A 57,146-nucleotide genomic window follows, 5' to 3' on the forward strand; every position below is an offset into this window, starting at 1 on the left:
CCCGATGCAGGGCACCATCGTCAAGGTCGCCGTCGAGGAGGGCCAGGAGGTCACGGAAGGCGACCTGATCGTCGTACTCGAGGCGATGAAGATGGAACAGCCGCTCAACGCGCACAAGTCCGGCACCATCAAGGGCCTGTCCGCGGAGGTCGGCGCGTCCCTCACCTCGGGCGCCGCGATCTGCGAGATCAAGGACTGATCCCGGCTCGTACGACATCCCGAGGCGCCCGGCGGACTGAAACAGTCAGTCCGCCGGGCGCCTCGTTTTTCCCGTCCCCCGGTTCCTCGGTTCCTCGGTGGCATGCTGGGGTCGGACCGGGGCGGGAGAGAGGGCAGGTGGGAGCCATGGTGGGCGCGACCTCACCGGAGACCGCGGAGGATCGGGACACGACGGTGACGCCCGCGGCCCCGCGCGCCATGCGCGCCGACGCCCGCCGCAATCACGAGCGGCTGCTGACCGAGGCGCGTTCCGCGTTCGCGGAGCATGGTACGGAGGCGTCCCTGGAGGACGTGGCCCGGCGGGCGGGCGTCGGTATCGGCACGCTCTACCGCCACTTCCCCAACCGGCACGCCCTGCTGAGCGCGGTCTTCGAGGACGCGGTGAGCGACCTGCTCGCCCGCTCCCGGGAGCTGCTGCGCGCTCCGGAGCCCTGCGCGGCGCTCATGACGTGGCTGCGCGAGACGGTCACTCACGCCGGTGAGTACCGGGGTCTCGCCCGGGCGTTGATGTCCGTCTCGTCCGACGACACGTCTGCCCTCGGCCGTTGCAGCGGCCCGATCCGCGAGGCGGGCGGCGCACTGCTGGCCCGAGCCCAGGAGGCAGGCAGGATCCGCCCCGACGTCGCGATCACCGACCTCCTCCAACTGACCCACGCCATCGCCCTGGCAGCAGAGGAAACCCCGAAGGACCCAGCGCTGGCAGACCGCTTGCTACGGCTGACGCTGCGGGGGTTGAAGCCGTAGGAGACGCCCGGGCGTCGGCACCACGGCGATGGGCCGAAGGCCAGCCCGCGCGCCGCACACAAACCCTCGGGCCGTTCGCGCCGCGGGCCGAGGACCGCCAAGGCCCCCGGGGGCGCAGGGCGGCACAACGGCCGCGCGGGCCGGGTCAACTGGCAGCAGGACGGCCGCCCGGGATAACCAGGAACCCTCAGGCCGCGCAGCGCACACAAACCCTCGGGCCGTTCGGGCCGCGAGCCGCCAAGACCACCCGGGAGCGCGAGGCGACACTACGACCGCGCGAGCCGGGGCAACTGCCAGCACGACGGCCACCCGGGGTGACCAGGACTCCCAGGCCGCGCGGCGCACACCCCTCGCGCCGCGCAGGACGCGTGCTCTCAGACCCCAGCGACGCAGAGCCGTACCACGGCCGCCCGGGGTAACCAGGACTTCCCAAGCCGCGCAGCGCACACGAACCCTCGGGCCGTTCGGGCCGCTAGCCGCCAAGACCACCCGGGAGCGCGAGGCGACACTACGACCGCGCGAGCCGGGGCACTCCCTGGCAGCACGACCGCCGCCCGGGGTGACCGGGAACTCCCAAGCCGCGCAGTACAACGCGCAGGACGCAAGCTCTCAGTCCGCCCGCGGCGCAGAGCCGTGCTGCGGCCGATCGGGGCGCGGCAGGCCAAGGTGAGGGCGGCTCAGGGCAACTGCCGGTCGTGGTGCCGCGGGCTCAGGACCCCCGCCCTCGCCGGGCACCCCGCCATCCATGGGGCCCGCCCTCACACTCATCCCGCGCGCACAACCCCGTGAGGCCGCCGCAGGCGCTCTCGCTCAGCGCCTCCGTAAGTCCGCCACCCGTGCCCGGTCCCCCGCCCCCGCGCTCGTCCCCGGCTCGCCCAGGACCGTGGCCGCCGTGCGCAAGCCCGGGCCGGTGCCCGGGACCTGGCCGCGGCGGGGGCCCGGGAGGGGGACGTCCCGGCGCTGTTGCTGGCGCGCCGGGACCGCATCACCCCCCGAGGCTCCCGACCCGGCCACGGCGATCTGCACCCCCTGGTCGGCGAGGGCCTGGAGTTCGGTGACCGCGCGGTCGTCGTGGACCGGCGGCTCGTCGGTCACGAGACGGGTGATGAGGTCCGTGGGCACGGTCTGGAACATGGTGTCCGTGCCCAGCTTGGTGTGGTCGGCCAGCACGACGACCTCGGCCGCCGCCTGGACGAGGGCCCGGTCCACGGACGCCGACAGCATGTTGGACGTGGACAGCCCGCGCTCGGCGGTCAGCCCGCTGCCGGACAGGAAGGCCCGGGAGACCCGGAGTCCCTGGAGGGACTGCTCGGCACCGGAGCCCACCAGGGCGTAGTTGGAGCCGCGCAGGGTGCCGCCGGTCATCACGACCTCCACCCGGTTGGCGTGGGCCAACGCCTGTGCCACCAGCAGGGAGTTGGTGACGACGGTCAGCCCGGGCACCCTGGCGAGCCGGCGCGCCAGCTCCTGTGTGGTGGTGCCCGCCCCGACCACGATGGCCTCGCCCTCTTCGACGAAGCTCGCGGCGAGATCGGCGATGGCCGTCTTCTCGGCGGTCGCGAGATGTGACTTCTGCGGAAAGCCGGACTCCCGCGTGAACCCGCCCGGCAGTACCGCACCGCCGTGCCGGCGGTCGAGGAGTCCTTCTGCCTCCAGTGCGCGCACGTCCCGCCGTACGGTCACTTCGGAGGTCTGGACGACGCGGGCGAGCTCACGGAGCGACACGGCTCCGTTCGCTCGCACCATTTCGAGGATCAATTGGCGACGTTCTGCAGCGAACACGAAACTGACAGTAACGCGGACGACCGTCTGCTTTCAGCTGTTTGCGCCGAATAGCAGAAGTTGTTCGCACAGCACCCCGCGAGGTGGTATAGGGCCTAGTCCCCGCGCCTATGCCGTGCGCATGGTCGACAACTCCCCGTCACCCGCGGGGAGTCGGTTTCGGCTCAGGCCTCGCCCGTCGCCTTGCGGGTGTGCAGCTGGCGGGCCACCTCGGCGATCGAGCCCGAAAGCGACGGGTACACGGTGAACGCCTTCGCGATCTGCTCGACCGTCAGATTGTTGTCGACGGCGATCGAGATCGGGTGGATCAGTTCCGAGGCGCGCGGTGATACGACCACACCACCGACCACGATCCCGGTGCCCGGACGGCAGAAGATCTTGACGAAGCCGTCCCGGATGCCCTGCATCTTCGCGCGCGGGTTGCGCAGCAGCGGCAGCTTGACGACCCGGGCGTCGATCTTGCCGGCGTCGACGTCGGCCTGCGAGTAGCCGACGGTGGCGATCTCCGGGTCGGTGAAGACGTTGGCGGAGACAGTCTTCAGGTTGAGCGGGGCCACCGCGTCGCCGAGGAAGTGGTACATGGCGATACGTCCCTGCATGGCCGCGACGGACGCGAGGGCGAACACCCCGGTGACGTCACCGGCGGCGTACACGCCCGGAGCCGTGGTCCGGGAGACCTTGTCGGTCCAGATGTGCCCGGACTCGCGCAGCCTGACACCGGCCTCCTCCAGGCCCATGCCCGCGCTGTTCGGGACGGCGCCGACGGCCATCAGACAGTGCGAGCCGGTGATGACCCGGCCGTCTGCGAGGGTGACCTCGACCTTGTCGCCGACGCGCTTGGCGGCCTGCGCGCGGGAGCGGGACATGACGTTCATGCCGCGGCGCCGGAAGACGTCCTCCAGCACGACCGCGGCGTCCGGGTCCTCGCCGGGCAGGACGCGGTCCCGGGACGACACGAGCGTCACCTTGGAGCCGAGGGCCTGGTAGGCACCGGCGAATTCGGCGCCGGTGACACCGGAACCGACGACGATGAGTTCCTCGGGAAGCTCGGTGAGGTCGTAGACCTGGGTCCAGTTGAGGATGCGCTCGCCGTCGGGCCGGGCGTCGGGCAGCTCACGGGGGTGGCCGCCGGTGGCGATGAGGACGGCGTCCGCGACGAGCGTCTCCTCGCTGCCGTCCGCGGCCCGCACGACGACCCTGCGCGAGCCGTCGAGCGCCTGCATGCCCTCCAGACGCCCGCGCCCGCGCATGACCCGCGCGCCGGCGCGCGTCACGGAGGCGGTGATGTCGTGGGACTGGGCGAGGGCGAGCCGCTTGACACGGCGGTTGACCTTGCCGAGGTCGACCCCGACCACCCGGGCGGCCTGCTCCAGCGGCGGGGTGTCGTCGGCGACGATGATCCCCAGTTCCTCGTACGAGGAGTCGAAGGTGGTCATCACCTCGGCCGTGGCGATTAGCGTCTTCGACGGCACGCAGTCGGTGAGCACCGACGCCCCGCCCAGACCGTCGCAGTCGACGACGGTCACCTCCGCGCCGAGCTGGGCGGCCACCAGAGCCGCCTCGTATCCGCCGGGTCCACCACCGATGATCACGATCCGAGTCACGTACCCCATTGTCCCGCACGGCTCAAGCCGATACCGCTCCGGGGGCTGAGGCATGCGTCACCGGTGCCCGTGGGAGCGGCGGGGCGGGCGGGGCGGCTGCCGTACCCTCGACCCATGTCGCTCTACGCCGCGTACGCCGGCAACCTCGACGCGCGGCTGATGACCCGCCGCGCCCCGCACTCACCGCTGCGGGCCACCGGCTGGCTCAACGGGTGGCGGCTGACCTTCGGCGGGGAGCACCTGGGCTGGGAGGGCGCGCTGGCGACGCTGGTCGAGGCGCCGGGCTCGCAGGTCTTCGTCGCGCTGTACGACATCGCCCCGGCCGACGAGGAGTCGATGGACCGCTGGGAGGGCGTCGGCCTCGGCATCTACCGCCGGATGCGGGTGCGCGTGCACACGCTGGACGGCGAGGAGCGGGCCTGGGTGTATGTCCTGAACGGCTACGAGGGCGGGTTGCCGTCGGCGCGCTATCTGGGCGAGGTCGCCGACGCCGCGGAGTCGGCGGGCGCACCGCACGACTATGTGATGGAACTGCGCAAGCGGCCCTGCTGAGGCCGTTCCGGAGGCGATCGAGTCAGTGCGAGGACACCTTGGCGGACCCCCTGAGCCTCACCGGTCACCTTCTTGGTCGGAAACGACAAGACAACGATCGCAATCCCGTGAGCTCTGTCATCTACGCGCGTAGGCCCCGACCGGCTACTCTCGACCGCGTGAACGCATCTCTTCTTCCGGACGACATCCAGGGCCCCGCCCCCGTAGATCCCAGGGTCGCCGCCGACGCCGCCGCCGCGCGCCTGCGCGAACTGACCGGGGCCGAGACCCACGACGTCGCCCTCGTGATGGGCTCCGGCTGGGCGCCGGCCGCGGACTCCCTCGGCGCTCCCGACGCCGAGTTCCAGGTCACCGAGCTGCCCGGGTTCCCGCCGCCGGTGGTGGAGGGGCACGGCGGCAAGGTCCGCTCGTACAAGATCGGACACAAGCGCGCACTGGTCTTCCTCGGCCGTACGCACTATTACGAGGGCCGCGGGGTGGCCGCCGTCGCCCACGGCGTCCGTACGGCCGTCGCCGCCGGCAGCAAGACCGTGGTGCTGACCAACGGCTGCGGCGGTCTGCGTGAGGGCATGCGGCCCGGCCAGCCGGTCCTGATCAGCGACCACATCAACCTGACCGCCACCTCCCCGATCATCGGCGCGAACTTCGTCGACCTCACCGACCTGTACTCGCCGCGGCTGCGCGCCCTGTGCAAGGAGATCGACCCCACCCTGGAGGAGGGCGTCTACGCGCAGTTCCCCGGCCCGCACTACGAGACGCCGGCCGAGATCCGGATGGCCCGGGTGATCGGCGCGGACCTGGTGGGCATGTCGACGGTCCTGGAGGCGATCGCCGCGCGTGAGGCGGGCGCCGAGGTGCTGGGGATCTCGCTGGTGACGAACCTGGCGGCGGGCATGACCGGGGAGCCGCTGAACCACGAGGAGGTTCTCCAGGCGGGCCGCGACAGCGCGAAGCGCATGGGCTCGCTGCTGGGGCAGGTACTGGGCCGGCTCTGACCCGGCGGTACCAGGGGGCTCCGCCCCCTGGACCCGGCTCCTCGAACGCCGGAGGGGCCAAAAACTCACGACCACGAGAGGTTGACCCCGACGTGCACGCCGAACTCATCGCGCAGGCCAACGCTTGGCTCGCCGAGGACCCCGACGCGGAAACCCGTGACGAACTGGCCAAGCTCATCGCCGCGGGAGACCTCACCGAGCTCGCCGCGCGCTTCGGCGGCACCCTCCAGTTCGGCACGGCCGGGCTCCGGGGCGAGCTCGGCGCCGGGCCCATGCGGATGAACCGCTCGGTCGTCATCCGCGCGGCGGCCGGACTCGCCGCGTATCTGAGGACGGGCGGCCACACCGGTGGCCTCGTCGTCATCGGCTACGACGCCCGCCACAAGTCCGCCGACTTCGCCCGGGACACCGCCGCGGTCATGACCGGCGCCGGCCTCAGGGCCCTCGTGCTCCCCCGCCCGCTTCCCACACCGGTCCTCGCCTTCGCCATAAGGCACCTCGGGGCGGTCGCGGGCGTGGAGGTCACGGCCAGCCACAACCCGCCCCGGGACAACGGCTACAAGGTGTACCTCGGGGACGGGTCCCAGATCGTGCCGCCCGCCGACGCGGAGATCGCCGCCGAGATCGACGCGATCGCCTCCCTGGACGACGTACCCCGTCCGCAGACCGGCTGGGAGACCCTGGACGACGCCGTCCTCGACGCCTACCTGGCCCGTACCGACGCCGTCCTCGCGGCCGGCTCGCCCCGCACCGCCCGCACCGTCTACACCGCGATGCACGGCGTCGGCAAGGACGTGCTCCTCGCCGCCTTCGCCCGGGCCGGCTTCCCCGAGCCCGTCGTCGTCGCCGAGCAGGCCGAGCCCGACCCCGACTTCCCGACCGTCGCCTTCCCCAACCCGGAAGAGCCCGGCGCGATGGACCTCGCCTTCGCGAAGGCCCGTGAGACCGACCCGGACCTCATCATCGCCAACGACCCCGACGCCGACCGCTGCGCCGTGGCCGTCCAGGACGGCGGCGAGTGGCGCATGCTCCGCGGTGACGAGGTGGGCGCGCTGCTCGCCGCGCACCTCGTCCGGCGCGGGGCCCGCGGCACCTTCGCCGAGTCGATCGTCTCCTCCTCCCTGCTCGGCCGGATCGCCGAGAGGGCGGGGCTGGCGTACGAGGAGACGCTCACCGGCTTCAAGTGGATCGCCCGCGTCGAGGGCCTGCGCTACGGATACGAGGAGGCCCTCGGCTACTGCGTCGACCCCGACGGCGTGCGCGACAAGGACGGCATCACCGCGGCCCTCCTCATCACTGAGCTCGCCTCTGAGCTCAAGGAACAGGGCCGCACCCTGCTCGACCTCCTCGACGACCTCGCCGTCGACCACGGGCTGCACGCCACCGATCAGCTGGCGGTGCGCGTCAAGGATCTCTCCGTCATCGCCGATGCCATGCGGCGCCTGCGCGAGCAGCCGCCGACCGCCCTCGCGGGCCTCGCGATCATCCGCGCCGAGGACCTCACCCAGGGCACCGACAAGCTCCCGCCCACCGACGGCCTGCGCTACACGCTCGAGGGCGCCCGCGTCATCGTCCGCCCCAGTGGTACGGAGCCCAAGCTGAAGTGCTACCTGGAGGTCGTCGTGCCCGTGGCGACCCACGCCGACCTCCCCGCGGCCCGCACGAAGGCGAGCGAGCTGCTGACCGCCATCAAACGGGACCTCTCGGCCGCCGCCGGCATCTGACAGACACCCGGCTCGATGCGCGGGGCGCCCGGATCATGCCATACCGCATTTCGACCGGGCCAGGTGCATGAGGATGGTTTGGGGGCATACGCCCGCGCGCGCGGGCGTATGCCCCCAAACCATCGACTGCGCCAATTGCGCACCCCCTGCGGCATCGCGAGAAAATATCGGCAGCGGCTGCCCGAATGGAAATTCCCCCACATCCGGAAACCGGCTGAAGTTGCGTGCCGTGCAGGGCCGGTCCACACTCGAACAGTTCCTTGCGTACGTTCCGCCGCGAATCAACCGACGTTGCCGCTGGAGTAGTTCCGGAGGACCACGCGTATGGCCTGGCTCGCACTCGGATACTTTCTCGCCTATATTCCGTACGCCATGCTGGTGAAAGCGGTGTCCAGCGGGGCGTTGCCACTGGCCGGGGGACCGGTCGACGGACTGGTGCTGCTGCCGGCGGCCGCGCTGGGACAACTGGCCGTCATGCCGGTCTTCCTGGGGGTCAGCGGGTGGTGGCGGTACGCACGGCGGCGCAAGGCCGCCGGTGTGGGGCGGGTCCGCCCGCGGAGGCGGGAAACACTCCTCGCCGGGTTATTCACCTCCCTCATCATCGCCACCACCACGCTGAATTTCACGTTCGCCGGCGTCTCCATCCTCCTTGTGCTGCTTCTGATGCGGGGCGGGGTGCTGATCCTTTCCCCATTGGTCGACGCGCTCCGCAGGCGGCATGTTCCCGCTTCCGCGTGGGCGGCACTGGGTCTCAGTCTGATGGCTATTTCGGTGGCTCTCCTCGATGTCGGCACTTACCACTTCACCGTGGGCGCGGCATTGAGCGTACTGATCTATCTCTTCGGGTACGCGGGGCGGTTCGAGATAATGAGCCGCGTGGCCAAGTCGGGCACGGTGGAAACCGATCGCCGTTACTTTGTCGAGGAGCATGCCGCCGCACCGGTGTTCCAGGTCGTCGTCCTGGCGGCCGTGGCCCTCGCGGGACAGCCGGAGCTGCGCACCGGATTCACCACGTTCCTCGGAACCCCGGCCGCCCTGGCCGCGGTCGCCATCGGCGTGGCGTACGAAGTCCTCTTCGTCTTCGGCACGTTGATCTACCTCGACCGCCGCGTCTACACCTGGTGTGTCCCGGCCAACCGCGGTGCCAGCCTCTTCTCCGGCCTGGTCGCCTCCTACGCCCTCGCCGGGCTGGCCGGGCTTCCGGTCCCGGGGAACGCGCAGCTCTTCGGGGCCCTGTGCGTCGTCGCCGCCGTCGTGGCGCTGTCCTGCTCGGCGACGGCGTCCTGGCTGCGGGCGCGTGGCAGCCGAACGGTGCGACGTGTGCTGTTCGTCTGCGGTGGGAACACCTCCCGCTCGCCCATGGCCGAGGCCATCGCCCGGGCGCATGCCGCAGGGCTGGGACAGCCCGCGCGCGGTGTCCGGTTCGCGAGCGCCGGGGTGGCCGCGGAGCAACCCGGTGCGCCCCTGGCCACCGGCGCACGCCACGCGCTCGCCGGCCTGGGGCTCCGGCGGGTGCACGGCCCCCGGCACCCCGTCCGCCATCGGGCGCGGCCGGTCACCGCGGAGCTGTGCCGCCGCAGCGCCGTCATCTACTGCATGACGCGTGGCCACCGTGACGCCGTGATCGCCCTGGCGCCCGACGCCGAACACCACACCCTCTGCCTGGACCCGCACGGTGACGTCCCCGACCCCGAAGGACAGCCGACCGAGGCCTACCACCGGTGCGCCCGGCACATCCAGCGGCTGGTCCATTCCCGTCTGCACGAGTTCCTCGGCTGCGGCCCCGCCCCGGACACCCGCGCCGTCGGCGGTTGAGAGCTGAAGGAGTGTGACGCCCATGAGCGCCCAGGACGACCGGGCCTGCGACGGCCTCGCGCTGATCGGCGCGCGGCACTGCAAGCGCGCCTTCCTGGACCGGCCGGTGCCCCGGGACGTCCTGGCCGAGGTACTCCTCGTCGCCGGCCAGGCCCCGTCCAGCCGCAACGCCCAGCCCTGGCGGGTGACCGTCGTGACCGGCGACACCCTGACGGCGTTGACCCGTACCCTCCAGGAGGCGTTCGAGCGAGGGGAGCAGCCACGGCCGGACTGCGCCGGCCGACCGCCGTCGCAGGACAGCACCGCCGCGGAACGCGCCCGCGCGGCCCGCTCCGGAGTGCTGCGCGCCAAGGGCCACGCGCCCGACGACCCCTCGGCCGGCCGCGCCCACCTCAGCGACAATCTGCGCTTCTTCGACGCACCCGCCGCCCTGGTCTGCCACGTCCCCGGCGACGCGGTGGCCGGGACCTTCCTGGAGACCGGCTTCTTCCTGCAGAACGTCATGCTCGGCCTGGTCGCCCGGGGCCTGGGCAGTTGCCCGCAGTTCAGCGTCGCGGGCTACGCGGACGCGCTGCGCCGGAAGCTGGACATCGACGCCGACCGGCTCATCGTCTGCACCCTGGCCGTCGGATACGCCGACGAGGCGGCCCCGGTCAACCGGTTCGTTCCGCATCGGGCCCGTCTGGAGGAGTACGTGCGGTGGAGCTGACCCCTGGGAGCAGCGGCCACCGCCCCCGCGCCCCGGGGCGAGCGCGGCTCGTGGCAGTGGCCACCGGACCCGACGACCTCACCGACGCCCGGCTGCGGGATCTCGACGCGGTGGCCGACGCCGTCGAGATACGGGCGGACCTGGCCGGTGACCCCGACCCGGGCCGACTGCGCAAGCACTTCACGGGCGCTCTGACGTACAGTCTGCGCACCCAGGCCCACGGCGGCGGCCACGGCCGGGACACGGCCGAGCGACGCACCCGGCTGCTGCGCGCGGCGGACCACTACGACACGGTCGAGCTGGAGTGGCCCGACGACCTCACGCAGCCCGAGCTGCTGGCCGCCGTACCCGCGGGGCGGCGGCGCGTCGCCTGGCACGGGGTGCTCGCGGACCACCGGGACACCGACTGCCACACCGCCCTGCGGGAACTCTTCGCCGCGCTGCGGGCCGTACCGGCGGCGCTGTATCTCCTCGCTCCGCGCGGGGCGCACGGCGGATACGGGGTCAGCGCGGCGCCGCGGCTGCTGGCCGGCCTCGGACGCGAGGACGTGACCGCGTACACGTCCGGCACGGCCGGCGTCTGGACCCGCGTCCTCGCCCCATGGCTGGGCGCACCCGTGGTGTTCGGCCGGGCGTCGGGCCCGGGTCCGGACGGCATGCCGGGCATGGACCAGTTGGTGACGGACTACGGGCTTCCCGCACTGTCCGGGCTGAGTGGCCTCTTCGGCATCGTCGGCCGCGACTGCGGGCGTTCACTCGCGCCGCGCCTGTACAACGCCGCGTTGCGCGCCCTCGGACTCCCCGCGCTCTATCTGCCGTTCCCCGCGGACGATCTCGCACCGCTGTGGCGGGAGGCGGTGGGCTTCGGGGACAGCAGCGGCCTGCCGGTCCGAGGTCTCACCGTGACCGCCCCGCACAAGGAGAGCGCCCTGGAGCTGGCGGACGTGGCGAGCCCCACGGCCCTGCGCTGCGGCGCGGCCAACCTCATGTGGCCCGAGGACGGGCGGTGGCGCGCCGACACCACCGACACGGTCGGCGCCCTGCACGCCCTCACCCGGGCCGGGGTGCGCCCGGCGGGCCTGCGGGCGGCGGTCGTCGGGTGCGGCGGCGCCGGGCGGGCGGCCGCGCTGGCACTGCTCACCGCCGGGGCCGAGGTGACCCTGGTCAACCGGGGGCACGCGCGCGGCCGGGACGCCTCGCGGCGGATCCGTGTGCCCTACGTACCGCTGTCCGCATTCGACCCGGCCGGGTACGGGGTTCTGGTGCACGCCACTCCGCTGGTGGAGCCGCCTCCCGTTTCCCTGGCGACTGCGGATCCGGGGGCCGTGGTGCTGGAGATGGCGTACCGGGATCCGCCGACACCGCTGGTGGAGGCCGCGCGTGCCCGGGGGCTGCTGGGCATCGACGGCCGGGAGGTGCTGCTCGTCGAGATCCGGGAGCAGTTCCGGATGCTGACGGGGCATCGGGTGCCGTCGTTCGTGCCGCTGGGAGCCCTGTGCGGCGCCCCGGAGGCATCCCGTCGGCCATCCCGCCCGCCCGTTTCCCGCCGGGCGCACTCCGCGGTCCCACGACGGGGTGGCGGTTCCCACCGACACGAAGTCCCCGACAAGACGTCAGGAAGTCCCTTGGGAAGGAGATATGCCCCATGACCATCCACTCGGCGGCCGAGGCGGTGCCACCGGCGAAGCCGCTCGCAGCACACGGTCCCGATGTCTCGGCCCTGTTGGGCGACTGGCTCAACTCCGACGGGGGCGCGATGTCGAAGGGCCCCGTGCGGCTGACCGTGGCCCGGAGCGAGACCGGCGTCGTCGTACGGGCCACCGGCTGGGGCGAGGTGCCCGCGGTCGTCTACACCGCGCCCGGCGCCCCGTCCACGGCCTGGTCGTTCTCAGCCGTCTTCGCACACGACGGTCTGCGCACGCTCGTCTCCGCCTACCACAAGACGGGCATCCTGGTGGCCACCACGTCCACCGTCCCGCTGGGGGACGGCGAGGGCCCCGGCGTGTGGACCCGCTCGTTCTTCCACCGGGTCCACCGGGTCCACCGGGTCCACCGGGTCCACCGGGCGGAGGACGGCTCATGACGGCCGCGGGCACCGATCTGACCGGGCTCATCGGCGGATGGGTCAACTTCGACACCGCCGCCGCCGGCATCCGGCTCGTCGACGCCGCCGAGGACGGGGGACGGCTCGCGCTGAGCGTCGCCGAGGACCGCCCGGGCGGCCCCCGCACCCGCTCCGCCCTGTTCGCCACGCCGCTGATGGACGCGGGCGGCGAGGGCCCTGCCGTGGGCTTCCTCGCCGAAGGGCGGCTCGGCCCGGGCGACGCCGTCCTGTGCGGCTATCTCAACCGTGGCCTGCTGACCATCGACGTCCACACCGTCACCCCGGGCGCCCCGGACGTGCCGCCCGTGATGTACCGCGCCCACTACTACCGTCCGGCGCCCGCCCAGCCTGCCGAACCTCCGGAAGGGGCTCCCTCGCCATGACCACCGCCCGGGTGCACGGATCGTCCGACACACGTGGCCCGGTCCTCACCGACCGAGCCGCCCTCGACCGCGCGGCGAAGCTGGCGGCCGAGACGTTCGCCGCCCGCGCGGACGACTACGACCGCAGGGCCGCCTTTCCCGCCGAGGACTTCGACGACCTCTTCGCCGCCGGGCTGCTGGCCGCCGCCGTACCGCGCGCGTACGGCGGACTCGGCTTCGGCCCGCAGCAGCGCAACACCCTGCCCCTGTGGGAGATGACGACCACGCTGGCGGCGGCGGACCTGTCGCTGGCCCGCTGCTGGGAGGGGCACGCCAACGCCCTGGTGCTCATCGACGCCCTGGGGACGCCGGAGCAGCGGCGGCGCTGGTTCACCGGCGTGGTCGAGCGCGGGGAGAAGTGGGTGGCCTGGAGCGGCGAGCCCCGAGCCCCCAAACCCGGGGAGAGCAACCGCTTCGGCACCACGGTCGTACCCGTCGACGGCGGGTGGACGCTGCGCGGCACCAAGGCGTTCGCCACCGGCGCCACGGGCGCCGAATGGGCCATCCTGCTGGTCGATCCGGCCGGCCCCGGCGGAGCCCGGCACGCCCGGCCCGGCCGTGACGGCAGGGCCGCGGGCAGCGGGCTCCTCCTGCTCGCCTGCGAGCTGTCCGACCCGACCGTGACCGTCGACGACTCGTGGTGGGACCCGGTGGGCATGCGCGCCACCGCCAGCCACCTGGTCCGGTTCGAGGACACGTTCGTACCGCGGGACAACCTCATCGGCGCTCCCGGCAGCTATTTCACCGGGCACTGGCAGACCGCGTTCGTCCCCCACTACGCCGCCAGCTTCCTGGGTGCCGCGCAGGCCGCCTGCGCCTACGGTCTGGAGTACCTGAGGAAGCAGGACAAGGGCGCCGACCCGTACGTACGGCAACGGGCGGGCAGCATGGCGGTCAACGTGGACACCGCGCGCCTGTGGCTGCGCCATGTCGCCGCACTGTGGGACGGGGGCAGCGTGGCGGAGGCCGGGCTCGCCGGCAGCAAGGCCCGGCATGTCGTCGAGCACCTGGCGGAGGAGACCGTGCACCACTGCATCCGTGCCTGTGGCGCCCGCAGCCTGGTCCGCCCCAGTCCGGTGGAGCGGATCCTGCGCGATCTGACCTTCTATCAGCGCCACGACAACGACGACCACATCCTCGCCACGATCGGCCGCGCCGTGCTCGGCGAGGACCACGACCCGTCCTTCCACACACCCTGAGCCGAAAACCTCCGAACGGAACGCACCCGACCCGAATGCCTCCAACCCGAACGCACCCGACTCGAACAGCCCGAGCCGAGTGAGGAGTGGCTCCGATGTCCGTCGCCGGACGACCCGTCGCCTTCCCCTTCGACACGCACGTCGTCACCGAGATGTTCGAGAGACTGGCCTGGCTGCGCGAGAACGAACCCGCGGCCCGCGTCGTCGTGGCCAGCGGACACGAGGTGTGGCTGGTGACCCGGTACGAGGACGTACGGCTGGTGCTCCGCGACCGGCGCTTCAGCGTGCCGGCCACCACCGCGCCCGACGCGCCCCGCCTGTTCACCACCCCGTTTCCGCCCGGTGTGACCCTCCTGCGGGACACCGAGCCGCCGGACCACGCCCGGTTGCGCCGACTCGTCATGCCGGAGTTCCGGGCGCAGCGCGTCCAGCGGTCGCTGCCGCTGATCCGTCGCGTCACCGACGAGCTGCTCGACGCCCTGGCGGAGGCCGGCCCGCCCGCCGACCTGGTCACCGGTTTCGCCCGCCCGCTGCCCATGGCCGTGATCTGCGCGTGGCTGGGCATCCCGGCCGGGGACGGCGGCCGGATTCTGGCCCTGATGGACACGATGATCGGCAGCAACCCCGTGGAGCGGATCGTCGCCGCCCAGCAGGAGATGTGCGACTACCTGGCCGCGCTCACGCAGGCCCGGCGCGCGCAGCCGGCCGACGATCTGTTCAGCACCCTGGTCACGGCCCACGACGAACAGGGCTCGCTGTCGGACGCGGAGCTGACCGGCTTGGGCATCAGCCTGCTGTTCGCGGGCCACCCGGTGGTGACCGGCGTCCTGGCGGGCGCCCTGCGCACCCTGCTGCACCGGCCCGCCGACCTCGCCCGGCTGCGTGCCGACCCGGCGCTTGCTCAGAGCGCGGTGGAGGAGCTGCTCCGCCACCAGCTGGTGCTCCGGGACGGGCAGATCCGGATGGCGACCGAGGACGTGGAGCTGGCCGGGGTGACCGTCCGGGCCGGCGAGTCCGTCGTGGTCTCCCTCAACGCCGCCAACCACGACCCGGCGGTCTTCCCCGACGCCGAACGCCTTGACCTGGGCCGCGACCCCAATCCGCATCTGGCGTTCGGCCATGGCATCCACCGTTGTCTGGCGTCCCATCTGGCGCGGGCGGAGCTGCGGATCGGCATCACGTCGCTGCTCGCCCGCTTTCCCGGGCTGCGGGCGGCTCCCCGGGCGCCGGTGGGCTGGCGGGACCATCAGCGGCTGCAGGTGCTCGCTGCGCTGCCCGTCACCTGGTGAGCGCAACGGGCCGGCCCGGGACCGCAGGTCGTACGGCTCCGGCGGCGCAGGGGCCGTAGCCTGGCGCGTGTCCTTCATCTCCACGAAGTCCGGCCAGTTCCGCTACTTCGACGTCCAGCTCGGTCACCCGGACTGGTCCGGCCGCAGGGTGCTGGACTTCGGCGGGAACGTGGGCACGTTCCTGGAGGAGGCAGGGGGCCGGATCCGTCCGTCGGACTACTGGTGCGTGGATGTGTCGCGGGCGGCGATCGAGGCGGGGCGGCGACGCCGGCCGCAGGCACACTGGGTGTACTACGACCGGTACAACCCGCAGTTCAATCCGGGCGGCGTTCCCGGGCTTCGGCTGCCCGGCCTGGGGACGCGTTTCGACTACGTCCTCGCGTACTCCGTCTTCACCCACACGCCGGACGACGAGGCCGTCGAACTGGTGCGGGCACTGCGGCCGATACTGACGGACGACGGCCTGCTCGCCTTCACCTTCATCGATCCCGGCTGGACGCCGCCGGGCTCGGGGCAGGTGTCCAACGTGCGATGGCGGCTGGACAGTCGGTCCGGCGGGGCGGGTCCTGGGCGGGCGTCCGTTCCCGGTCATCCGCAGGCCGCGATCGACCGGGCTGTGCAGGCGCCCTGGTGCGCCGTCGTGGACCGTACGCTTCACTTCGACCCCGCCGCCCCGGTTCCCCCGGGCGAGCGGTACGACGTGCTGTGGAGCCCCGACCACGTCAGATCGCTGTTCCCTGCCGCCGAGGTGCGGCCTCCGGCGGTACCGGAGCGGCAGCACTGCTGTCTCCTCGGTCCCGGGGACTGACGGGGCAGGTGGCTGTGGCTCCACCGTCCAGCCGTCCACCCGCCGGTGGGGCGGCTGGACGGCTGGACGGTGAGAGGGACGGCAGGCCGGAAGGACGCCGGATCAGCCCTTGGTGTTGGTGCCGGTGTGCCAGATCGGCTTGCCCTCGTCGTAGATCACCACGTTGCCGTCCATCTGGACGACGAGCTTGGCGTTGGGGTGGTTCTCGGTGCCGGAGGAGAACAGATGGCGGCTCGGGTCCGCCGGGTTGATGAGGAACAGTTCCCCGTTGTCGAACACGGCCTGGGCGTTTGCGCCTGCGGCGACCTCCTGGCCATCGGCGTTCTTCGCCTTCCAGAGGGGCTGGTTGCTCCGGCTGTCGATGATCTGGAGTTGGCCTTGTTCCGTGAGGACCAGCCGGACCGTGCCCGAGTCGACCATGTTCCGGTCGGTGTGGTCGAAGCTGTTGAAGGTGAAGATCGTCTTGCTCTCGACGACCATGTTGGTGTTCATCTGGCCCTCTGCCAGCCGGTCCAGCACAGGGAGCGACGGCAGGAAGGCGTACACGGCCCCCTCGGTCCGTACGAACTGGGAGAACTTCAGCGGGACCGGCCCCTCGGGCCCCGGCCAGGAGACAGTGGTCTCCTCGCCCGCCACGGCGTCGGCGCCGGTGGGGTGGTCACCGGGCGGCACCTTCTTGTTGTGGGTGTTGGGGTTGGGCCTGGGGAAGGTCTCGTCGTTCATCCAGTCCCGCTGAATGAACTCGAACTGCCGGTAGAGGTCGGCCTGGTAGCTGACGAAGACCAGGCCCCGGGGCGCGTCCGGGCCGTTGAGCACGGAGGCGGACGGGTCGAACGGCAGCCCGTACGGGATGCCGCGGCGCATGATCCGGCGGTGGTTGAACTGAGTGTCCTTGACCGGCTTGTCCGGCTTCCTCGGGTCGACGAAACCGTCCCGGGGGTTGGTCTTGCGCAGATGCGACCACAACGGGGTGAGCTTCCCGTCGAGGTCGTCGGCGAACGAGATGTCGTTGTCGCCCGACGACTCCGAGTTGTTCGACATGTCGGCGTGCGGGCACTTCGCCACGGGAGTACCCGAGCGCCAGCGACCGACCACGCGGGCCGCCAGCCACTCGGTGGTGGCATCGTCGGGCACCGCCTTCTTCTGCTTCAGCACCGCCAGCTGCTGGGCGACGCCGGCCCACCAGGCGGGCACGTCCTGGGCCAGCCGGCGCACCACCTGGAAGGAACCGAAGTGCGCCCACTCCGGGTACGGCAGCGGGTGCGGCCGTTCCCGCCGGAGTCCGACGACGAACTCCCCGGGCTTGACGAGGATGGTGCCGGGGTGGCCCTTCTCGTAGACGGGGTCGGGGATGTCCTCGGGCTCGTCGAGGTGCATGATCGCCGGCTCACTGACGCCGTCCTTGAAACCGAAGTGCTCCCGGCCCCGGCGGGGGCCTTCGAGGGTGGCGCCGTCCTGTTCGTAGACGGTGACGATGGTGGCGCGGGCGAGATCCTGGCGCACGTCACCGAGGGTGGCGCGGAGTGTCTGCGGATCGTCGGCGGCGAGGGTGAGCACCGCGTGGACCCGTCCGTCACCGAAGTTTCCGAAGAGCCAGTTCTGGGGGGCGTTCTGGCCGGTGTCGCCGAGTGCCTGGGCGCGTTTCGCCGGGCCCTCCACGAAAGCCTTCAGCGGGCCGTCGGTGGTGTTGTTGTCGACGCCGGGGAGCGGATTGCGGCCGACGAGGAACTGCAGTCCGTCGAAGGTGAGACCGAGGCCGTACCACAGGGCGTTGAGGTTCTTCGGGTCGTCGCCACCGGAGTACGAGCGAGCCCGGGAGAACTCCCTGTTGAACTTCGCGACATCCCTGGTGTTGGCGATGAGCGGACGTAGCTTCTTCAACCACGCACGCGCCAGTTGCTGGTCCTCGAAACGGAGGAACAGAAGCTGCATGTGGTCCTTCTTGAATCCGGCGAGGACATCGCCCTGGATGTCGGTGTTCTCACGCAGGAACAGGTCTCTCGGATCGGTTGTGGCCGTGGCCATGGAGTCACTTCCTCCGGGAATTTCGGCTGGATGATCTCGACTGGCCGTACCACGCAGGAACACGCCGACGGGACGCTCTCGGGTTATTCACCCGATCAATCAGGGTCTTCTGCCCGATTGCCGGAGCGCAGGCGTATTCGGTGAAGTCCGGCTGCGACGCCGTGCGCCCCGCTATATGGGCTGAGCTGAATTCAGGTGTCGTTCGCCCGAGTGGACTTCAGGACATGACAACGGATTGACCACCGCAAAACATGGCAATCGCTGAAAGTGTGCGTGGCGCGGCCATTGATCCGCGCCGCGCTCCACGGCCTTCCCTTCCTTTTCCCTTTCCCTGCTCCGCCCTGCCGGCAAGGAGACTCATGGCCCACAGAAGACTGTCCGCGATCCGCACGGCGTGCTTGGTCGTGTCCGCGGTGACCGCCACAACCGTGTGGGGCGCCCCCGCCGCCCTGGGACACGACGACGCCCACCATGCCCCGTCCGCCCCCGCCGGCGAGTCCGGCGAGTCCGGCAAGTCCGCGAAGTTCCGTGTGACGGAACAGCAGATCAAGAAGAACATCGTCCCGGGAGAGGCGGCCGCCCTGGGCGAGCAGCACGCCCGGGAGCACGCCCGCCTCCGGGCGGGGGTCCAGGCCCTGTCGGACGAGTACCCTCAGGCGACGCGCACGGAGCGACTGCGGCAGCTGACCGCGTCACAGGCGGAGACCAACCAGCAGTACCCCGCCGAGCAGTTCGGCCGGTTCAACGAGTACGTCAACTCGCCGGACTACGGGGACCACGTCGCCATGCTGCCCACCGGCAAGGTGCTGCTTTTCTCCTTCGAGCCGATCCAGGCCAACCCCCAGAAGGAGACCGCCCCCACCGACGTGATCGGCAAGGAGAACGCGGGCCGGGCCTTCCTGTGGGACCCCTCCATGGGAACGGGTCCCTCCGCGTTCAAGCAGGTCACTCCGCCGTCGGTGGTGATGCCGGACGGCACGGGCGAGGCACGCCCGGCGCCGTTCTTCTGCTCCGGTCATGCGTTCCTGCCCAACGGCATGCTGGGGGTGTTCGGCGGCAACCTCGGCGGCAACGGCGGCAGCGGCGCCAAACTGTCCCTGGTCTTCGACCCGTGGACCGAGACCTGGTACCTCAACAAGGACATGTCGGTCGGCCGTTGGTACCCGGGTGTCGTGGAGGGTCCCGACGGCCGGCTGCTCATCATGTCGGGCCAGTCGGAGATCGGCTGGGGCACCCCGACCCCCATCGTGGAGCGCTTCCCCGCCAAGAACTTCCCGGTGCCGTGGCAGAAGAGCGACACGCCCACGAACCTGCCCGTGGACGCGTTCGGCGCGCAGGCGCCCTTCACCAGGGACTATCCGCACCTGTTCACGCTGCGCGACGGCAAGGTCTACGGTCTCGGCCGGATGGACAACGAACAGTTCGTCTTCGACCTGACGACGGAGCAGCGCGCGAAGCTGCCGGACCGCCCCAACATCCCCTGCAAGGACCAGAGGGACGGGGGCGGCGAGGGCTGCAGCCCGGAGCGGATCAACGGTTCCGCGGTGGCGCTGCCCAACGGTTACCAGGGCCCGGACTCCGTCCTGGTCCTCGGCGGCAACCGGGACAACGCGAACACGTACGAGCTGGTCAAGGGCGAGCGGTGGGTGACGCGACAGCCCCGGGCGTTCGGCCGGGCGAACGACAACACCCTCATCATGCCGGACGGCAACTTGTTCACGGTCAACGGCTCCTTCCACATCCGTAACTACGGCAACGGCATGTACAACCCGAACGCCCTGCCGAAGTACCGCCACACCGAGATGCGGGACGCGCAGGGCAGTTGGACGCTCGGCCCGGTGCAGCGGCTGCCGCGCGGCTACCACTCCAACGCGGTGCTCATGCCGGACGGCCGGGTCATGGTCACCGGTGACGAGGCCCAGCAGATCGCCAACGACCCTGACATCAAGGACGACATGCACGGCAGCATCGAGATCTTCGAGCCGTGGTACCTGCATGTGGGCGACCGGCCCGAACTCAACCAGGTCCCGGTCGACCCGGTGCGCTACAACTCCGCGTTCTCCGTGGACACCCGCACGCCGGACAAGATCGCTGGCGCCGTCCTGATCGCGCCGTCGACCGTGACGCACTCGACGAACTCCAACCAGCGCCATCTGAAGCTGAGGATCAACAGCGTCAACGACACCCGGCTCACCCTTCAGACACCGCCTTCGGCGGCCGACGCCCCGCCCGGGTGGTACATGCTGTTCCTGGTCGACGCCCGGGGTGTGCCGAGCGTCGCGAAGTGGGTGAAGCTGGAGCCGGCACAGACCTCATGATCTCCAGCTGCAGATCCTGATCCCCGGGGTGCAGTGCGGGACCGCCCGCCTCGACGGGCGGTCCCGCACTCCGGGCATCCGGTCCGGAGTGCGCGGCGGCGGTCCGTCGATACAGCCGACGCACCTGCCGGGTTTCCGCAACCTCACCCCATCCCGGCCAGAACCCCCAGCAACACCGCCCCGGCCACTGCCGGCCCCATGACCTCATAGGCCCAGCGCACGGTCACCTCGCCCTGTGCCGTGGCCGCCTTGCCCCGGGCCTCCAGCAGAGCGCCCAGGTCGTCCATGATCTTGTCGGTCTCCGCGCGCATCGGCCCGTCGTCGACCGCGTGCGTGCCCGTGAGGCCGCCGCCCGTGCCGGCGCCCCACGCCCCCCGTGCTCCCCTGCTCCGGCCGCCCTTGCCTTCCTTCTCCGCCTCGGCCCGCGCCTGTCGCCGCGCCGCCCGGCTGCGGCCGCGCAGCGAGACCGGGATCGCCCACAGCTGGAACTTCGTGCCCGACTTGGCAAGGACCTCGTTCGAGTAGCCGGACCGGAACGTCTCGACCTGCCCCCACGGCAGCACGATCACCCGGAACGGGTTGCGGATCCGCAGCCGGTCCTCCCCCGCGAAGACCGCGGGCCGCAGCGTGAAGGCCATCACCAGCGGCACCACCAGGAGCAGCGTGGCGAGCGCCAGCCACGGTGTGCGCCCCTTGCCCACGACCAGCGCGTCGATGCCGAGCCAGAGGATGATGGCGAGCAGCAGCACGCCGCCCACGAGGCCCATCGGCGAGCGGTAGATCCGGTCCTTGGACACGGGTGCCGAGGGCTGCGGTGGTGGTGGCTGATGCTCGGGGGTCGTCATGGTCCCGATTGTGCACGACACCCTGGACACCGCTCGTACACGGTGGCGCCGTAAAGGATGAGCAGCGGATTCCTCTTCCGGGGTGTACAGCCGCTACGCGCGTAGATATGCTCGTCTGGTGACCATGCCCACCACCGCATCAGCCGCACACTCGCTCGCAGACGTCACCGCGTCGAACAGCACGCTGAGCCGCTTCCTCCACGGGCTGCCCGGCGTCGACGCGGTCGGCCTGGAGGCGCGCGCCGCCTCCCTCGGCACCCGTTCCATCAAGACGACCGCGAAGGCGTACGCCATCGACCTCGCCATCTCGATGGTCGACCTGACGACGCTGGAAGGCGCGGACACCCCGGGCAAGGTCCGGGCGCTCGGCGCCAAGGCGGTCCGGCCAGACCCGACCGACCGTACGACCCCCACCACGGCCGCGGTCTGCGTCTATCCCGACATGGTGGCCGTCGCCAAGGAGGCCGTCGCCGGCTCCGGTGTGAAGGTCGCCTCGGTCGCCACCGCCTTCCCGGCCGGCCGCGCCGCGCTCGAGGTGAAGCTGGCCGACGTGCGCGACGCGGTCTCCGCGGGCGCCGACGAGATCGACATGGTCATCGACCGCGGGGCGTTCCTCGCGGGCCACTACCTGAAGGTGTACGACGAGATCGTCGCCGTGAAGGAGACCTGCGGGGCGGCCCGCCTCAAGGTCATCTTCGAGACAGGCGAGCTGTCGACGTACGACAACATCCGCCGGGCCAGCTGGCTCGGCATGCTGGCCGGGGCGGACTTCATCAAGACGTCCACCGGCAAGGTCGCCGTCAACGCCACGCCGGCGAACACGCTCCTCATGCTGGAGGCGGTCCGCGACTTCCGCGCCCAGACCGGGGTACAGGTGGGGGTGAAGCCTGCGGGCGGCATCCGCACCAGCAAGGACGCGATCAAGTTCCTCGTCCTGGTCAACGAGACCGCGGGCGAGGACTGGCTGGACAACCACTGGTTCCGCTTCGGCGCCTCCTCGCTTCTGAACGACCTGCTGATGCAGCGGCAGAAGCTGGCCACCGGCCGCTACTCCGGTCCCGACTACGTGACGGTGGACTGATCACCATGGCATCCGCATTCGTATACGCACCGGCCCCCGAGTCCCGCGCGATCGTCGACATCGCGCCCTCGTACGGCCTGTTCATCGACGGCGAGTTCACCGAGGCGGCCGACGGCAAGGTCTTCAAGACGGTCTCGCCGAGCTCCGAGGAGGTCCTCTCCGAGATCGCGCAGGCGGGTTCCGAGGACGTCGACCGCGCCGTCAGGGCCGCCCGCAAGGCCTTCGGGACATGGTCGGCGCTGCCCGGCTCCGAGCGTGCGAAGTACCTGTTCCGCATCGCCCGGATCATCCAGGAACGCAGCCGTGAGCTGGCCGTCCTGGAGACCCTGGACAACGGCAAGCCGATCAAGGAGACGCGGGACGCCGACCTGCCGCTCGTCGCCGCGCACTTCTTCTACTACGCGGGCTGGGCCGACAAGCTCGACCACGCGGGCTTCGGCGCGAACCCGCGGCCGCTGGGCGTGGCCGGCCAGGTCATCCCGTGGAACTTCCCCCTCCTGATGCTGGCCTGGAAGATCGCCCCGGCCCTGGCGACGGGCAACACGGTCGTCCTGAAGCCGGCCGAGACCACCCCGCTCTCCGCCCTGTTCTTCGCTGACATCTGCCGTCAGGCGGGCCTGCCCAGGGGCGTGGTCAACATCCTTCCGGGATACGGCGACACGGGCGCCGCGCTCGTCGCCCACCCGGACGTGAACAAGGTCGCCTTCACCGGCTCCACCGCCGTCGGCAAGGAGATCGCGCGCGCGGTCGCGGGTTCCCACAAGAAGGTCACCCTCGAACTCGGCGGCAAGGGCGCCAACATCGTCTTCGACGACGCCCCGATCGACCAGGCCGTCGAGGGCATCGTGAACGGCATCTTCTTCAACCAGGGCCAGGTCTGCTGCGCGGGCAGCCGGCTGCTGGTCCAGGAGTCGGTCCAGGACGAGCTGCTCGACTCCCTCAAGCGCCGGCTGTCCACGCTCCGCCTCGGCGACCCCCTCGACAAGAACACGGACATCGGCGCGATCAACTCCGCCGAACAGCTCTCGCGCATCACCTCGCTCGTCGCGCAGGGCGAGGCGGAGGGCGCCGAACGCTGGTCCCCCGCCTGCGAACTGCCCGAGAGCGGCTACTGGTTCGCCCCGACGCTCTTCACGAACGTCACCCAGGCCCACACCGTCGCCCGCGACGAGATCTTCGGCCCGGTGCTGTCCGTGCTCACCTTCCGCACTCCGGACGAGGCCGTCGCCAAGGCCAACAACACACCGTACGGCCTGTCGGCGGGCATCTGGACGGAGAAGGGGTCGAGGATCCTCGCCGTCGCGAACAAGCTGCGCGCGGGCGTGGTCTGGTCCAACACGTTCAACAAGTTCGACCCCACCTCGCCGTTCGGCGGCTACAAGGAGTCGGGCTTCGGCCGCGAGGGCGGCCGCCACGGCCTGGAGGGGTACCTCGATGTCTGAGAAGACCGAAAAGACTGAGCGACTCTCCGTCTTCAAGACCTACAAGCTGTACATCGGCGGGAAGTTCCCGCGTTCCGAGAGCGGCCGGGTGTACGAGGTGACGACAGCAACATCAGCCGCTGACGCGGCGGGCAAGGGAAAGTGGCTGGCCAACGCTCCCCTCTCGTCCCGCAAGGACGCCCGTGACGCGGTCGTGGCCGCGCGGAAGGCGTTCGGCGGATGGTCCGGCGCGACGGCGTACAACCGCGGCCAGATCCTCTACCGCATCGCCGAGATGCTGGAGGGCCGCCGCGAGCAGTTCGTCCGCGAGGTCGCCGACGCGGAGGGCCTGTCCAAGTCGAAGGCCGCGGCCCAGGTGGACGCGGCGATCGACCGGTGGGTCTGGTACGCGGGCTGGACCGACAAGATCGCCCAGGTGGTCGGCGGCGGCAACCCGGTGGCGGGACCGTTCTTCAATCTGTCCTCCCCCGAGCCGACCGGCGTGGTCGCGGTCCTCGCCCCGCAGGAGTCGTCCTTCCTGGGCCTGGTCTCCGTGGTCGCCCCGGTGATCGCCACCGGCAACACGGCGGTCGTGATCGCGAGCGAGAAGTCCCCGCTGCCGGCTCTGTCGCTGGGCGAGGTGCTGGCCACCTCCGACCTGCCCGGCGGAGTCGTCAACATCCTGTCGGGCCGTACGGCGGAGATCGCGGCGCCGCTGGCCGCGCACCAGGACGTCAACGCGATCGACCTGGCCGGCGCGGACGACGTACTGGCGAAGGAGCTGGAGATCGCGGCGGCGGACAATCTGAAGCGGGTTCTTCGTCCACAGCCTGTGGATTACGCGACGACACCGGGGACTGAGCGCATGACGGCGTTCCTGGAGACGAAGACGGTCTGGCACCCGACGGGGTCGCTGGGCGCGTCGGGCTCGTCGTACTGAGCCGCACCGAGACCGAGAGCCGCCTTCCCTCCGTCCCGGGCACGGCGGCTCCCCCTTTTTGTGGGGCTCGGTTCGCCTCCGGGGCGCTCCAGCCGGTGTCGAGGGTTCGACCGTGCTCAGCCCTTCGGGCCTCCGCGCGCTCGAACCCTCGACACCGGCGCGCCCCTTCGGCTCACTCGCCGCTCCCGCGCTGTCAGCCGTTGAGCAGCTCCGCCACCTCCCCCGCCACCGGCATACTGCTGAAGGACTGCGCCTCGGCGAACGGATCGGTCAGGGACTGGGAGTACAGCGGCTGGAAGTCGGCGAACTGGGTGGCGACTCCGTTGTCGAGGGGGTCGACACCGGTGCCGGCCAGCGGGTTGGGCCTGAGGGCCCACACCGGGCCCGTGGCGTAACCGACTGCACCGGTCAGCGTCTCGATGCCGGTCTGCGGGTCGACGTCGCCGAACGAGACGGGTTGCGCATACAGCACGTCCGCAACCGGATCGGTGTCCGCGGACGCGGTCGCCGCGCCCGCTCCCAGCGCCACCCCCGCGGTCGCGAGGGCGACGAGGACGCGCTGGACGGTCGGAGTGTGGGGGGAGCCGTGTCGGGCCATTTCTGCTGCCACCTTCTGCAATGCGCCGGGTGATCGGACAGACACGAAGGGTAGTTGAGGTGTGACGCACGCTTCAAAGCCGACCCGCGGGGTCGTTCGGGGCCCGGCCGATGCCTCACACTGGTGTTCCGTGAGCTCCCATCCACCCATACCGACGCGAGTCGTGCTGCTCTGCGGCCCCTCCGGCTCCGGCAAGTCCCTTCTCGCGGCCCGTTCCGGCCTCCCGGTCCTGCGGCTCGACGACTTCTACAAGGAAGGCGACGACCCCACGCTGCCGCTGGTGGCCGGGAGCTCCGACATCGACTGGGACCACCCCGACTCATGGGACGCGGACACGGCCGTCGCCTCGATCGTGGAGTTGTGCCGCACGGGCCGTACGAACGTTCCCGTGTACGACATCGCGCTGAGCGCCCGTACCGGCACCGAGTCGGTCGACGTCGGGCGGACCCCGCTGTTCATCGCGGAGGGCATCTTCGCCGCCGAGATCGTCACCCGCTGCCAGGAGCTCGGCGTGCTGGCCGACGCGCTGTGTCTGAGCCGCGGCCCGGTCCGGACCTTCCGCCGGCGCTTCCTGCGGGACCTGAAGGAGGGCCGCAAGTCGGTGCCGTTCCTGCTGCGCCGCGGCTGGCGGCTGATGCGCCGGGAACGCTCGATCATCGCCCGCCAGACGGCGCTGGGCGCGCACCGCTGCGACAAGGACGAGGCCCTCGGCCGCCTCGCCGACGCGGCCGCGGGCCGCTGCCCGGCCGGCGGCAGGCTCCCCGCGGGGATCGGAGAGCGGACCGACGGCTCCTGAGCGCGCCCTCGCCCGCGCGTGAGCCGTAGGGGAGCGCCCCGAGCGCCCCGGAGACCAACGGGGCAACACGCAACGAGAGCGGGACCGGACGGACCCCCCGGCCGCCCAGTCCCGCTTCCTTTGTGCTCCCCCGTTGGTCCCCCGTGACCCCCGTCGGCCCCCCTGCTTGCTGCCCCCGTTACCTGCTCCCCCCGAACCTTCAGGCCACGAGCTCGCCGAAGGCGTCTGCCTCGTCACGGCCGAAGCTGAGGACCTCGTCCTCGCGCAGCCGGCGGAGCGACCGCCAGATGCTGGACTTCACCGTGCCGACACTGATGTCGAGGATCTCCGCGATCTCCGGGTCCGTGCGGCCCTCGTAGTAGCGCAGGACCAGCATGGTGCGCTGGAGCTCGGGCAGCCGGGCCAGCGCCTGCCACAGGACCGCGCGCAGCTCGGTGCCGCGCATCGCGTCCGTGTCACCGGGCGTCTCCGGCAGTTCCTCGGTCGGGTACTCGTTCAGCTTGCGGCGGCGCCACGCGCTGATGTGCAGATTGGTCATGGTGCGGCGGAGGTAGCCCCCGACCGCGGCCTTGTCACTGATCCGGTCCCACGCCTTGTACGTCGAGAACAGCGCGCTCTGCAGCAGGTCCTCGGCCTCGAAGCGGTCACCGGTGAGGTGATAGGCGGTCGCGTACAGGGAGGCGCGGCGCTCCTGGACGTAGGCGGTGAACTCCGCCTCCGACACCGAACGACGCTCCCCCGGGTCCTCCCTGTACGCGCTTCCCCCGTGCGTTTCCCCCGTGAAACCGTCAACCACCGTCATGTACGCGGTGTGCTGACGCCCGGTGCCGCGAGCGCACCCCCGCCCGCTCACGGCACCGGACTTCTCCGAACCCCGGGTGACGTCGTGCAGACGCGTGATCACTGCGCTTGTGCTGGTGCTGTGCAGCGTGTTCATCTCGCGCCCCCCGTGGTGGACTTCCCGGCGTTCTGCTGTGGTTCGACTTGCTTCCTTGCCTGTGCCGAAAAGCTTGCCCGGGCGACTTCATGGCCGTGTCCGCCGACTGTCACAGGCCTGTCACAGGGGTCTGTGACAGCCCCCGCACAGGGGACGCACGGGTGGGTGCCGTAGGGACGGACGCACGGATATGCGCAAGCGGTTGCACGGCTCGCCGCGGGGGGCCGGGCAGACAGAGCACCCCCACAGGTCGAACCGCACCCCCTCCATGGGCCAGAATGAGCCCGTGCCTTCCCTGTTGCTGATCGAGGACGACGACGCCATCCGCACGGCCCTGGAGCTCTCACTGACGCGCCAGGGACACCGTGTGGCCACTGCTGCCACCGGCGAGGACGGCTTGAAACTGCTGCGTGAGCAGCGGCCGGATCTGATCGTGCTGGACGTGATGCTGCCCGGCATCGACGGGTTCGAGGTGTGCCGGCGCATCCGGCGCACGGACCAGCTGCCGATCATCCTGCTGACCGCCCGCAGCGATGACATCGACGTGGTGGTCGGGCTGGAGTCCGGCGCCGACGACTACGTCGTCAAGCCGGTGCAGGGCCGGGTGCTGGACGCCCGGATCCGTGCCGTGCTGCGGCGCGGGGAGCGGGAGGCGACCGACTCGGCGACCTTCGGTTCGCTCGTCATCGACCGTGCGGCCATGACCGTCACCAAGAACGGGGAGGATCTGCAGCTCACGCCGACCGAGCTGCGGCTGCTGCTCGAACTCAGCCGGCGGCCGGGGCAGGCCCTGTCGCGGCAGCAGCTGCTGCGGCTGGTGTGGGAGCACGACTACCTGGGTGACTCGCGGCTCGTCGACGCGTGTGTGCAGCGGCTGCGCGCCAAGGTCGAGGACGTGCCGTCGTCCCCGACCCTGATCCGGACCGTGCGCGGTGTGGGCTACCGGCTGGACACGCCTCAGTGACCGAAGCGCAAGGGGGGATCCGCGGCTGGGCCGTGGCTCGTAAGGGAGTGTGGTCGCGGCTGCGGTTCACCAGTCTGCGGTTGCGGCTCGTCGTCGTGTTCGCGCTGGTGGCGCTGACCGCCGCCGTGTCCGCGTCCGGGATCGCGTACTGGCTCAACCGCGAGGCGGTGCTCACCCGCACCCAGGACGCGGTGCTGCGGGACTTCCAGCAGGAGATGCAGAACCGCGCCGGCGCGCTGCCCGAGAACCCGACGCAGGACGAACTGCAGCACACCGCGGGTCAGATGGCCAACAGCAGCCAGCGTTTCAGCGTGCTGCTCGTCGCCGAGGACGCGAGCGGCCGGACGGTGTACGGCAATTCCGGCGCCCTCGACAGCTTCACGCTCAAGGACGTGCCCGCGTCGCTGCGCAAGGCCGTCAACAAGGAGCAGCCGGTCAACGGCGGCAACAAGTCCCCGTACCACCTGTACTGGCAGCGGGTCGTCGAGCACGACACCCCGTTTCTGGTGGCCGGCACGAAGGTGATCGGCGGCGGGCCGACCGGCTACATGCTCAAGTCGCTGGAACCGGAGGCCAAGGACCTCAACTCGCTGGCCTGGTCCCTCGGCATCGCCACCGGCCTCGCGCTGATCGGCTCCGCGCTGCTCGCGCAGGCCGCCGCGACGACCGTGCTGAAGCCGGTGCACCGGCTCGGCATCGCCGCCCGCCGGCTCGGCGAGGGCAAGCTGGACACCCGGCTGAGGGTGTCGGGCACCGACGAACTGGCCGACCTTTCCCGGACGTTCAACAAGACGGCCGAGGCGCTGGAGAAGCGGGTGGCGGACATGGCCGCGCGCGACGAGGCGTCCCGCCGCTTCGTGGCCGACATGTCCCATGAACTGCGCACCCCGCTGACCGCCATCACCGCCGTGACCGAGGTGCTGGAGGAGGAACTGGAGACGGAGTCCGGGAGCATGGACCCGATGATCGAGCCGGCCGTACGGCTCGTCGTCAGCGAGACCCGGCGGCTGAACGACCTCGTCGAGAACCTCATGGAGGTCACCCGCTTCGACGCCGGCACCGCCCGGCTGGTGCTGGACGACGTCGACATCGCCGACCAGATCACCGCCTGCATCGACGCCCGCGCCTGGCTGGACGCGGTCGAGCTGGACGCCGAGCGCGGCATCCACGCCCGCCTCGACCCGCGCCGCCTCGACGTGATCCTGGCGAACCTCATCGGCAACGCCCTCAAGCACGGCGGCTCGCCGGTGCGGGTCGCCGTGCGCCTCGCCGAGGACGAGCTCGTCATCAAGGTGCGGGACCACGGTCCCGGCATCCCCGAGGACGTCCTGCCGCACGTCTTCGACCGGTTCTACAAGGCGAGCGCCTCCCGCCCGCGCTCCGAGGGCAGCGGGCTCGGACTGTCCATCGCCCTGGAGAACGCCCACATCCACGGCGGCGAGATCACCGCCGCCAACTTCCCCGAGGGCGGCGCGGTGTTCACCCTGCGGCTGCCGCGGGACGCGTCGGCGCTCACGGAGCGGCCCCCCGGCGGCGACGAGGGCAAGAAGGGGGATGCCTGATGGACGTGCGACGTCAGACGACCGTACGACGTCGGATGGCCGTACAGCGGCTGATCACCGAGCGGCGGCTGATCATCGTACGGCGGCTGCCCGCACTCCCCGTGCTGCTGATCACCGTGTTCGCCGCCGTGCTCGCCGGGTGCGGCATCCGGGCCACGGAGGTGCCCACGGACTTCGGCCCGGCGCCCTCCCGTGTGCGCTGCTCGCTGTCCGAGCCGGACGTCTCCGCGCAGGCCTCGCGCGGGCTGCCGGTGCGGGTGTTCCTGCTGTGCGGCTCGTCGCTGGTGGCCGTCGACCGGACGGTGCGCGTCCCGGACGGCACCGCGGACACCGAGCGGCGGGTGCTCGTGGCGCAGGGACTGCTCGACCAGCTCGCCGCGACGCCGTCGCCCGCCGAGAAGGAGGCCGGGTACAGCACGGACGTCCGCGGCGGCATGACCGTCACCGGGCCGCGCCCCCGGGACCCGGAGGACGCGCTGCGCCTGAGCACCCCGCCCGGCGACCTCTCCTCCTACGCCCTCGCCCAGGTGGTCTGCACGTTCTCCGACTCGGCCGCGGCGGAGGGCGACGGTTCCGTCATCCTCGGCGGCCCGGGCGCGAGTCCGCTGCTCCGCTACGAGTGCACGGACGAGGTACGGGCTCGGCCGGGGAGCGCGGAACTGCCGTCGACGGAGGTGTAGGCGGCGGGCGGGTGAGCCGCGGGGGCGTGCGTGTACGGGTGCGCCCCGGAGGTGAACCGAGCCACAAGAAAAAGCCGGAACCGATCGTGCCGGGGGACGCGTCTAGGGGGGCGTGCAGCGTCAAGGCTCCATCGGCGGCAGCGCCGCGATACGCGTCCGTGTGGCAGGGGGTGTACTCCTCGTCGCACACCTCGCGTTCGTCGCCTGGTTCACGCTGCGCCCGCTGGACGTTCCCTGGGTGATGCCGCCCAACCTGCATCCGCTTTCCGGTATCCGCGCGGATCTCGCGCTGGGCTGGCAGGAGGCCGCCCGTCGCATCGGCGAGGGGCTCGCGCTGCTCGCACCGCTGGGCGTCCTGCTCCCGATGGTGCACGGCAGGCTCTGGGCCTTCCCGCTCGGCTCCCTGGTCCGCACGGTCGCCGCGGGCGCCCTGGTCTCGCTGGGCATCGAGCTGCTGCAGACCGGCGTGCCCGGTCAGGTCGTGGACGTCGACTCGCTGCTCCTCAACACGGTGGGAGTGGCGCTGGCGCACCTCGCCGTCGTCCCCGCGTCCCGCGCATGGCTTCGCCGCAGGTCCCGGTCACGGCGACGGAGGCCCGCCCCCCAGGAGGAGACGTCTCAGGGTCGCACCCCGACGATTCCCAGGGTCGGCATCGCCCCGTAGAGCGACGCTTTGTCCGCTTCGGTTCCGTAGCGTTGAAGACAGATGAGGCAGCCACTCGGGAAGCCTCGCCGGACGCTCGTGAAGGAGCCGAAATGACCGCCATTGCCCGCCCCACCCAAGGCCGCATGATCGGCGGAGTGTGCGCCGCGCTGGCACGGCGCTTCGGCACCTCCGCGACGACGATGCGCGTGATCTTCGTGCTCTCCTGTCTGCTGCCGGGCCCGCAGTTCCTGCTCTACATAGCGCTGTGGATCCTGCTGCCCTCGGAGGACAAGGCGCGGACTGCCTGGTAGGCCCCGTTTCCTGCACCGGCGTTCGGACGGACGCCGGTGGGGCGCACCCCGTGTCCAAGGGGTGCGCCCCACCGGCGCGTTCACCGGTTGCCGCTCAGTCGATCGGCATGGTGTGGAAGAGGCCCTCCGAGGGCAGGCCGTCCGTGGGCAGACCGTGCGCCGGAAGCGGCTTGCCGACCGGCATGGTGTGCAGGAGGTCCCCCGAGGGCACGTCCCGGCCGACCGGCAGTCCGCCGAGGAGCCCCTTGACCGGCGCGGCGGGGCCGTCGGCGAGCAGCTTCTGCGTGGCCGGCTGGGCGGCGGCGAGACCCATGCCGGCCGCGTTCTGTCCCTGGGCCAGCGCCTGGTCGGCGCCCGGCAGGGTGCCGGTGAGGTGCTGGGCGGGGAGCGTCTGGTGGATGCCGTCGAGCGCCTGGGCGGCGTCCGGGGCGACCGGGGCGGCGTTCGCGGCGCCCGCGCCGGCGGCGGCGAAAGCGGCACCGAGAGCGGCGACGCCGAGGGTCTTGGCAGCAGACTGCTTCATGAAAATGCGTCCTCGAAATGGGATGACGGGGATGTGAGCGGTCCTCGACCGTAAACACGCCGAGCTGCCGTCCGCAAACACCGAAATGCGAACGGATTGTAAAAACCCGCCCGCATTCCGTGCCGTCGCGATTCCCCCGATCAGCCCTCTGTCTCCACAGAACCGCTGGTGGAGGCGGTCTGCTGGAACAGCCATTCGGACTTCAGCTCGGCATATCCGGGCTTGATGACGTCATTGATCATCGCGAGTCGTTCATCGAAAGGAATGAACGCTGATTTCATCGCATTGACGGAGAACCACTGCATGTCGTCGAGCGTGTAACCGAATGCCTCGACAAGGTGCTCGAATTCCCGGGTCATGCTGGTGCCCGACATCAGACGGTTGTCGGTGTTCACGGTCGCCCGGAAGTGCAGCCGGCGCAGCAGCCCGATCGGGTGCTCGGCGTACGACGACGCCGCCCCCGTCTGGAGGTTGGAGCTGGGGCACAGCTCCAGCGGGATGCGCTTGTCCCGGACGTACGAGGCGAGCCGCCCCAGCTTCACCGAGCCGTCCTCGTGGAGCTGGATGTCGTCGATGATGCGCACGCCGTGCCCGAGCCGGTCGGCGCCGCACCACTGGAGGGCCTGCCAGATGGACGGCAGGCCGAAGGCCTCACCGGCGTGGATGGTGAAGTGGTTGTTCTCGCGCTTCAGGTACTCGAAGGCGTCGAGGTGCCGGGTGGGCGGGTAGCCGGCCTCGGCGCCGGCGATGTCGAAGCCCACGACGCCCAGGTCCCGGTACCGGTTGGCGAGTTCGGCGATCTCCAGGGCGCGGGCCGCGTGCCGCATGGCGGTGAGCAGGGCGCCGACGCGGATGCGGTGGCCGTTCGCCCGGGCGAGCCGCTCCCCTTCCCGGAAGCCCTCGTTGACGGCCTCGACGACCTCTTCGAGACTCAGCCCGCCTTCGAGGTGCTGCTCGGGGGCGTAGCGCACCTCGGCGTAGACGACACCGTCCTCGGCGAGGTCCTCGGCGCACTCGGCGGCGACCCGGACCAGGGCGTCGCGGGTCTGCATGACGCCGACGGTGTGGGAGAAGGTCTCCAGGTACCGTTCCAGAGAGCCGGAGTCGGCGGCTTCGCGGAACCAGACGCCGAGCTTGTCCGGGTCGGTCTCGGGGAGTTGGGAGTAGCCCGTCTCGCGGGCGAGATCCACGACGGTGCCGGGGCGCAGCCCTCCGTCGAGGTGGTCGTGCAGCAGAACCTTGGGTGCCCGGCGGATCTGGTCCGAGCTCGGGGAGGTCCCCATCCGGTCAGTCTGGCTCGTCATTTCCGCACTCTACCTCCTACGCGCGTAGATCACCCGGTGTACGTATCCGTCGATACGTAACGGTGACCACGCGGACCAGTGGCGTACACCCTCGCTTCTGACACTGTTCTGTCATGGCACACCAAGCGTCGGCGGTTCGCACGGCTCGGCTGGGGAGGGCGATCGGCCCGGAACCGACGGCGGTGAGCGGGGTGGTGCTCCTGCTCCCGGGCGGCGAGGTGGTCTCCGGCCGCAGACCGTCCCCGATGATGGCGAACGTGTCCGTACGCGCGCTGGGGCGCCGGCTGGCCCGCGCGGGCCGGGACGAGGGCCTGGCCACCCACGTCGTGCACTACCGCTACCGCGGCTGGAACGGCTCGGAGGCCCATCTGGCCGGTGACGCGTCCTGGGCCGCCGACGAGGCCGTACGACGCTACGGCGACGTCCCCGTCTGTCTTGCCGGAATCGACATGGGCGGCCGCGCGGCGCTGCACTCGGGCGGGCACGAGGCCGTCAACTCCGTGCTGGCGATGGCCCCTTGGCTGCCGGAGGAGGATGTGGCCGCGCCACCCGAACCGGTGAGGCAGCTCGCCGGCCGGCGGGTGCTGATCGTGCACGGCACCAACGACCAGCGCACCGACCCCGAGCTGTCCTTCCGGTTCGCGCAGCGCGCGAAGAAGGCCAACCGGGACGTCTGCCGCTTCGAAGTCCATTCCGACGGCCACACCCTGAACCAGCATCGCGAGGAAGTCCACGCCCTCGCCGAGGACTTCGTCATGGGCTCACTGTTCGGCCGGGCCTACTCCCGCCCGGTGGAGGACGCCCTGGCCGCACCCCCACCACTGGGCCTGCGGATGCCGTTGGCGGCGGGCTTCGGCAAGTCGCTGCGGCGGTAGCGCCCGAAGGGGCGGGGGACCGCGCCACCGGCCACGGACGCGCGGGAGGAACCGCGCCATCGGCCACGGACGCGCGGGGGAACCCGCGCCATCGGCCACGGACGACCCGCACGGTGAACCCGACCGAACTACCGTCTCGGGCCCGCGAAGGCGTACAGAAACGTGCCCGCGACCGCGAGGGTCAGCGCCGTCCACGTGCCCGCAACCGCGCCGGACGGCATCAGCATCCAGCTGTGTCCCCGAGCGCCCGCAGGTCGGTGCTCTCCCGGATCGAGACCGGCGCCTGGCTGCCCAGGGCCAGCCACGGCGACGTACGCCGGTACAGCTCCTCGAACGCGGCACGGTCGCTCCTGGCCATCAGCCGGACGAGACGCTCCTCGTCCAGCTCGCCCGGTGTCTTCCTGACTGATCTCACACCCCCTAGACGCCCGGCCCGGACGGCGGGTTTTCTCCCCGGAGATCCCCGTCACTTACGGGCGCCCCGGGCAGCCGTCAGTCGGAGAGCAGGCGCCCCCGCTGGGCCAGCAGGAACTTCTTGAAGGCCGCCACCGGCGGGGTGTCCGGATGGCCGTCGAGCCAGGCGACGCCGATCTCGCGCACCGCGCGCGGGGCGGTGACCGTCAGCTCGACAACTCCCGGGCGGGGTACGGCGGGCGGCGGCAGCAGGGCCACCCCGAGCCCCGCGGCGACCAGCCCGCGAAGCGTCTCGGCCTCCTCGCCCTCGAACGCGATCCGGGGCTTGAAGCCGGCCTCCTGGCACAGGTCGTCGGTGATACGGCGCAGGCCGTATCCGGGTTCGAGGGTCACGAAGGTCTCGTCGGCGGCCTCGGCGAGCCGGGTGCGCCTGCGGGCGGCGAGGCGGTGGTCGGCCGGCACGACCAGACGCAGTTTCTGCTCGTCGAGGCGGCGGCCGACGAGGTCGGGCGCGTCCGGCACCGGGGAGGTGAGGCAGAGGTCCAGCTCCCCCGCCCGCAGCCGCTCGATCATCGCCTCGCCGTAGTTCTGGACGAGGCTGAAGCGGACCCGCGGATGGTCGGCGCGGAAGGCACGGATGAGCCCCGGGACGGTCTCCCAGCCCATGGTGTGCAGGAAGCCGAAGGCGACCTTGCCGGTGGCCGGGTCGGCGTCGGCGCGCACCTCGTCGGCGGCCCGCTCGATCTCGGCGAGGGCACGCTCGACGGAGGCGAGGAAGGTGCGCCCGGCGGGCGTGAGCGAGACGGTCCGGCCGCGGCGGGCGAACAGGTCGACGCCCAGGTCCTGTTCGAGCCTGACCATCGCCCGTGACAGGGTCGACTGCGGGACCTGCATCTCCTGCGCGGCACGTGTGACGTGTTCGGTGCGGGCGACACCGGCGAAGTGCGCGAGCCGCGGAACAAGCAGCGCGACGATGTCTTCTGTGTCACTGAACGGTGACAGACGCTCCTGTGACCTCTGCTGATGCACCATGGGAACGATTATGACGATTCCGTGCATTGGACGGATGAGCGGGGGCGTACATAGCTTCGAGGCATGTCTCCCGCCAGTACCGGGGCGTCCACCGTCGTGGTCGCCTCCTCCGCCGTCCCTTCGACCGCCCCGTCCGCCGTCCCTGCCGCCGACTCCCGACTGACCCCCGGCGGCCCCGGCTACCGCCGGATGAGCCTCGCCCTCTTCCTCGCCGGTGTCGCGACCTTCGCGCTCCTCTACTCCACCCAGGCCCTGCTTCCGCTCATCTCCGGCGAGTTCGGGGTGGCGGCGAGCGAGGCGAGCTGGACCGTCGCGGCGGCGACGGGCGGACTGGCCCTGTTCGTGCTGCCGATGAGCGCCCTGTCGGAACGGTTCGGACGGCGTACGGTCATGACCGCGTCGCTGGCGGTCGCGGTGACACTCGGACTCCTGGTCCCCTTCGCCCCCTCGCTGACCGCACTGGTCGCGCTGCGGGCGGTCCAGGGCGCGGCGCTGGCGGGCCTGCCGGCGTCGGCGACCGCGTATCTCGCGGAGGAGGTCCGCCCCCGGGCCCTGATCACGGCGATCGGCCTGTTCGTCGCGGGCAACAGCGTCGGCGGGATGAGCGGCCGGGTCGTCACCGGCTGGGTCGCGCAGGAGTGGGGCTGGCGGATCGCGGTCGGAGTGATCGGCGTGATCGCGGTGGCGTGCGCGGTGGCCTTCCGGGTGCTGCTGCCGGCGCCGAGGCACTTCACACCGGGCTCGCTGCGCCCGCGCGTCCTGGCCCGCACGGTCCGCGACCACCTCTCCGACCCGCTGCTGCGCCGGCTGTATGCGATCGGCGCCCTGTTCATGACGGTCTTCGGCGGCGTCTACACCGTGATCGGTTACCGCCTGACCGAGGCTCCCTTCGGCCTGCCCCAGGGCATCATCGGCTCGATCTTCCTCGTCTACCTGGTGGGTACGGTGTCGGCGTCGGCGGCGGGCCGGCTGGTGGGCCGCCTGGGCCGCCGCGGTGCCCTGTACCTGGCGGGCGGCACGACGGCCTCGGGCCTGCTGCTGTCCCTGGCGGACTCGCTCACGCCGGTCCTGCTCGGCCTCGTCCTGATCACCGCCGGCTTCTTCGCGGGCCACGCGGTGGCGTCCTCGGCGGTCAGCAAGGCGGCGACGCACGGCCGCGCCCAGGCGTCGGCGCTGTACCAGTCGGCGTACTACATCGGCTCCAGCGCGGGCAGCACGGTGGGAGCGATGGCCTTCCACGCCGGCGGCTGGGCCGGGACGGTGGGCGTCGGGGTGCTGGCGGTCCTGGGCGTCGTGACGATCACGGTGATCGGCACAAGGGCGGCACGGGCGGGCCGGGCGGGACGACCGGCGGCCGCGTAGCCACCACCGGGGCCGTTCGTCCCCCCTCTGGCCGCCCACCACCCCCTGACCTGCGGGTTTCCTCACCCGAGGCGCCGTTGTCAGTTCCCTGCGGTAGCTTCCAAGTGCGGGGCGCAAAGACGCGCACGACACGAACAGCCACAGGGGTGGGTGGACGATGACGGACAGCACGGCGACGGCGGAAGACCTCGACGTCAGGCTGGAGCGACACCGGGTCGAACTGACCGGCTACTGCTACCGCATGCTCGGCTCCTCCTTCGAGGCCGAGGACGCGGTGCAGGACACGCTGGTCCGCGCCTGGCGCAGCTACGACAAGTTCGAGGGCCGCTCCAGCCTCCGTTCCTGGCTCTACCGCATCGCGACCAATGTCTGCCTGGACATGCTGACGGCGGGCAACAGACGCGCCCGGCCCATGGACCTCTCGGATTCCACCCCGCTGGCGCAGGCGGCCCTCTCCCCCCGGCCGGACAACACCTGGCTGGAGCCGATGCCGGACGCCCGCGTCCTGCCCACGGTCGACGACCCGGCGGAGGCGGCGGTCGCCAAGGAATCCGTGCGGCTCGCGTTCATGGCCACCCTCCAGCAGCTGCCGCCCAAGCAGCGTGCGGTGCTGATCCTGCGCGAGGTGCTGGCCTGGAGGGCGAGCGAGGTCGCCGAACTGCTCGACACCTCGGTCGCGTCGGTCAACAGCGCCCTGCAGCGGGCCCGTGCGACGCTCGCCGAGCGGGACGACAAGGCGGCCCGAGCGGCCGTCTCCGACCCGCTCGACGGGGAGCAACAGAAACTGCTCGAACGGTATGTGGCGGCGTTCGAGGGTTACGACATGACCGCGCTCACTGCCCTGCTGCACGAGGACGCGGTCATGACGATGCCGCCGTTCGACCTGTGGCTCACCGGCCACGAGGACATCACGGGCTTCATGACGACCCTCGGCTCCGCCTGCGAGGGCTCGCGTCTGCTGCCGGTCCGGGTCAACGGTCTGCCGGGGTTCGCCCAGTACAAGCCGGACCCGGAGGCGGGCGGACACACCGCGTGGGCGGTGCAGGTCCTGGAGATATCAGACGGCCGGCTCACCGGGTTCCACTTCTTCCTCGACACCGAGCGCTGGTTCCCGCTGTTCGGCCTGCCGCTCCAGCTCGAAGCGGAGTCCGACCAGGTCGAGGAGGGCGTGTAGGGCAGGGTCGGGGTCCCGCAGCCGTATCCGCCCCCCGGCCCGCCGGGCGGCGAGCTGAAGCCGCGCCAGCAGATCCACGGCCCCGAGCCCCGGCGGCCCGAGCCCCGCGACATCGCACACCACGACCCCGGCCCCGGTGGCATCCAACAACGCCCGCACGTCATCACTCAGCCCCATCACCTGGTCCCGGGTGACAGGGCCGACCAGCACGAGTACGGCGGGTGTCATGGCGTCCACGACCGGTAGACCGGGCGGACACCGGCAATTCATCGGGGACGGTGGAACAGACTCAGGCCTCGGGGAACTCGCTCGTGTCGATGACGAGGTCGAAGGGAGCGGGAAGTTTGAGGGCCTCGCCGAACTTGGCGGTGCTCAGCGGACGGTACACATCGCCCTTCGGTTCGCCGTAAAGCGTCACCGTGGGGCCTTCGGGGCCCAGCGGTCGACGAGGAGATACAGGGGGATTCCGGCGGCTGCGTAGGCGGCGGGTTTGCTGATGCGGTCGTGGCGGGCGTTGGACTTGGAGGTGACCTCTACGACGAGCTCGGCCACAGCGGCCGGAACGTGGGTGTCCGTGTCCGCGCACAACGGAACCGGGGCCACCTGGTGGGGGCCCACCGGTCCCGTTCACGCGAAAGGGGAATTCCCTGGTCAGGCGATACGTTCCAGCACGACCGGCGACGCTGTGAACTCCGTGCCCGGCGCACCGATGTCGTACGAGCCCTCGACCGCCTGCAGGGCGTACTCGAAGCGGTCCGGGGTGTCCGTGTGGAGGGTGAGCAGGGGCTGGCCCTCGGTCACCGTGTCGCCCGGCTTGGCGTGGAGTTCGACGCCCGCGCCCGCCTGCACCGGGTCCTCCTTGCGGGCGCGGCCCGCGCCGAGGCGCCAGGCGGCGATGCCGATGTCGTAGGCGTCCAGACGGGTCAGGACACCGGAGGCCGGGGCCTTGACGATGTGCTGTTCCTTCGAGGCCGGCAGGGGCGCGTCCGGGTCACCGCCCTGGGCCGCGATCATGCGGCGCCAGACGTCCATCGCCGAGCCGTCGGCCAGGGCCTTCGCCGGGTCGGCGTCCTTCACGCCCGCCGCGTCCAGCATTTCCCGGGCGAGCGCGATCGTCAGCTCCACGACGTCCGCCGGGCCGCCGCCCGCCAGGACCTCCACGGACTCTCGGACCTCCAGCGCGTTGCCGGAGGTGAGGCCCAGCGGGGTCGACATGTCCGTCAGCAGGGCGACGGTCTTGACGCCGTGGTCCGTGCCCAGGCCCACCATCGTGGAGGCCAGCTCCCGCGCGTCCTCGATGGTCTTCATGAAGGCGCCCGTGCCGACCTTCACGTCCAGGACCAGCGAGCCCGTACCCTCCGCGATCTTCTTCGACATGATCGAGGAGGCGATCAGGGGGATCGCCTCTACCGTGCCGGTCACATCACGCAGGGCGTAGAGCTTCTTGTCGGCCGGCGCGAGGCCGTCGCCCGCCGCGCAGATCACCGCGCCGGTGGTGTCCAGGACGTGCAGCATCTCCTCGTTGGACAGCAGGGCGCGCCAGCCGGGGATGGACTCCAGCTTGTCGAGGGTGCCGCCGGTGTGGCCGAGGCCGCGGCCCGACAGCTGGGGCACGGCGGCACCGCAGGCCGCCACCAGGGGTGCCAGCGGAAGGGTGATCTTGTCGCCGACGCCGCCCGTGGAGTGCTTGTCGGCCGTCGGGCGGGTCAGGGACGAGAAGTCCATCCGCTCGCCGGAGGCGATCATGGCCGCGGTCCAGCGGGCGATCTCCCGGCGGTTCATGCCGTTGAGGAGGATCGCCATGTTGAGCGCGGCCATCTGGTAGTCGGCGACCTCCCCGCGGGTGTACGCGTCGATGACCCAGTCGATCTGCTCGTCACTGAGCTCTCCGCGGTCCCGCTTGGTGCGGATGACGGAGATGGCGTCCATGGCCATGGCTTTCCTTCCCAACGTTCGGAAACCGCGCAGCCCCCCTGAGCCGGTCGGATCAGAGGGGCCGCACGGGAGTTACTTGGCGAGATGCCCGGGCCCGAAGGCCTGCGGCAGCATCTCCGAGAGCGGCATGACTCCCGCCGGTGTCTCCAGGAGCAGGCCGGGCCCGCCGAACTCGTACAGCAGCTGCCGGCAGCGCCCGCACGGGACGAGGATCTCGCCGTTGCCGTCGACACAGGTGAAGTGCGTCAGCCGGCCGCCGCCGGTGTTCTGCAGCTCCGAGACCAGTCCGCACTCTGCGCACAGGCTGAGTCCGTAGGAGGCGTTCTCGACATTGCAGCCGGAGATCGTCCGGCCGTCGTCGACCAGGGCCGCGACCCCGACCGCGTAACCCGAGTAGGGGGCGTACGCCCGGGACATGGCGTCCCGGGCCACCGCACGCAGCCGCTCCCAGTCGACGTCGGCGGCCGGCGTCACTTCCCTTGTCCCTTCCGGTACGGCAGACCGTCCGCCTTCGGCATCCGCAGCCGCTGGGCCGACAGGGCGAGGACGACGAGCGTGACGACGTACGGCGTGGCGGAGACGACCTGGTTCGGGACCTCGTTGGTGGCCGCGTACCAGGTGAACACCAGGCCGCCGATGAGCAGCATGATCGCGGAGGCGGTGTACTTCTTGCGGAACGCCAGCCAGATCGCGCCGATGATCAGCAGCAGCGCGCCGAGCAGCAGCAGCGCGTGGACGTTTCCGGAGCCGCCGCGCAGATTGAGGCTGTCGGTGTAGCCGAACAGGCCCGCGCCGACGGCGAGTCCGCCGGGCATCCAGTTACCGAAGATCATCGCGGCGAGACCGATGTAACCGCGGCCGCTGACCTGGCCCTCCAGATAGAAGGGGTTGGCCACGATGGACAGGAACACACCGCCGAGGCCGGCCAGTCCGCCGGAGACGATCACGGCGATGTACTTGTACTTGTAGACGTTCACGCCGAGCGACTCGGCGGCGACCGGGTTCTCACCGCAGGAGCGCAGGCGCAGTCCGAACCCGGTGCGCCACAGGATCCACCAGGTGCCGGGGACCAGCGCGATGGCGACGAGGGTCAGCCAGGAGACATTGGTGACCAGACCGCCGAGCAGACCGGCGATGTCCGAGATCAGGAACCAGCCCTGTTCGTTGAGGTCGCGCAGGGCGTCGGAGAGTCCGGGCACCGTGAAGTGGCCGAGGGAGTCCACCGCCGGGGACTGCTTGGCTGAGCCGCCCGGGTGGCCCACGAAGGCGAGGGGGGCCAGATAGCGGGTGGCGCCCAGGGCGAGGATGTTGATCGCCACACCGGAGACGATGTGGTTGACGTTGAACGTGACGGTGACGAACGCGTGCAGCAGTCCGCCGATCGCGCCGCCGGCCACGCCGACCAGGACACCCGTCCACGGACCCCACTGGAATCCGGCCCAGGCGCCGAACCAGGTGCCGAGGATCATCATGCCCTCGAGGCCGATGTTGACGACGCCCGCGCGCTCGGCCCACAGACCGCCGAGACCGGCGAGGCCGATCGGGACGGCGAGCTGGAGCGCCGTCGACATCTGGCTGACGTTGGTGATGCCGTCGGCACCGGTGATGATGCGGACGATCGAGGTCAGCGCCAGGGCCCCGGCGATGACCAGGAGCAGGACGGGCCACGACATACGGCGGCCGGTCGGCGCCGCGGGCTGCAGCGTGGGCTGGTTGAGGTCGGTCGCGGTGGTCATCGGCCAGCCACCTCCTTCGTGGTGTTGTTGTCGGCTCCGAGCACACGGCCTGCTGCCAGTTCCGCGCCGACCCGGCGCTGCTGGCGGCGCAGACCCCATTCACGGACGGCCTCGTAGGAGACGACGACCGAGAGCACGATCAGGCCCTGCATGATGACCGCGATCTCCTTGTCGTAGCCGTGGAAGTCCAGCTCGGGCGAGGCCTTGTCGAGCCAGGCCCACAGCAGGGCGGCGAAGGCGATGCCGACCGGGCTGTTGCGGCCGAGCAGGGCGATACCGATGCCGAGGAAGCCGATGCCGGTGGGGAAGTTCAGGCTGAAGGTGTGGGTGTCGCCGAGCAGGATCGGCAGACCCGCGAGACCGGCGATGGCGCCGGAGAGCAGCATGGCGGTGAGCACCATGCGCTTGGGGTCGACACCGCTGGCCGCGGCGGCGGTCTCCGAGGCGCCGGAGGCGCGCAGGTCGAAGCCGAAGCGGGTGCGGTTGAGGACGATCCAGTAGGCGATGCCGAGCAGGACGGCGAGGAAGACCAGGCCGTAGATCTCGCCGGCGTCGCCCAGGTCGATGCCCGGCACCCAGCCGGACTCGTGCATCTCGCCGGTGGTGTTGTTGTTGCCGACCTTGACGCCGAAGACGCTCGGCAGCCACAGATAGCCGATGACGGAGGTGGCGATCGCGTTGAGCATGATCGTCGCGACGACCTCGCTGACCCCACGGGTGACCTTGAGGACACCGGCGATGCCCGCCCAGAACGCGCCCGTGCAGACCGCGGTCAGCATCAGCAGCGGGACCTGGAGCACGGTCGGCAGATTGGCGTGGGCGCCGACGACCGCGGCCATCATGGCGGCGAGCTGGTACTGGCCGTCGACACCGATGTTGAACAGGTTCATCCGGAAGCCGATGGCCACCGCGAGCGCCGCGATGTAGTACATCGAGGCCTGGTTGATGATCAGGACCTGGATGTCGGAGAACGTGGCCTGCTCGAACATCAGCGAGAACGGCTCGATGGGGCTCTTGCCCGAAGCGATCAGCACGATCGCGATCAGGACGAAGGCCACGGCGAGCGCGATCACCGGTCCGGCCACCGCGAGGAGCACACGCTCCTTGTCGAACTTCTTCATCAGCGGGCCTCGTCTTCCGGAGTCCCGGGGGCGGCTGCCGGGGACTCAGAGGGCTCTTCGGGGTTCTCTTCGTGTTCGAGGTGCCCGGTCACCGCACCCGTCATGGCGGAGCCGAGCTCCTCCGGGGTGACGGTGGCCGGGTCGGCGTCCGCGACCAGCTTGCCGTTGTAGATCACGCGAAGGGTGTCGGACAGGCCGATCAGCTCGTCGAGGTCGGCGGAGATCAGCAGCACGGCCAGGCCCTCGCGGCGGGCGTCGCGGATGTGGTCCCAGATGGCGGCCTGCGCGCCGACGTCCACACCGCGGGTGGGGTGGGCGGCGATGAGGAAGCGCGGCTTGCTGCTCATCTCACGGCCGACGATCAGCTTCTGCTGGTTGCCGCCGGACAGGGACGCGGCGGTGACGTCGATGCCGGGGGTGCGGACGTCGTACGCCGCGACGATCCGGCGGGTGTCCTCCTGGGCGGCCTTCGGGTCCAGCCATACGCCCTTGGCGTTGGGCTTCTCCGTGACATGGCCGAGGATGCGGTTCTCCCAGAGGGGGGCCTCCAGGAGCAGTCCGTGGCGGTGGCGGTCCTCGGGGATGTAACCGATGCCCTGCTCACGGCGCCTGCGGGTGGTCCAGGCGGTGATCTCCTCGCCGGCCAGCGCGATGGTGCCGGAGTCGGCGGGCTTGAGCCCGATGAGCGCGTCGACCAGCTCGGTCTGGCCGTTGCCCTCGACGCCGGCGATGCCCAGGACCTCGCCCGCGTGGATGGTGAAGGTGATGTCGTCGAGGAGGGCCTTGCCGCCCGGCGCCTCCAGGCGCAGCTTCTCGACGGCGAGGACCGGGCGGTCGGTGACCGTGGACTCGGCGGTCTCGGGCGTGGGCAGCTCGCTGCCGACCATCATCTCGGCGAGCTGGCGCGGGGTGGTCTCGCTCGGCACGGCCGTACCGACCGTGGTGCCGCGCCGGATGACGGTGATCTCGTCGGCGACCGAGAGGACCTCGCCCAGCTTGTGGGAGATGAAGATGACCGACAGGCCCTCGGACTTGAGCTCCCGCAGGTTGTCGAAGAGCGCGTCCACCTCCTGCGGCACGAGGACGGCGGTCGGCTCGTCCAGGATCAGCGTGCGGGCGCCGCGGTAGAGGACCTTGAGGATCTCCACGCGCTGGCGGGCGGCGACCCCGAGCTCCTCCATCAGGACGTCGGGGCGCGCCCCGAGGCCGTACCGGTCGGAGATCTCCATGATCTTGCGGCGGGCCCTGGCGCCGATGCCGTACAGCTTCTCGCTGCCCAGCACCACGTTCTCGAGCACCGTGAGGTTGTCGGCGAGCATGAAGTGCTGGTGGACCATGCCGATGCCGCGGGCGATGGCGTCGGCGGGCGAGGAGAAGGCAACGTGCTCGCCGTCGACGGCGATGGTGCCCTCGTCCGGCTTCTGCATACCGTAGAGGATCTTCATCAGCGTCGACTTGCCGGCGCCGTTCTCGCCGACGAGGGCGTGGACGGTGCCCTTGCGGACGGTGAGGTGGATGTCGTGGTTGGCCACGACGCCCGGGAAACGCTTGGTGATCCCGGCGAGTTCGACGGCGGTCACTTGACCGTTGACCGCCGCGCCGGCCGGAGGGCTGCTGGACGCGTTGATGGCGCACTCTCCTGGGGACGGGGGTCGTCTACGCGCGTAGCGCCCCTATGGCATCGAATGGGGCGACGCACCGAACCAACGGGGTACAGGGAGTCTGCCTCCCCGTACCCCGTTGAGCGGACGTAACCCCGCGGTTACAGGCTCACGGTGTAGCAGACTGCTCAGCTCGACTTGACCTTGATCTCGCCGCTGATGATCTTCTCCTTGGCCGTGTCGATGGCTTCCTGGAGCTCGGCGTTGTCCGCGAACTTCGGGTTGGAGTGGGACAGGCCGACCTCGCCGGTCTTCAGATCGCCCCTGACGATACCGGTCCCGGGCGTGCCGCCCTCGACCGACTTCGCCAGGTTGTAGACCGCCTTGGCGACGTCCTTCATCGCCGAGGTCAGGATGGAGTCCTTGTACTGGGCAAGGGCTTCCTGCTTGTACTGGTCCGAGTCGACGCCGATCGCCCAGACCTTGTTGGCGGCGGCGGCCTCGATCACGCCCTGACCGGACAGACCGGCGGCCGCGTAGACGACGTCCGCCTTCTTCTCGATCTGGCCCTCGGCGGCCGTCTTGCCCTTGTCGGGGCTGGAGAAGCCGCCCTCCTCCGCCGTCTGCGTCAGGTACTGCGAGAGCACCTTGACCTTCGGGTCGGTGTCCTTCACACCCTGCTCGAAGCCCGCCTCGAACTTGTGGATCAGGGGGATGTCCACACCACCGACGAAGCCGACGACATCGGTCTTGGTGCTCTTGGCGGCGGCCACACCGGCCAGGTACGAGGCCTGCTCCTCGGAGAAGACCAGGTCGGCCACGTTCTTGGCGTCGATCGTGGAGTCGTCCACGATGCCGAAGGTGGTGCCCGGGTACTTCGCCGCGGCCTCCTTGACGGCCGGCGCGTAGGCGTAGCCGACGCCGACCACCGGGTTGTAGCCCTGCTTGGCCAGCGAGACCAGGCGCTGGGTCTTGTCGGCGTCCGTCTCACCCTCGGTGGGCTCGATGTCGGCCGTGGCGTAGCCGAACTCCGTCTTCGCCTGCTCCAGGCCCGCGAACGCGGCGTCGTTGAAGGACTGGTCGCCCTTGCCGCCGACGTCGTACGCGATGGCGAGACCCCTGTCGCCCTTCGACTCCGACGAGCTGGAGGAGGTCGAGGTACCGCCGCAGGCGGAGAGCGCGAGGGCCAGAGAGGCGGTCGCTGCGCCTGCGACCGTGATCCGGGAAATCCGGCGCATGGTGTGGTGCTCCTGTCGTAACAGCGCCGGACAACTCAGCATCGGCGCTGGCTTCGCCGCAGATTAACGCGCGTAGACCTGCCTGAAAACCCCTTCTGTCCACCTTGTTATCCGGCCGTGGCCAAGGCTGTTCGCGCCCGTGATCACCAGCTCGCCGACGGCGCAGGACACGATGCGGTGGGTGACCTCCGGCCCGGAACGTACGAAGCGGGCGGGCACCCAGGGCGCCCGCCCGCTTCGTATGGATTCGACCAGGTTTGCTCGTTCAGAGGGAACGGGCTTCGGTCGTCCCTACTCGGTCTTGACCTTGATGGTGCCGTCGATGATGCCTTCCTTGGCCTTGGCCACGGCGGCGCTCAGGCCCGCGATCTTCGCGAACTCGGGGTTGCTCTCGGCCAGGCCGACGCCGTTCACCTTCAGGTCGAAGGTCTGGACGCCGTTCAGCGGCTTGCCGTCCTTGACCGACTTGGCGAGGGTGTACACCGCACCGCCGACGTCCTTCAGGGCGGAGGTCAGGATGCGGTTCTTGTACGGCGCGAGGGCTTCCTGCTTGTACTGGTCGGAGTCGACACCGATCGCCCAGACGTTCGCCTTGGCGGCGGCCTCGATCACGCCCTGGCCGGACAGACCGGCGGCCGCGTAGAGAACGTCGGCGCCCTTCTCGATCTGGCCCTCGGCGGCGGCCTTGCCCTTGTCCGGGCTGGAGAAGCCACCCTCCTCGGCGGTCTGGGTCAGGTACTGCGAGATGACCTTGACCTTCGGGTTGGTGTCCTGGACGCCCTGCTTGTAGCCCGCCTCGAACTTGTGGATCAGCGGGACGTCGACACCGCCCACGAAGCCGACGGTGTTCGACTTGGTGGCCTTGGCGGCGGCGACGCCGGCCAGGTACGAGGCCTCCTGCTCGGCGAAGACGAGGGACGCCACGTTGTCGCCCTCGACCACGGAGTCGACGATGCCGAAGGTGGTCTTCGGGTACTTCTTGGACGCGGCCTCCATGGCGGGGCCGTAGGCGAAGCCGACGCCGATGACCGGGTTGTAGCCCTGCTTGGCGAGGGAGACCAGGCGCTGCTCCTTGTCCGCGTCGGTCTCGCCCTCGGTGGGCTCGATGTCGGCCGTCTTGTAGCCGAACTCCGTCTGGGCCTTCTGCAGGCCGGAGTACGCGGCGTCGTTGAAGGACTGGTCGCCCTTGCCGCCGACGTCGTAGGCGATGGCGAGTCCGAGATCCTGCTTGGTCTCGCTGCTGCCACCGTTTTCACTGCTGGTGCCGCCACAGGCCGTTGCGGCGAGCGCGAGCGACGCGACCCCCACCGCGACGCGGGTCAGTTTGGATATCCGACGCATCTGAAGTTCCCCATTCTCCAAAGCCCCGCAGGTGGGTGCTCGGTTTCGGCGCAGATTAACGCGCGTAGACACTCCTGGGAACGGGGTATCGCACTGCCGTTATCCATTCGTGCCGATGGCCGGTTACACCCTTGTGAACCACCGGATCGAAAGGTGTGCAGGGGACACCGCACCCGTCGGTCCCACAACTTTCCGTATGTCCGGGGTGCCTCCAGCGTGATGGCGCAGCTGTCTGGGCCACGCGCCCAGACTCCCTCCGGCCAGACGCGCCCGCAACCGGAGGGGGCCATGCGGGGCCTGTGCGGCGGATCAGTGCGGTGGACGCGCGGGGGACCTTGTCCGGGCGGGGGCCTTGTCCGGGCGGGGTGGGTTGTCCGGGCGGGGTGGGTTGTCCGGGCGGTGCGGGTGTGCGGGTGTGCGGGTGATGGGAAGTGTTCCCCGGGGGGTCTGTTGGGCGCCTGGGGTGCTTGCAGTTGCAATTCCGGGGAGTGGGTCTGCGCGATACAGGTCCCGCGGGAGCGGCTTCGAGTCTGGGGCTCGTGGCCGCGGGAGCGGCTTCGAGTCTGGGGCTCGTGCAGGCGCCAGGCCGGGGAGCGGGTCGGCGTGACGCGGCCCCACGGGAGCGGCCTCGTGCGTGGGGCCGGGTGCAGGTGCAAGCCCGAGGAGGCAGCCGACGCGAAGCGGGCTCCACGAAACGGCTTCGAGCCTGGGGACTCGTACGCCGCACAGGCGCGGAGACAGTCCACGCACAGCGGGCCCCCGCGCGAGCGGCCTCGAGCGGGTGCGGCTCGTGTGGGTGGCAGGCCGGGGAGCGGGTCGGCGGCGTGACGCGGGTTCCCGCTCGGGTGAGGCCCGGGAGTAGGGACTCGGGGCCGAGGGCAGCGCCGGATCATCCTCGGGCGGATGATGCCGGAGACAGGGGCCGGCCAGGCCCCCGGCGTCCGGCAGAGCAGCGCCGCCCGGCGCAGTGGAGCGGCGTCGGGGCCTGCGGCCCTACAGGCCGCCGTCGATCAGTGCCGCCGCGGTGAAGAGTTCCACGCCCACGGTGATCGCCGACTCGTCGACGTCGAAGTCTCCCTGGTGCAGGTCGCGCACGGTGCGCTCACCGGGCGGGCGCACTCCGAGCCGGGCCATGGCGCCGGGCACGTGCTGGAGGTACCACGAGAAGTCCTCGCCGCCGAGGCTCTGCTCGGTGCCCTCCACGGCGTCCGGGCCGCGCCGGACGGCCATGGCCTCGCGCAGCAGCTCGGTCACCACCGGGTCGTTGACCACGGGCGGGACTCCGCGCACGTAGTTGATCTCCGACTTGGCCCGGTGCAGATTGGCGATCTCGTCGATCGCCGCGACCACGATGTCGGGCGCCTGCCGCCACGCCTCGATGTCCAGGCATCGCACGGTGCCGGAGAGCTCGGCGTGCTGCGGGATCACGTTCGGCGCGTGCCCCGACTCGATCCGCCCCCAGGTCACGGCGAGTCCCGCACGGGTGTCGACGCGCCGGGCGACGACAGCGGGCACGTCGGTGACGACCCGGGCGGCGGCGGTGACGAGGTCCGTGGTGAGGTGAGGCCGGGCGGTGTGCCCGCCGGGCCCGTCGAGGGCGACCTCCAGCCGGTCGCAGGCGGAGGTGATCGCACCGGCCCGCAGCCCGATCCGTCCCGCGTCCACCCGGGGGTCGCAGTGCACGCCGATGATGCGTCCCACGCCTTCGAGCACCCCGCAGTCGATGGCATCGGCGGCTCCGCCGGGCAGCACCTCCTCCGCGGGCTGGAACAGCAGCCGCACGGGCCGGGGCAGCAGCCCCCGCTTGTGCAGCTCGGCGAGGACGAGGCCGGCGCCCAGCACGACGGTCGTGTGCACGTCGTGCCCGCAGGCGTGCGCCCGGTCCGGCACGGTCGACCGGTACGCGCACTCGGTCTTCGTGTCGGGGATGGGCAGGCCGTCGATGTCGGCGCGCAGGGCGAGCATGGGCCGCCCCCCGTCCCAGTCACCGATGTCACAGATGAGCCCGGTACCGACCGCGAGCACACGGGGCCGCAGTCCGGCCCGCTCGAGTCGCGCCTTGATCGCCGCGGTGGTGCGGAACTCCTGGTTGCCGAGTTCCGGGTGCATGTGCATGTCGCGGCGGAACGCGACGAGTTCGGCACGCAGCACGTCGCTCAGCGTGCCGGGAAGCAGCGCTTCCCCCGGAAGATCGACCTCGGACGCTTGGGACATCAGTTGCTTCACCCTCTGAAGGGTAGGACGCCGGGAGGGCCCGCTGACGCGCGATCAACAAAAGATCAGCCCGTCCGGGGAAGAAAATCTGCCCGACCGACGCATGGGATCCGGTCTGGATGGGTACAACCACCCACTCATTCCTCCACGCATACCACGCCCCGGGCGAACCAGGCGGATTTGTTCACCTGTCGGGACCACATGGTGATGCAGCCGTATCGGGGTCCCGGAACCGTCACCGCCGGGCGACTTCCCTGGTCAGGCGGCGCGCCGGCCGCCGATGACGCGGACGCTGCTGGTGACGCTTCTCACGGGCCGGCACCCGGCCACGGTGGGTGATCCGCGGCGTCACACGGCGCGCGGAGGAACTCCGGCGGACGACCACGGATACGTCGTACGACGGTCGGATCCCGTCGGAGCGAAACCCCCGGCCGCGACCGGTACCCCCGATAGGGTGCCGCAGCGTGAGCGCCGAAACCGAGACCCCGGACTTCGTCCGGGCCACCCGCGATGCGTACGACGCGATAGCCGCCGCCTATGCGGAGGCCTTCCCCGACGGTCTGGCCGACCGGCCGCTGGACCGCGCGCTGATCACCGCGTTCGGTGAGCTGGTGCGGGCCGCCGGCACCGCGCCGGTCGCCGATGTCGGCAGCGGTCCCGGTCATGTGACCGCGCTGCTGCACGCCCTCGGCGTCCCGGTCTTCGGTGTGGACGTCTCACCCCGGATGGTGGCGCTGGCCCGCCGGACGCACCCCGAACTCCGTTTCCATGTCGGTTCGATGACGTCCCTGGATCTCCCGGACCGGACGCTGGGCGGGATCATGGCCCTCTACTCGGTCATCCACGTCCCGGACGACCATCTGCCCGCGACGTTCGCCGGGTTCCACCGCGTTCTGATGCCCGGCGGCCATGTCCTGCTCTCGTTCCAGTCCGGCGAGGAGGACGAACACCTGCGCCTCACGGAGCGCTTCGGTCAGAAGATCTCGCTGGACTACTACTGGCGCACCCCGGAGACAGTCGCCGCCCACCTCACCGAGGCAGGCCTGTCCATCCAGGCCCGCGTCATGCTGGAACCCCCCAAGGACGCCACCCGCCCCCGCGCCTACCTCCTGGCCCGCAGGCCCGAGTAGGACCACGCGGCGCAACACCGCACTCACCGCCGACAGCCGGTGTACGTCCCGCACCGTGCCGGTGACTCCCGAAGCACAGCCGCCCACCCCCGACCCCCACCTCGGACCGGGCACACCCGGCGGACGACCGCGCACCCGCGGATGCAGCACCCGCGTCACGGACCCCACGCGCCCCGCGCGACACCGCGCCACGCCCCGACCTCCGCCTCGGCGCCTCGGTGCCGCCGCACCCGCGCCAGCCGACTACACCGCCGACAGCCGACGTACGTCCCGCACCGTGCCGTTGACTCCCGAGGCACAGCCGCCCACCCCCGACCCCCACCTCGGACCGGGCACACCCGGCGGACGACCGCGCACCCGCGGATGCAGCACCCGCGGCATGCTCGAACCCCCAGGGAGGCCACGCCCCCGGCCTACCGGTCGTCGAGCAACAGCACGGGCTGCCCGACCAGCGCGAGCGCCACGGTGTAAGCGCGCAGCACCCGCGTCACGGACCCCACGCGCCCCGCGCGACACCGCGCCACGCCCCCGGCCCCCGCCTCGCCGCCCCGGGGGCACCGCGCCCGCGCTCGCTACACCGCGCTCACAGCCGACAGCCGGTGTACGTCGCGGGCCGTGCCGGTGACTCCTGACAGGAAGCCCTGGGCTCTTGGGGAGGCGTTTTCCGTGAGCCAGGCGGGGTCGATGTCGCAGACCGCGACCCGGACCTCCGTGCCCGCGAGGGCCAGGGGCAGGGTGTGGACCACGGTCGACGGGAAGCTGAGGATCGTACGGCCGATGGGGCCTCTGCGGGCGATCAGTTCGAGGGGGAGGTCCGGGCGGACGATCTCCAGGCCCGTCTCCACCGCCAGGCGGTGGAGCTTCTCCGTGCTCTCGCGCCGGTGCGCGAAGTAGCGGGTCGCGCCGTGCGCCTTGGCCAGGGACTGGACGGCCGCCAGATACCGGTCGCCGTCGACGACCCCCGTCTCCACCAGTGAGGTGCCGACCATGTCGGCGCCCTTGGTGATCCGGGGCGGGCCGAAGCGGAAGCGGGTCCAGGCGAAGGCGTTCGCCGTCACCGTCACACCCGCCGGGGTCTCCTCCATCGGCATCGAGGAGAAGATCTCCACCTGCCGTTTCCCGCCCGGCGTCAGCCGACGCCGGGCCGAGGCCGACACCGGCGCGAAGACCAGGTCCCGCGGGCCTCTGCGGCCGCCCTTGCGGTGCCACCGCACCAGCCGTTCACCGCGGGCGAGCTGGGCGACGAACTCCATCGTCGCCGTGCCGTCGTCGACGACGACCAGCTCACGGGCGCGGGTGATCATCAGCAGCAGCTGGACGTAGCGCGAGAAGGGGTCGCCGAGGACGATGCGGTCAGCCCGGCGGAGCAGTCCCGCCAGGCCGCCGATCGTCTGGAACGGGGCCGCCGGGCCGCCCCGCGCCTCCTCCCAGCGGACCTCGTGGCCCTCCTCGCGGGCCAGTTCGGCCATGCGGCGCAGCTGGCCGCGGGTCATGGGGTCGATCGGGGACAGGACCACGAGGGTGAGCCCCCCGCCGAGCGCATGCCCGCGGGCATGCGCCCACTCCAGCACGTTCAGCAGCTGTACCGGACTCTCGACGAACGCGAGAGTGTGGGGGCCGGCGGACCCGGCGCGGGGGCTCATCGACGTATGACCGTCCCGTTGATCGACGTATGACCGTCCCGTAAGGGGTGCAACCTCAGACCGAAACCGGCTCGCCCGCGGCCGCCGCGATCTCCGCCTCGGCGACGACACCGGCGACGCGGCGCAGCTTCTTCATCGGGCCGAGCTCGGACTCGTAGACCTTCTTCACGCCGTCGCCGAGGGACGCCTCGATGGTGCGGATGTCGCGCACCAGGCGCGTGAGGCCGCCCGGCTCGACGGAGGCAGCCTGGTCGGAGCCCCACATGGCGCGGTCGAGGGTGATGTGGCGCTCAACGAAGGTGGCGCCGAGGGCGACCGCGGCGAGCGTGGTCTGCAGGCCGGTCTCGTGGCCGGAGTAGCCGATCGGGACGTTCGGGTACTCCTTCTCCAGCGTGTTGATCACGCGGAGGTTGAGCTCCTCGGCCTTGGCCGGGTAGGTCGACGTGGCGTGGCAGAGCAGGATGTTGTCGCTGCCGAGGACCTCGACCGCGTGGCGGATCTGCTTCGGGGTGGACATGCCGGTGGAGAGGATGACCGTGCGGCCGGTGGCGCGCAGGGCGCGCAGCAGCTCGTCGTCAGTCAGGGAGGCGGAGGCGACCTTGTGGGCCGGGACGTCGAACTTCTCCAGGAAGGCGACGGCCTCGGTGTCCCACGGGGACGCGAACCAGGCGATGCCCTTCTCCTTGCAGTACTCGTCGATCTGGCGGTACTCGTCCTCGCCGAACTCCACGCGGTGGCGGTAGTCGATGTACGTCATCCGGCCCCAGGGGGTGTCGCGCTCGATGTCCCACTGGTCGCGCGGGGTGCAGATCTCGGGCGTGCGCTTCTGGAACTTGACGGCGTCGCAGCCTGCCTCGGCGGCCACGTCGATCAGCCGGAAGGCGTTCTCCAGCTCACCGTTGTGGTTGATGCCGATCTCGCCGCAGATGTAGACCGGATGGCCGGGGCCGGCGGTGCGCGAACCGAACGTGCGAAGGCGGGAGTTGGTGCTCATGGCAAGGTTCCTTACTTGGGGAGGGAATCGAGAGAGGGGCCGAGGATCCAGCTGGCGATCTCTCGGATCGCGCCGTCGCCACCGGGGACGGTGGTGACCGCACGTGCGGCGCCGCGTACCACGTCGTGGGCGCTCGCGACCGCCACGGGCCAGCCCACGAGGGCGAAGCACGGGAGGTCGTTGACGTCGTTGCCGACGTAGAGCACGCGCTCGGGCGCGATGCCCTGCTCCTCGCACCACTGCTTCAGTGCGAGGTCCTTCCGGTCGATGCCGTGCAGGACCGGGATCTTGAGTTTCCGGGCCCGGGCGGCGACGACCGGGTTCTGCTCCGTGGAGAGGATCAGCATCTTCAGGCCGCTCCTGCGCAGGGCGGCGATGCCGAGGCCGTCTCCGCGGTGCACGGAGACGAACTCCTTTCCATCGGCGTCGATCAGCACCCGGTCGTCGGTCTGGGTGCCGTCGAAGTCCAGTACGACCGCGTCGATGTCCGCGGCGGCAGGGCGCGAACCGGGGCGGTCCGCGTCGAAGAGGGGGGCCAGCGCGCGGGCGCGGGCGAGGTCGTGCGGGTCGTCGATCTCCAGCACGCGTGCGGGGTCCGTGCGGACGAGTTCCGTGCGGCCGAAGAAGCGGTGCCGGTGCTTGCGGAAGCCGGCCGCGTCCATCGCGTAGGCGGCGCCGGTCTCCAGCAGGTCCTGGGGGCGGTCCTGGCGGCGCGGGCGGAAGGACTTTTCGTGGTTGACGCCGTAGCCGCCGCCGACGGCCGCGTCGGCCTCGGCGACCGTGCCCGCGGCGACTGTGTCCTCCGCGTCCCCCGCGTCCCGCCAGACGAACCCGTGGAAGGGGGCCACGGTGACCGCCGTGTCCGCGCCGTTCTCGGCGACCGCGCCCGCCACGCCGTCGATGTCCTCGCGGACGAGGAACGGGCTGGTGCACTGCACGAGCAGCACCACGTCGACGACCGCGCCGTGCAGGGCCTCGTGGGCGTCCATGGCGTGCAGCACCGCGGCCTCCGAGGTCGCCGTGTCCCCGGCGATGGCGGCGGGCCGCAGGACCACCTCGGCGCCGGCCGCCCGCGCGGCGGCCGCGATGGCCTGGTCGTCGGTGGACACGACCACGTCCGTCACCAGCCGGGTCGCCAGGCACTCGCGCACGGCGCGGGCCACCAGCGGGACACCGCCGACCGGGGCGAGGTTCTTCGCGGGCACGCCCTTGGAGCCGCCCCGCGCGGGGATCACCGCGAGCACCCGGCGCACCGAAGCGCCGTGGCCCGCTTCCGGGTTGGACATGGCTTCTGCTCCTTGCAGTGTGTTCGGGCGGCTCACAGGTCCCCCATGCGCCGGATGACGGGCGCGACCCGCTGCACGCCGTGGCGGTAGGCACCGCGCGCCGCCCGGCGCACGATCTGCCGGACCGGCCCGGGCTCCTTGTCGGCGGCGGGCGCGCCCGGCAGCGGTGTGCCGTCGGGGCCGAGGTGGTGGCGGGCGAGGATCCCGGGCAGATAGCCGGGGGCGGTCGCCGGTGTGTAGTAGGGCACCAGGGGCGGCAGGCCCCCGGGCCGGTCCAGGAGCCCCGCGATCCGCTTGCGGGCCGCGTCGAAGGCCGATGCGTACGAGCCGTCCGCGGCGACCCCCTGGCGGGCCACCCACTCCTCGTCGGGCGCGGGCCGGTGTCCGTCGTCGAGCTGGTCCCAGGAGGCCAGGCAGCCGGACCCGATGAAGTGGTGGTTGCCGAGGTTTTCGCGCACTCCCAGGTCGGTCAGCACGACCGTGGGGACGCGGCGGTGCAGCGCCTCCAGCGCGGCCGTGGAACTGACCGTGACCAGCAGGTCGGTCCGGTCGAGGACCTCCCCCATGTGGCCGTACACCAGACGGAAGTTGGGCGGCAGGTCGAGCTTCTGCGCCAGCTTCTGGTAGGGCAGCTCCTCGATGTGCGTGGTGTGTTCGCCGGGCTTGGAGCGCAGCTTCAGCAGCACCTCGCGCTCGGGGTGCAGCCGCGCGTGCTGGACCAGCCGGTTCAGCAGGTACGTACGGTCCTTGCGGCTGTCCGGCACGGACGGCTGGGCGGCGAAGACGACCCTGTAGGGGTCGTGCTCTCCGGTGTAGGCGGCCCCGCCCAGGAACGGCAGGGCCACCTCGGTGACCGCCGAGGAGTCGGCTCCCACGCCCTCGTACACGGCACGGAAGCGGTCGCCGTCCTGACGGGAGTTGGCGAGGACGAGGTCCGCGCCGTGCCGCAGCAGCAGGCCGTCGGCGAGCTTCTCGTAGACGACGCCGACATAGCCGGTGACGACGACGGGCCGCTTCGCCCGGCCCTCCCAGACCCGCTTGAGGCCGTGCAGCATCGCCTGCACCCCGCCGCCGACGAGGGCGAGCACGACGATGTCGTACGGCTCCTCGGACATGGCGCGCAGGAACTCGACGGCCGTGACCTCGCGCAGGGAGTCGGCGCGTACGCCCACCTCCGCCAGCTGGCGGGCCGTGGGCGTGGCCCGGCCGCGCAGCAGGAACCCGCTCAGGACGGGGCCGGGTTGCGCGTCGTCGCGCGACCCGGCTTCCATGGAGGGTCCCGGAGCAATGCGGTCCGCGGTCAGCGCACCCCATTTCCAGCGGGTGTCGGAGTCCGCGAGGACGGCGATTCGCGGGAAGTTCGTTGTACTTGGCGGCACGACGACGACGCTAGGAAGCAATTCCTAGGTATGGCGGAACCGTGAATCAACGAAAAGTTAACAACACGCCACCGAGAGCCGAACTGACCCGTCGAAGACCAGGAAGTATGCGGGATGCACCGTTCCGACACATGGAGTTCACCCCCTGTACGTTCACCGGAAAGTTCTACTGCCGGGGTAGCTCCTAGGCTTTCGCAGGTGCCAAAGCTTTCCGTGATCGTGCCGTTCTACAACGTCCAGCAATACGCCCCGGACACCCTCAGAAGCCTTCGCAGAAACGCCCGCAGCGACTTCGAATTCGTGCTGGTCGACGACTTTTCGAAGGACGAAACTCCAGCCGTCCTCGAGCGTGCGGCCGAGGAGCTCTCGGAGGTCGCCCAGGTACGTTTCGTACGCCATGAGAAGAACGGCGGGCTCGCCACCGCGCGCAACACCGGCCTGGACGCGGCGCAGGGCGAGTACCTGACGTTCCTGGACGGCGACGACTGGCTGGCCCCGGGCTACCTCGCCGAACTGGTCTCGGCGATCGAGGAGCTGGGCTGTGACTTCGTCCGCACCGACCATGTGCAGGCCACCGCCCGCGCCCGGACCGTGCAGCGGGCCCCGGTGGGGCGGCGGGGCGAGGTGCTGAACCCGCGCGAGGCGATCCTCCCCGCCCACCGCACGACCTCGGTGGACTACGCCTACGCGTGGGCCGGTGCCTATCACCGCAGACTCCTCGACCGGGGCCTGCTGCACTTCACCGACGGACTGCGCACGGCCGAGGACCGGCCGTGGATCTGGAAGCTGCACCGCGAGGCGGAGTCGTTCGCCGTGGTGAGCCTGCTCGGTGTGTTCTACCGGCGCGGGGTCGCCTCCTCGCTCACCCAGATCGGCGACGTCCGTCAGCTCGACTTCATCCGCGCCTTCGACCAGGTCGTCGAGGAGACGGCGGCCGACCCGGAGGCCGACCGGCTGCTGCCCAAGGCGGTCCGGACGTACTGCGCGATCATCGCCCACCATCTCGCCGACCAGGACAAGTTCGAACCGGCCGTCGCCAGGCAGCTGCGGACGATGAGCGCGGCTGCCATACAGCGCATGCCGCAGGACATGCTCGGCGATGTGCTCGACACCATGGACCTGCACCGCTCCTCCAGGCTGAGGCGGCTGCGACGCCGGATCACCACAGCGAAGGCGGCCGCCTGATGCCCCGTACCACCCAGATCCTCTGCGCCTCCACGCTGTACGGCGCCGCTACCCTGGCGGCCGCGATCGACTCCGGTCTCTTCGCCGAGCCGGACCGCCGTGTGCTGCTGGTGTTCAACAACTCCCAGACCCCGGAGACCACTCCGGCCCTCGACGAGATGCCGGGATTCGCGCCGCTGCGCGACCACTTCGACGACGTGCTGTCCTGGAACGAGGCCATCCGCCCGTTCCACCCCGGCGCCTGGACCCCGCGCCCCGACGACATCCCACTCTTCGAGCGCTATCTGCGGCTGCTGTGGGACCTCGGCGACGACCGCGTGCAGCTGGTCCTGGAGTCCATCCAGGTCACCCCCGCCCTGACGGTGGCACAGCTGTTCACCGACGCCTCGATCGAGGTGTACGCGGACGGCCTGATGAGCTACGGCCCCACCCGCAACAAGATCGACCCGCTGGTCGGCACCCGGGTGCGCAGACTGCTGCACCTGGATCTGGTGCCGGGGCTGACGCCGATGCTGCTGACCGAGTTCGACGTGCCCGCGCAGCTCGTCCCGACGCCGGCGTTCCTGAAG

Annotated in this window: 51 protein-coding genes and 2 pseudogenes (1 of these 53 running past the window's edge); 29 read left to right on the forward strand and 24 right to left on the reverse strand. The window is 71.1% G+C overall.

The features are described 5' to 3' along the window. A partial coding sequence (locus tag F7R91_RS36405; protein ID WP_150957281.1) for an acetyl-CoA carboxylase biotin carboxyl carrier protein subunit occupies positions 1-199 on the forward strand: 199 nt, incomplete at its 5' end. 218 nt (positions 200-417) lie between these two features. Next, positions 418-963, forward strand: coding sequence for a TetR/AcrR family transcriptional regulator (locus F7R91_RS36410; RefSeq protein WP_150957435.1), 546 nt, complete (start codon positions 418-420; stop codon positions 961-963). Between the two features lie 810 nt (positions 964-1,773). Here the strand turns inward: F7R91_RS36410 and F7R91_RS36415 are convergent. Next, the gene (locus F7R91_RS36415; protein WP_150957285.1) at positions 1,774-2,745 is read right to left on the reverse strand and encodes a DeoR/GlpR family DNA-binding transcription regulator; all 972 of its coding nucleotides are present in this window, start codon (positions 2,743-2,745) and stop codon (positions 1,774-1,776) included. A 164-nt stretch (positions 2,746-2,909) separates the two neighbouring features. Beyond that, entirely contained in the window at positions 2,910-4,358 is a 1,449-nt protein-coding gene (locus F7R91_RS36420; RefSeq protein WP_150957288.1) for an NAD(P)H-quinone dehydrogenase, read from the reverse strand. Positions 4,359-4,463: 105 nt separating this feature from the next. Between F7R91_RS36420 and F7R91_RS36425 the strand changes: the two genes are divergently transcribed. The 11 genes from F7R91_RS36425 to F7R91_RS36475 all read left to right on the forward strand — a co-directional run bounded on the left by F7R91_RS36425 (position 4,464) and on the right by F7R91_RS36475 (position 15,966). After that, a complete protein-coding gene (locus F7R91_RS36425) occupies positions 4,464-4,901 on the forward strand; it encodes a gamma-glutamylcyclotransferase (protein ID WP_150957292.1) in 438 nt (145 codons plus the stop codon). Positions 4,902-5,059: 158 nt separating this feature from the next. Beyond that, positions 5,060-5,896 (forward strand): purine-nucleoside phosphorylase, encoded by an 837-nt coding sequence (locus F7R91_RS36430; RefSeq protein WP_150957295.1) that lies wholly within the window; start codon positions 5,060-5,062, stop codon positions 5,894-5,896. A gap of 92 nt (positions 5,897-5,988) precedes the next feature. Continuing rightward, complete coding sequence (locus tag F7R91_RS36435; protein ID WP_150957298.1) at positions 5,989-7,620, forward strand: phospho-sugar mutase; 1,632 nt, start codon at positions 5,989-5,991, stop codon at positions 7,618-7,620. A 324-nt stretch (positions 7,621-7,944) separates the two neighbouring features. Further along, a complete protein-coding gene (locus tag F7R91_RS36440) occupies positions 7,945-9,435 on the forward strand; it encodes an arsenate reductase/protein-tyrosine-phosphatase family protein (protein ID WP_150957300.1) in 1,491 nt (496 codons plus the stop codon). A gap of 22 nt (positions 9,436-9,457) precedes the next feature. Further along, positions 9,458-10,144, forward strand: a complete 687-nt coding sequence (locus tag F7R91_RS36445; protein WP_150957304.1) for a nitroreductase — start codon at positions 9,458-9,460, stop codon at positions 10,142-10,144. Next, positions 10,135-11,793, forward strand: coding sequence for a type I 3-dehydroquinate dehydratase (locus F7R91_RS36450; RefSeq protein WP_191971796.1), 1,659 nt, complete (start codon positions 10,135-10,137; stop codon positions 11,791-11,793). The genes F7R91_RS36445 and F7R91_RS36450 overlap by 10 nt, the downstream gene beginning before the upstream one ends. Next, on the forward strand, positions 11,790-12,227 hold the full coding sequence (locus F7R91_RS36455) for a hypothetical protein (RefSeq protein WP_150957310.1): 438 nt from the start codon (positions 11,790-11,792) through the stop codon (positions 12,225-12,227). Before F7R91_RS36450 ends, F7R91_RS36455 begins: the two co-directional genes overlap by 4 nt. Then, positions 12,224-12,631: a hypothetical protein gene (locus tag F7R91_RS36460; RefSeq protein WP_150957313.1), complete on the forward strand. Its 408-nt coding sequence runs from the start codon at positions 12,224-12,226 to the stop codon at positions 12,629-12,631. Before F7R91_RS36455 ends, F7R91_RS36460 begins: the two co-directional genes overlap by 4 nt. Further along, positions 12,628-13,869: an acyl-CoA dehydrogenase family protein gene (locus tag F7R91_RS36465; RefSeq protein WP_150957315.1), complete on the forward strand. Its 1,242-nt coding sequence runs from the start codon at positions 12,628-12,630 to the stop codon at positions 13,867-13,869. The genes F7R91_RS36460 and F7R91_RS36465 overlap by 4 nt, the downstream gene beginning before the upstream one ends. Positions 13,870-13,964: 95 nt before the next feature. Then, positions 13,965-15,158, forward strand: coding sequence for a cytochrome P450 (locus tag F7R91_RS36470; protein WP_150957317.1), 1,194 nt, complete (start codon positions 13,965-13,967; stop codon positions 15,156-15,158). A gap of 67 nt (positions 15,159-15,225) precedes the next feature. Further along, positions 15,226-15,966, forward strand: a complete 741-nt coding sequence (locus F7R91_RS36475) for a class I SAM-dependent methyltransferase (protein ID WP_191971797.1) — start codon at positions 15,226-15,228, stop codon at positions 15,964-15,966. Positions 15,967-16,068: 102 nt separating this feature from the next. On the opposite strand, the gene F7R91_RS36480 is transcribed toward F7R91_RS36475, so the two are convergent. Then, complete coding sequence (locus F7R91_RS36480; protein WP_225320992.1) at positions 16,069-17,991, reverse strand: Dyp-type peroxidase; 1,923 nt, start codon at positions 17,989-17,991, stop codon at positions 16,069-16,071. Between the two features lie 359 nt (positions 17,992-18,350). Here F7R91_RS36480 and F7R91_RS36485 point away from each other — a divergent pair, with 359 nt between their 5' ends. Further along, complete coding sequence (locus tag F7R91_RS36485; protein ID WP_150957323.1) at positions 18,351-20,309, forward strand: galactose oxidase early set domain-containing protein; 1,959 nt, start codon at positions 18,351-18,353, stop codon at positions 20,307-20,309. Positions 20,310-20,452: 143 nt separating this feature from the next. On the opposite strand, the gene F7R91_RS36490 is transcribed toward F7R91_RS36485, so the two are convergent. Beyond that, the gene (locus F7R91_RS36490) at positions 20,453-21,154 is read right to left on the reverse strand and encodes a PH domain-containing protein (protein WP_150957326.1); all 702 of its coding nucleotides are present in this window, start codon (positions 21,152-21,154) and stop codon (positions 20,453-20,455) included. A gap of 124 nt (positions 21,155-21,278) precedes the next feature. On the opposite strand from F7R91_RS36490, the gene deoC reads away from it, so the two are divergent. From deoC to F7R91_RS36505, 3 genes are read left to right on the forward strand one after another with little or no spacing between them, the layout of a single operon-like run. Continuing rightward, the gene (gene deoC, locus F7R91_RS36495) at positions 21,279-22,235 is read left to right on the forward strand and encodes a deoxyribose-phosphate aldolase (protein WP_150957441.1); all 957 of its coding nucleotides are present in this window, start codon (positions 21,279-21,281) and stop codon (positions 22,233-22,235) included. Between the two features lie 5 nt (positions 22,236-22,240). Then, entirely contained in the window at positions 22,241-23,677 is a 1,437-nt protein-coding gene (locus F7R91_RS36500; RefSeq protein WP_150957329.1) for an aldehyde dehydrogenase family protein, read from the forward strand. Then, on the forward strand, positions 23,670-24,596 hold the full coding sequence (locus tag F7R91_RS36505; RefSeq protein ID WP_150957332.1) for an aldehyde dehydrogenase family protein: 927 nt from the start codon (positions 23,670-23,672) through the stop codon (positions 24,594-24,596). The genes F7R91_RS36500 and F7R91_RS36505 overlap by 8 nt, the downstream gene beginning before the upstream one ends. A gap of 193 nt (positions 24,597-24,789) precedes the next feature. On the opposite strand, the gene F7R91_RS36515 is transcribed toward F7R91_RS36505, so the two are convergent. Then, positions 24,790-25,194 carry a hypothetical protein gene (locus F7R91_RS36515; RefSeq protein WP_150957335.1) on the reverse strand — a complete coding sequence of 135 codons (405 nt, stop codon included), beginning with the start codon at positions 25,192-25,194 and terminating at the stop codon, positions 24,790-24,792. A 61-nt stretch (positions 25,195-25,255) separates the two neighbouring features. Here F7R91_RS36515 and F7R91_RS36520 point away from each other — a divergent pair, with 61 nt between their 5' ends. Beyond that, on the forward strand, positions 25,256-25,990 hold the full coding sequence (locus F7R91_RS36520; RefSeq protein WP_150957338.1) for a uridine kinase family protein: 735 nt from the start codon (positions 25,256-25,258) through the stop codon (positions 25,988-25,990). A gap of 199 nt (positions 25,991-26,189) precedes the next feature. Here F7R91_RS36520 and F7R91_RS36525 read toward each other — a convergent pair whose 3' ends face one another. Continuing rightward, complete coding sequence (locus F7R91_RS36525) at positions 26,190-26,927, reverse strand: SigE family RNA polymerase sigma factor (protein WP_150957341.1); 738 nt, start codon at positions 26,925-26,927, stop codon at positions 26,190-26,192. 286 nt (positions 26,928-27,213) lie between these two features. Between F7R91_RS36525 and afsQ1 the strand changes: the two genes are divergently transcribed. The 5 genes from afsQ1 to F7R91_RS36550 all read left to right on the forward strand — a co-directional run bounded on the left by afsQ1 (position 27,214) and on the right by F7R91_RS36550 (position 31,090). Further along, positions 27,214-27,891 (forward strand): two-component system response regulator AfsQ1, encoded by a 678-nt coding sequence (afsQ1, locus tag F7R91_RS36530; protein ID WP_191971798.1) that lies wholly within the window; start codon positions 27,214-27,216, stop codon positions 27,889-27,891. Next, positions 27,888-29,453 carry a sensor histidine kinase gene (locus F7R91_RS36535; RefSeq protein WP_150957346.1) on the forward strand — a complete coding sequence of 522 codons (1,566 nt, stop codon included), beginning with the start codon at positions 27,888-27,890 and terminating at the stop codon, positions 29,451-29,453. Before afsQ1 ends, F7R91_RS36535 begins: the two co-directional genes overlap by 4 nt. Positions 29,454-29,488: 35 nt before the next feature. Continuing rightward, positions 29,489-30,133 carry a hypothetical protein gene (locus tag F7R91_RS36540; RefSeq protein ID WP_225320994.1) on the forward strand — a complete coding sequence of 215 codons (645 nt, stop codon included), beginning with the start codon at positions 29,489-29,491 and terminating at the stop codon, positions 30,131-30,133. A 112-nt stretch (positions 30,134-30,245) separates the two neighbouring features. Continuing rightward, the gene (locus F7R91_RS36545; RefSeq protein WP_150957349.1) at positions 30,246-30,797 is read left to right on the forward strand and encodes a VanZ family protein; all 552 of its coding nucleotides are present in this window, start codon (positions 30,246-30,248) and stop codon (positions 30,795-30,797) included. A gap of 92 nt (positions 30,798-30,889) precedes the next feature. Further along, positions 30,890-31,090, forward strand: a complete 201-nt coding sequence (locus F7R91_RS36550) for a PspC domain-containing protein (protein ID WP_150957352.1) — start codon at positions 30,890-30,892, stop codon at positions 31,088-31,090. 94 nt (positions 31,091-31,184) lie between these two features. Here the strand turns inward: F7R91_RS36550 and F7R91_RS36555 are convergent, their stop codons facing one another. Both F7R91_RS36555 and F7R91_RS36560 read right to left on the reverse strand, forming a co-directional pair. Continuing rightward, positions 31,185-31,613 carry an ATP-binding protein gene (locus F7R91_RS36555; protein ID WP_150957355.1) on the reverse strand — a complete coding sequence of 143 codons (429 nt, stop codon included), beginning with the start codon at positions 31,611-31,613 and terminating at the stop codon, positions 31,185-31,187. A 140-nt stretch (positions 31,614-31,753) separates the two neighbouring features. Beyond that, positions 31,754-32,917 carry an adenosine deaminase gene (locus F7R91_RS36560; RefSeq protein WP_150957358.1) on the reverse strand — a complete coding sequence of 388 codons (1,164 nt, stop codon included), beginning with the start codon at positions 32,915-32,917 and terminating at the stop codon, positions 31,754-31,756. Between the two features lie 113 nt (positions 32,918-33,030). On the opposite strand from F7R91_RS36560, the gene F7R91_RS36565 reads away from it, so the two are divergent. Further along, on the forward strand, positions 33,031-33,792 hold the full coding sequence (locus tag F7R91_RS36565) for a prolyl oligopeptidase family serine peptidase (protein ID WP_150957361.1): 762 nt from the start codon (positions 33,031-33,033) through the stop codon (positions 33,790-33,792). 292 nt (positions 33,793-34,084) lie between these two features. On the opposite strand, the pseudogene F7R91_RS36570 reads toward F7R91_RS36565, so the two are convergent. Both F7R91_RS36570 and F7R91_RS36575 read right to left on the reverse strand, forming a co-directional pair. Continuing rightward, positions 34,085-34,207: pseudogene (locus tag F7R91_RS36570) on the reverse strand (RNA polymerase subunit sigma-24); the annotation flags it as partial. A 77-nt stretch (positions 34,208-34,284) separates the two neighbouring features. Then, on the reverse strand, positions 34,285-35,238 hold the full coding sequence (locus tag F7R91_RS36575) for a LysR family transcriptional regulator (RefSeq protein WP_150957364.1): 954 nt from the start codon (positions 35,236-35,238) through the stop codon (positions 34,285-34,287). 63 nt (positions 35,239-35,301) lie between these two features. Between F7R91_RS36575 and F7R91_RS36580 the strand changes: the two genes are divergently transcribed. Together F7R91_RS36580 and F7R91_RS36585 are read left to right on the forward strand one after the other, a co-directional pair. Further along, positions 35,302-36,600, forward strand: a complete 1,299-nt coding sequence (locus F7R91_RS36580; protein WP_150957367.1) for an MFS transporter — start codon at positions 35,302-35,304, stop codon at positions 36,598-36,600. Between the two features lie 157 nt (positions 36,601-36,757). Continuing rightward, the gene (locus F7R91_RS36585) at positions 36,758-37,774 is read left to right on the forward strand and encodes a sigma-70 family RNA polymerase sigma factor (protein ID WP_150957370.1); all 1,017 of its coding nucleotides are present in this window, start codon (positions 36,758-36,760) and stop codon (positions 37,772-37,774) included. Here the strand turns inward: F7R91_RS36585 and F7R91_RS36590 are convergent. The 10 genes and pseudogenes from F7R91_RS36590 to F7R91_RS36635 all read right to left on the reverse strand — a co-directional run bounded on the left by F7R91_RS36590 (position 37,658) and on the right by F7R91_RS36635 (position 48,960). After that, the gene (locus F7R91_RS36590) at positions 37,658-38,044 is read right to left on the reverse strand and encodes an STAS domain-containing protein (protein ID WP_191971799.1); all 387 of its coding nucleotides are present in this window, start codon (positions 38,042-38,044) and stop codon (positions 37,658-37,660) included. The genes F7R91_RS36585 and F7R91_RS36590 overlap by 117 nt on opposite strands. Before the next feature lie 19 nt (positions 38,045-38,063). Beyond that, positions 38,064-38,356: pseudogene (locus F7R91_RS43315) on the reverse strand (Uma2 family endonuclease); the annotation flags it as partial. 69 nt (positions 38,357-38,425) lie between these two features. Next, a complete protein-coding gene (locus tag F7R91_RS36600; RefSeq protein ID WP_150957378.1) occupies positions 38,426-39,709 on the reverse strand; it encodes a thymidine phosphorylase in 1,284 nt (427 codons plus the stop codon). Positions 39,710-39,781: 72 nt separating this feature from the next. Continuing rightward, positions 39,782-40,183: a cytidine deaminase gene (locus F7R91_RS36605; RefSeq protein WP_150957381.1), complete on the reverse strand. Its 402-nt coding sequence runs from the start codon at positions 40,181-40,183 to the stop codon at positions 39,782-39,784. Beyond that, entirely contained in the window at positions 40,180-41,445 is a 1,266-nt protein-coding gene (locus F7R91_RS36610) for an ABC transporter permease (protein WP_150957384.1), read from the reverse strand. The genes F7R91_RS36605 and F7R91_RS36610 overlap by 4 nt, the downstream gene beginning before the upstream one ends. Then, on the reverse strand, positions 41,442-42,566 hold the full coding sequence (locus F7R91_RS36615; RefSeq protein ID WP_150957387.1) for an ABC transporter permease: 1,125 nt from the start codon (positions 42,564-42,566) through the stop codon (positions 41,442-41,444). The genes F7R91_RS36610 and F7R91_RS36615 overlap by 4 nt, the downstream gene beginning before the upstream one ends. Continuing rightward, positions 42,566-44,146, reverse strand: coding sequence for an ABC transporter ATP-binding protein (locus tag F7R91_RS36620; RefSeq protein WP_150957390.1), 1,581 nt, complete (start codon positions 44,144-44,146; stop codon positions 42,566-42,568). The genes F7R91_RS36615 and F7R91_RS36620 overlap by 1 nt, the downstream gene beginning before the upstream one ends. 209 nt (positions 44,147-44,355) lie before the next feature. After that, the gene (locus tag F7R91_RS36625; RefSeq protein ID WP_150957393.1) at positions 44,356-45,405 is read right to left on the reverse strand and encodes a BMP family lipoprotein; all 1,050 of its coding nucleotides are present in this window, start codon (positions 45,403-45,405) and stop codon (positions 44,356-44,358) included. Positions 45,406-45,696: 291 nt separating this feature from the next. Next, entirely contained in the window at positions 45,697-46,746 is a 1,050-nt protein-coding gene (locus tag F7R91_RS36630; protein WP_150957396.1) for a BMP family lipoprotein, read from the reverse strand. Between the two features lie 993 nt (positions 46,747-47,739). Continuing rightward, positions 47,740-48,960, reverse strand: a complete 1,221-nt coding sequence (locus F7R91_RS36635) for an amidohydrolase (protein WP_150957447.1) — start codon at positions 48,958-48,960, stop codon at positions 47,740-47,742. Between the two features lie 464 nt (positions 48,961-49,424). On the opposite strand from F7R91_RS36635, the gene F7R91_RS36640 reads away from it, so the two are divergent. Beyond that, positions 49,425-50,090 (forward strand): class I SAM-dependent methyltransferase, encoded by a 666-nt coding sequence (locus F7R91_RS36640; protein ID WP_150957399.1) that lies wholly within the window; start codon positions 49,425-49,427, stop codon positions 50,088-50,090. Between the two features lie 572 nt (positions 50,091-50,662). Here F7R91_RS36640 and F7R91_RS36645 read toward each other — a convergent pair. From F7R91_RS36645 to F7R91_RS36660, 4 genes are read right to left on the reverse strand one after another with little or no spacing between them, the layout of a single operon-like run. Next, positions 50,663-51,733, reverse strand: coding sequence for a hypothetical protein (locus F7R91_RS36645; protein ID WP_150957401.1), 1,071 nt, complete (start codon positions 51,731-51,733; stop codon positions 50,663-50,665). 55 nt (positions 51,734-51,788) lie between these two features. Then, positions 51,789-52,727 carry an N-acetylneuraminate synthase family protein gene (locus F7R91_RS36650; protein WP_150957404.1) on the reverse strand — a complete coding sequence of 313 codons (939 nt, stop codon included), beginning with the start codon at positions 52,725-52,727 and terminating at the stop codon, positions 51,789-51,791. 11 nt (positions 52,728-52,738) lie between these two features. Next, positions 52,739-54,013 (reverse strand): N-acylneuraminate cytidylyltransferase, encoded by a 1,275-nt coding sequence (locus F7R91_RS36655; RefSeq protein WP_150957407.1) that lies wholly within the window; start codon positions 54,011-54,013, stop codon positions 52,739-52,741. A 32-nt stretch (positions 54,014-54,045) separates the two neighbouring features. After that, positions 54,046-55,392, reverse strand: coding sequence for a DUF6716 putative glycosyltransferase (locus tag F7R91_RS36660; RefSeq protein ID WP_150957410.1), 1,347 nt, complete (start codon positions 55,390-55,392; stop codon positions 54,046-54,048). Between the two features lie 198 nt (positions 55,393-55,590). Between F7R91_RS36660 and F7R91_RS36665 the strand changes: the two genes are divergently transcribed. Together F7R91_RS36665 and F7R91_RS36670 are read left to right on the forward strand one after the other, a co-directional pair. Next, a complete protein-coding gene (locus F7R91_RS36665) occupies positions 55,591-56,577 on the forward strand; it encodes a glycosyltransferase family 2 protein (RefSeq protein ID WP_150957413.1) in 987 nt (328 codons plus the stop codon). Continuing rightward, positions 56,577-57,146, forward strand: partial view of an alpha-2,8-polysialyltransferase family protein gene (locus F7R91_RS36670; RefSeq protein ID WP_150957416.1) — the 5' end (the start) only. It continues 762 nt past the right edge of the window; only the first 570 of its 1,332 coding nucleotides appear in the window; the start codon lies at positions 56,577-56,579; the stop codon falls past the right edge of the window. The genes F7R91_RS36665 and F7R91_RS36670 overlap by 1 nt, the downstream gene beginning before the upstream one ends.

Origin of the sequence: Streptomyces luteolifulvus, from assembly GCF_008806595.1 — a bacterium.
Lineage (GTDB): Bacteria > Actinomycetota > Actinomycetes > Streptomycetales > Streptomycetaceae > Streptomyces > Streptomyces luteolifulvus.

Coding starts and splice junctions, on each gene's coding strand:
- F7R91_RS36500 (WP_150957329.1), top strand. CDS start 22,241: ATGGCATCCGCATTCGTATACGCACCGGCCCCCGAGTCCCGCGCGATC.
- F7R91_RS36540 (WP_225320994.1), top strand. CDS start 29,489: ATGGCCGTACAGCGGCTGATCACCGAGCGGCGGCTGATCATCGTACGG.
- F7R91_RS36460 (WP_150957313.1), top strand. CDS start 12,224: ATGACGGCCGCGGGCACCGATCTGACCGGGCTCATCGGCGGATGGGTC.
- F7R91_RS36575 (WP_150957364.1), bottom strand. CDS start 35,238: ATGGTGCATCAGCAGAGGTCACAGGAGCGTCTGTCACCGTTCAGTGAC.
- F7R91_RS36515 (WP_150957335.1), bottom strand. CDS start 25,194: ATGGCCCGACACGGCTCCCCCCACACTCCGACCGTCCAGCGCGTCCTC.
- F7R91_RS36655 (WP_150957407.1), bottom strand. CDS start 54,013: ATGTCCAACCCGGAAGCGGGCCACGGCGCTTCGGTGCGCCGGGTGCTC.
- F7R91_RS36440 (WP_150957300.1), top strand. CDS start 7,945: ATGGCCTGGCTCGCACTCGGATACTTTCTCGCCTATATTCCGTACGCC.
- F7R91_RS36625 (WP_150957393.1), bottom strand. CDS start 45,405: ATGCGCCGGATTTCCCGGATCACGGTCGCAGGCGCAGCGACCGCCTCT.
- F7R91_RS36585 (WP_150957370.1), top strand. CDS start 36,758: ATGACGGACAGCACGGCGACGGCGGAAGACCTCGACGTCAGGCTGGAG.
- F7R91_RS36505 (WP_150957332.1), top strand. CDS start 23,670: ATGTCTGAGAAGACCGAAAAGACTGAGCGACTCTCCGTCTTCAAGACC.
- F7R91_RS36600 (WP_150957378.1), bottom strand. CDS start 39,709: ATGGCCATGGACGCCATCTCCGTCATCCGCACCAAGCGGGACCGCGGA.
- F7R91_RS36565 (WP_150957361.1), top strand. CDS start 33,031: ATGGCACACCAAGCGTCGGCGGTTCGCACGGCTCGGCTGGGGAGGGCG.
- F7R91_RS36485 (WP_150957323.1), top strand. CDS start 18,351: ATGGCCCACAGAAGACTGTCCGCGATCCGCACGGCGTGCTTGGTCGTG.
- F7R91_RS36550 (WP_150957352.1), top strand. CDS start 30,890: ATGACCGCCATTGCCCGCCCCACCCAAGGCCGCATGATCGGCGGAGTG.
- deoC (WP_150957441.1), top strand. CDS start 21,279: ATGCCCACCACCGCATCAGCCGCACACTCGCTCGCAGACGTCACCGCG.
- F7R91_RS36555 (WP_150957355.1), bottom strand. CDS start 31,613: ATGAAGCAGTCTGCTGCCAAGACCCTCGGCGTCGCCGCTCTCGGTGCC.
- F7R91_RS36560 (WP_150957358.1), bottom strand. CDS start 32,917: ATGACGAGCCAGACTGACCGGATGGGGACCTCCCCGAGCTCGGACCAG.
- F7R91_RS36455 (WP_150957310.1), top strand. CDS start 11,790: ATGACCATCCACTCGGCGGCCGAGGCGGTGCCACCGGCGAAGCCGCTC.
- F7R91_RS36490 (WP_150957326.1), bottom strand. CDS start 21,154: ATGACGACCCCCGAGCATCAGCCACCACCACCGCAGCCCTCGGCACCC.
- F7R91_RS36425 (WP_150957292.1), top strand. CDS start 4,464: ATGTCGCTCTACGCCGCGTACGCCGGCAACCTCGACGCGCGGCTGATG.
- F7R91_RS36410 (WP_150957435.1), top strand. CDS start 418: ATGCGCGCCGACGCCCGCCGCAATCACGAGCGGCTGCTGACCGAGGCG.
- F7R91_RS36445 (WP_150957304.1), top strand. CDS start 9,458: ATGAGCGCCCAGGACGACCGGGCCTGCGACGGCCTCGCGCTGATCGGC.
- F7R91_RS36630 (WP_150957396.1), bottom strand. CDS start 46,746: ATGCGTCGGATATCCAAACTGACCCGCGTCGCGGTGGGGGTCGCGTCG.
- F7R91_RS36470 (WP_150957317.1), top strand. CDS start 13,965: ATGTCCGTCGCCGGACGACCCGTCGCCTTCCCCTTCGACACGCACGTC.
- F7R91_RS36420 (WP_150957288.1), bottom strand. CDS start 4,358: ATGGGGTACGTGACTCGGATCGTGATCATCGGTGGTGGACCCGGCGGA.
- F7R91_RS36465 (WP_150957315.1), top strand. CDS start 12,628: ATGACCACCGCCCGGGTGCACGGATCGTCCGACACACGTGGCCCGGTC.
- F7R91_RS36615 (WP_150957387.1), bottom strand. CDS start 42,566: ATGAAGAAGTTCGACAAGGAGCGTGTGCTCCTCGCGGTGGCCGGACCG.
- F7R91_RS36650 (WP_150957404.1), bottom strand. CDS start 52,727: ATGAGCACCAACTCCCGCCTTCGCACGTTCGGTTCGCGCACCGCCGGC.
- F7R91_RS36635 (WP_150957447.1), bottom strand. CDS start 48,960: ATGTCCCAAGCGTCCGAGGTCGATCTTCCGGGGGAAGCGCTGCTTCCC.
- F7R91_RS36590 (WP_191971799.1), bottom strand. CDS start 38,044: ATGAATTGCCGGTGTCCGCCCGGTCTACCGGTCGTGGACGCCATGACA.
- F7R91_RS36610 (WP_150957384.1), bottom strand. CDS start 41,445: ATGACCACCGCGACCGACCTCAACCAGCCCACGCTGCAGCCCGCGGCG.
- F7R91_RS36480 (WP_225320992.1), bottom strand. CDS start 17,991: ATGGCCACGGCCACAACCGATCCGAGAGACCTGTTCCTGCGTGAGAAC.
- F7R91_RS36645 (WP_150957401.1), bottom strand. CDS start 51,733: ATGAGCCCCCGCGCCGGGTCCGCCGGCCCCCACACTCTCGCGTTCGTC.
- F7R91_RS36580 (WP_150957367.1), top strand. CDS start 35,302: ATGTCTCCCGCCAGTACCGGGGCGTCCACCGTCGTGGTCGCCTCCTCC.
- F7R91_RS36525 (WP_150957341.1), bottom strand. CDS start 26,927: ATGAACACGCTGCACAGCACCAGCACAAGCGCAGTGATCACGCGTCTG.